The following is a 55,923-nucleotide window of genomic DNA, read 5'->3' as shown; positions in this document are numbered from 1 at the left end:
ACGTAGCCGTAGAAGACGAAGAAGGGCACGAGCAGTATCCCGATGCCCGTGGCGGCGACGACGCTCCCGACGATTTGGGCGAGGACGGAGATGCCGACGGCGACCAGCCACGCGACGGCGTACCGCCGGTCGGTGGCGACGGTGCGCAACTCACGAGGCGAGAACGCCGACCCGAACCGGCCGGTCCGCGCGAACATCGCGATGGCGGCCGGGAACAGGTACGCCGCAGCGAGCGACAGCAGTACCGCGAGCGAGAGCACGAGCAACGCGAGGAGGAGTCCGCCGACGGCGAAGATGCCGGACGACGGCCCGGTGGGTCCGCCGCCGCCGTCGACGACGACCACGGGGACGAAAAACGACACCGCGGCCACCGCGATTGCCAGCGCCGGAACGATGGCGTACACGATCGAGATGGCGAACGCGACGATGCCGTCGACGAGCAAATCGCCCCACTCGTCGAACGCCGGCGGCGCGTCGGTGTCGCCCGCCGACACCTCCCTGACGGTGCGGACCAGGTAGCCATAAACGAACAGTACCGGAACGAACAGGAACCCCAGTAAGGTCAACACCCCGCCGATGAGGAGCGTCTCTACGTTCTGCTCGCCGTTCCACGGAAATCTAAGTGCGTCTTCGAACATTGTGAATCAGTATCTCGTACTTCGGCCGACGACGGGTAATGACTGTCTGACGATATATCGTCAGTCGTGTGCCAATCTATCGTCAGTCGTGTGACGATACGACCGACCGTACTCGTCACTTGCCGATGGGAGTCGTCAAAAATCTATACCGTCCCGCTCAGGCCGCGGGTTGGCTGGCGGGGGCGTCGGGGCCGTCCTCCACGAGGGGCATCTCCCGAACCGCCGACCCGATAGCGTGCGTCCCGGCCACGTTCGCGTAGAACGTGATGAAGGGCGCGAGGATTGCGCCGATGACCACCACGTTCAACACGCCGATGACGATGGCCGACAGCAGGCTGATACCGAAGGCGACGAGCCACCCGGTCGCGTACGTGCGGCTGAACGCCAGCGGTCGAATCTCGCTGGGCGAGAAGGCCGCCCCGAGGCGGTCAGCGCGGACCCACGACACGATAGCCGCGGGAATCACGTACCCGATGACCAGCGAGACGACGGTCACGAGCGCCAACGCCGCGAAGGCGATGAGGCCGATAGCCAGTCCCGCGCCGCTACTGTCGCCGCCGATAGCCCCGGTCAGACCGGTCGCGAACACCGCCACGAGGGCGATGGTCGCCGGAATCAGCGCGTAGACGAACCCGATGGCGAACACCTTCAGGCCGTCGACGAGCATCTCGCCCCAGTCGTCGAACTCCGGGGGCTCTTCGACGCCGTCGAGAACGCCCCGAAGCGCCCTGACGACGTACCCTAACACGAGGAACGTCGGGACGACGAGGAAGCTAACGAACAGTAGCAATCCGCCGATGGCAACGTTCTTCAGTGCGCTGTCGCTGTTTCGTGGATAGTTTAGTGCTTCTTGAAACATGGTCTGTCTCCCGAGACGCGGTGGAGGACCGTCCCGCCGGGACGAGCCCCTATCAGTCTCTACGTATAATACGACCAACAAGTATATAACCTTGCGTGAGCCGTGCTATTCGTCGACCATCCGACTGCCGCCCGGCGGCAGGAACTCCTGAATCCGGTCGGGACTGGCGACTTTACGGACGAACGTCTCGTCGGCGAAGCGGTCCTTGAACTCCCGGTAGAGGCGTTTGGCGATGTCGTTCTGGGCGTACTGACCCGGTTCCACCGTGATACTGGTGGCCGCCTGTGGGCGGATGGCCGCGGGCGGGCCGCCGACCACCTCCGTCCGGTCCTCGCAGATGATGCCGACGGCGACGCCGACGGGCGTGTCCTCGAAGTAGGTTCGGTCGCCGCGGATGGCGAACCCGCCCTTCTCCAGATACTCGCCGCTCTCGGGCGTCTTCGAGACTTGGTCGGGGTCGACCATGTACACGTCGCCAGCGAACTTCCCGTCTTTCCACACCGAGGAGTACGAGACGGCGAACTGCGCGGCTTGGTCCAGCGACGACTGCGGGAACTCGACTTCCTTCGCGGGTTCGCTCGGGCCGGTGGCTTTCAGCACCGTCACCGGACCGCCGTGAGCCTGCGCGTGGAAGAATTTGTCACCGCGTTCGAGGTACTTCTGGACCAGTTCCTCGTTGTCGTCGGCGTCGCGGCCGCCGATGACGAGGTAACCGTCTGACGTGTGGAACCACCGGAACTGCTCGTACCACTGCTCGTTCTTCCGAATCGGAATCGACGGCTCCGAGAGCCAGTCGGTCGGTTCCCCCTCGTCGTCTTCCTCGTCCGCGGCGTCCGCCCCGCCGTCATCGGCCGTCCACTCCTCGCGGCGCTGTTTCACGGCTTCCAGGTCCTCGCGGGTGTCCTCGATGGCCGCGAGTGCGCCCTCCTTCTTGCCCTCGATTCGCTTGGCCTCCTGATACAGTTCGTCGGCGTTCTTCTCGACGCCGACGCTCGCGTCCACGGTGACGCGCGTGCCGTCGATTTCGAGCGTGACCGTCCCCTCACTGCCGTCGACGCCGACGACGGCCTCGGCTTCGGGGATGCCACGGTCCGCGCCCTCGGCGAACGTCGACTCGATTTCGTCCCACGGCACGTCGTCGGCGCGGGCGGCCTGCACCGTCGAGAGAACGTCGTCGACGAGGTCGTACCGGGCGTAGAGGAGTTCCGCCTTCTCGCGTTCGGCCTCCGCGTCGGCCTCGAAGTCGTCGATGGCCTCCTGCTGTTGGCGGATGATGTGCTCGTACTTCGACACCTCCGCCTCGAAGTCGGGGCGTTTCGTCTCGCCGCCCTCGACTTCGTCCTCTCGCTGGAAGTTGAAGAAGTAGTCGTCCAGCGCGTCGTTGAACGCCTCGAATCCCTCGCTGTAGAGGTGTTCGTACTCTTCGAGGGGGATGGGGGTCACGTCCACTCGCTGGCGGTTCTCCGGGTCCTCCGCGTCACCGTCGCCGGTCGACTCGTAGTACACCCGCGGGTCGAGGTTCCCTTCGCGCAGGCGGGAACCCATCTCTGTGACGATGTCGTACAGTCGTTCTAACTGCTCGTCGGTCACTTCTTCGACGGGGATGTTGTAGTCGATGTCCGCCCGCGAGCAGAGTTCCTCGCCGTAGAGGCCCCCGAAGTTGAGTTGAGTCGCCAGCGTCCGTACGATGTCCGAATCGGACTCGCGGATGCGCGCGACGAACCCTTCGTAGTCGACGGTCAAGGGGTTGAACCGCGCCGACGGGAATTCGTAGGTGGCTCCCGGTGCGACGGTCCGCGATTTGAGGCGCACCGTCTCCAGACAGTCGATTACCTCGCCGTGCTCGTCCAAGACGGCCACGTTGCCGTCGCCGAACAGTTCCGCGACGATGGTGGTAGAGCCGTCCTCGCGGTCGAACTCCAGTTCGATGATACGGTCGAACTCGAACTGCTCGACGCGGACGAGGTCCGCACCGGAGAGTCGGTTACGGAGCATCATCGCGAAGTCCGGCGGCCGCCCCGGCGCGTCGGGGACGTGTTCGGCGGCGGCGACGTGGGCGCGCTTCACGTCGCCCACCTCGATGATGAACTCCACCCGCCCGCGGTCGAAATCCCGCATCTTCAGCCTGACGAGGTCGTCCTCGGTGTAGAGGTACGCCTTGTCGAGTTTCGCCCCGGCGTAGTCGGCGAGTTCCCCCTCCAAGGCCGCGAGGTCGACGCTCGTCAGCTCCCGCTTGTGGTCCATGTCGGTGGCTGTCGGCGGCGACGCAAAGGCCTGTCGGGACCGCACGACCAGCGGGTTCCGCCTCCCGAAGGACAATACGCTCGGGACCCCGAAGCGGTGTATGGACGACGGACCGCGACCGAGGGCCACCCGCCGACGCTTCCTCACCGCGGTCGGCGCGGCCGCGACGGGACTGTTGGCCGGGTGCCCGGGCCGCCGCGTCGACGCGCGACTCGGCCGGGAGACGGTGACGCCCGCACCGGTCCCGACGGCCACGGCGACGCCGCCGGAACCGCTGCTGGACACCGACGCGCCGTGTCCGGGGTTCCCGCTCGACGAATCGCGCCCCGTCACCCGTCACTGCGACGAGTCCGGTGCGACGGCGGGGTCGCCGTTCCGTCTCGAACGCGTCGACAGCGACCGAATCTTGCAACTCCCGCAGGGACGGGTCGGGTTCCGCTACGCCGCGACGGGCGACGCCTCGCTGCGAGGGTTGCGACCGCCGTGGTCGCTTCAGAAGTACGTCGGCGACCAGTGGTTCACCGTGCGACCGACCGCGATAGACATCGACGAGGTGCGGACGGCGACGGGCGGGCGAGGCGAACGCCACTGGGAACTGGCGGTCGACAACGAGGCCGAGGAGTGGCTGGACCCGCGCTCGGACGCCGGGAGCATCGAACTCGACGGCGACGTGACGCGAGTCCCCGTTTCGGGGCTGGGCGGCGGCGTCTACGCCTTCGTCGTCGCTGGCTGGCGTGAGGCGGGCGACGACCGGCGGCCAGTCGCGGTAGGACAGACGTTCGGTGTCGACGGTCCCCGTCTCGAACTGACGCCGACGGCAGCAGTGCAGGACGTGACCAGAGCGGGGTCCACGATAACGGTCACGGCGGACCCTGGTCTCGGCGAAGCGGCGACCTACACCCTGTTCGTCTCCGACCTCTGGCAGAACGTCCCCAGTTACATCCCCGAACAGGCGGCCGCGAATCCGCAGTTCCGGAACCTGCTGTCGGCGTACGTGCCGAGCGCCACCGAAGTCGTGTTACACACGCGCCGTCACCCGTCGTATCCGCCGCCGGTCACCGGTCCGTTCACCGTCGGGGGAGTGAAGTTCGGGATTCGGGAAGGCGGTCCCGAGGGGACGCCCGGCTAGTCAGAGCGTGTCGGCAATCGCCTCGCCGACCTCTAACCCGTTCCGAACGGCGGCGTGAACGCGCGCTTCCTCGGCGACCCAGTCCCCGGCGAAAAAGAGGTCGTGGTCGGACGCGGGCGCGATGGCCTCGCGGTCGACCTGCGCCTCCGGTTGGGAGTAACGCCAGTGCTGATAGTCCGTCCAGTCGGGGTCCGTCAGTCGCTCGTCACCCACCAGGCGGGCGGTCCGCTCGGCGATGGCGTCCAGCATCCGGTCCGGTCGCTCGTCGTAGTTGGCGACCGACCACGGCTCGTTCATCTGAACGAGCAAGAGCGATTCGCCGCCGGGGACGTGCCCGTCTTTGCACTCCTCGCGGGCGACCCAGCCGATGTCGTGGTCCTTGTCGGTGTTGACCGCCGCGTACCACGGCACGTCGAGTTCGAACGGGTAGTGCAGGATGCCCGCGACCACCGTCCGGTATGGAACCGACGCGATGGCCTGCCGGAACTCCCGGCAGTGGTCGTGGTCCCACTTGGCCTCGCCGAGCAAATCTGCGGTCTGCGGGGCTGGCGGCGTGAGCAAGACCCCGTCGAAGCGGCCCCGGTCGGTCCCCTCGTCGTCGACGACCCGCCACCCGTCGTCGAGGCGGTGTAGCGTCTCGACGCGGACGCCGTTCTCCACAGTCGCGTCAGTCTCGGCGAACAGGCGTTTCGCCAGTTGGGTGATGCCCGTCTCGTAGGTCCACTTGTGCTCGTCGGCCTCGCGGCCCTCCCGTATCTCGTCGCTCCGGTCGAAGGCGTAAATCGGCTCCTCGATGTCGACGAGGCCGTCGCTCGGGAGCGTTTCAGTCACCAGTTCGGCGACTCGCTCGTCGTCGGCTTTGATGTAGTTCGCCCCGTACTCGTAGGTGCAATCGTTCTTGCGGCGGGTCGCCGCTCGCCCGCAGACGCCGCGGCTCTTTTCGAGGACCGTCACCTCGATAGGCGTCTCACGGAGGGCGTACGTCGCCGCCGCTCCGGCCGCGCCCGCCCCGACGATTGCCAGCTTCGCCGTCATATCAGAACCCACGGACGGCGGCAGTAAATAATCTCCCCACGCCTCACCGTTGCCAGCGACGCCTACGAGACGCGGCGGGCCAGCGTCCGTAGGGCGTCGCTCCCGCCGGTCACGAGCGGGTCGCCGTGGCCCATCGCCGCCACGGAGAAGTCAGGTAGCCGGTCGGCGAGGCCGCCGACGCTCGCTCGCAGGCGGTCCATATCGTAGGAATCCCCCCAGAACGGGGTCGTCAGCGCCCCCTCCTCCGACCAGACGAGGTCGCCGAGGAAGGCCGTCGACGCGGCCTCGTGGTAGTAGGCGACGTGGCCGGGGTTGTGTCCCGGCGTGTGATAGGCGGTGAAGCCACCGACGGTGTCGCCGTCAGAAAGCGGTCGAACGTCGAGGTCCGGCAGCGGGAACAACCGACGGCTCGCGCGGTGAAAGAGCCCCTTGTGGTGGAGCCACTGCGGGTCGAGGCGGCCGTCGAGCAACGCGAGGTCCTCGCTTCCGACGTAGACGGGGCCGTCGAACGCCGGTACGAGGCGGTTCAGTCCGCCGACGTGGTCGAGGTCGTAGTGCGTCAGCAACACGCGGTCGATGTCCGCCGCTTCGTAGCCCAGCGCGCCGAGTTCGTCGCCGATGGACGGTTCGTTCCACCAGAGACCGGTGTCCACGAGGGTGAGGTCGCTGCCGTGGCTCTCACCATCATCTCCCATTTCGGCGGTTTCCGTGCCGCCGTCTGCCCGGATATCTGTCACGCCGTCCTCGTCCCCGCCGACGCGACGCTCGTCGACGAGATAGGCGTTCGAGGCGAGCGGCGGAACTAACCCGAGTTCCAACAGCCACACCCCCTCACAGAGTCGGCGAACCATACAACCAGTTGGTCCTCGAAGGACAAAACCGCACTGAATAGTGCGTGACATATTCACGCGTCCCTGCCGACAATTTCGGGCCGCTAAGCCGACCTTAGCGTCGATAGCCACTGAGTAGTAATGCGAGTAGGGTTTGGCACAACACCATATGGACGACGATACCTCCGACCGACCGATAGCCCGCCGCGACGTCCTCCGCGCCTCCGGAGGGGCACTCGGGTTCATGGGAATGGGGGGCGGTGGCTCTGAGCGCTGTCCCGACGCGACCTCGCGTCCGGCGATGCGCGACTGCGACGGGTCGACCCGGAAGGGGTGTCGGGACGACCATCCCCGAACGGAGGAGTTACTCGGTGCGGCGACCGAATCCCTCGATTCCGACTTCGACACTGTGGGCGCGCTCCTCGAAGACGGCTTCGTCCCGTACTTCGACGTGCTGACGGGCGACAGTTCGGGGGGGTGGTCACACTGGCTGAACCCCCGCTACATCGGCGACGACTCGATTTTCGACGCGTCACGACCGGCCGCAATCATGGTCGACAACAAGTGGTGGCGACCGCTCGGCCTGATGTTCGTCGCGACACGAGAGGGCGACCGGGTGTCGGCCCCCTCCGTCTACGGCGAGGACGACGAGCAGCGCTGTTCGCCGTGGCATCAGCACGTCGGCCTTCCGGGCCGGTACGCGTGGTGGAAGTACCGACAGCTATGGGGCGACGGCGGCGACGGTTTCAGACTCCCGTGTGACACGCCCTGTATGATGCACGTCTGGACCTACCCGCATCCGGACGGCGTCTACGCCCACGGCGCGCCGCCGCGGGAGAATCGGGGCGGCCCGCCCGCCGAACCCGCGGGGTTCGAGACGAGCGCCACGCCCGGCGAGGACGTTCTGGGCATCGACGTCCTGGCCGAGGAACTGCTCAACAGTTCCGTTGCTCGGTCGTAGCGACAGTCGTGACACGCAGTCGGACCGTCACTTAGCCGTCCAGAAATCGCCGCCACTCGTCACTCTCCGCCACGCGCTTCAATGCCTCGGCGTGGTACTCGATGAGGTGTTCGAGCCGTCGTCGCGCAATCGGCGTTCCGACCCGACCCAAGGGAGCAAACGGCATCTCGAATCGCACGTCGTCGCGCATCAGCGTCCCGCCCTCGCGTGCTTCGAACTCGTGGTCGTGCGAGAGGGACCCGAAGACGCCCGAAACCTGCTCGTCGCGGAACCGGCGCGGGCGGTCGAACGCGACGATTTCGGCGGTGAGTTCGAACGGGAACCCGAACTGCGGCGCGCGGAACGTCACCACGTCGCCCGGTCCAAGCAGTCCCGTCGCGCCCGACGCCGATTCGTTCGGCATCGTCGCGACGTGGGCCTCAACGTGGCGCGCGAGGTCGAACACCCGTGCTCGCGGCGCGTCGATGTACGTCTCCCGCGTGACCCGTGGCATCGCCCGAATCGAGGGGCCGAACCCTCAACGGCTTTCCGCCTCGCGGCCGACGCTTCGGCGTGGTGAGTCGACTCAATCTCCTCGCAGGCCTCCTCTGTCTCGGCGGTGTCGCCGTGCTCGGAATCCTGTACGGGCAGGCATCCATCACCGGCGGCCTCGGACAGACCGTCTTCGCGGGCGGCCTCGCGCTCGCGGGATGTCTGTTCTTGCTCGCCGCAACGGAGCGGACGACGGCGCTCGCGGGCCGACGCGTCGACCTGCAGGACTGTAGCGGCCTCGGCGATATCGCGGTCGGCGTCGCCGTCTTCGGCGGTTTCGCGACCGCTCCCGCAGGCGTCGAGGGCGTCGCCTACATCGTGCTCGTCGGCATCGGCGGCCTGAGCGCAGTGCTGTTCGGCCTTGTCGGCCTCGCTGAGAAGTACGACGCCCTGTGACTCGACTGCCGTCGCCCGTCCCGACGAATATCCCTTCGCCAAGTTTTACCGCGTGGTAAGCTAAGTAGGGCTATGAGCGAGAAGGAGCAGGTGTCGACCAGACCGATTTCGGGCGAGATAGTCCGACACGGGACAGGCGTGCGGTCGAACCGCGCGTTCCCGACGAGCGCGTATCCGCACAATCTGGACCCGTTCGTGCTGTTCGAGCGCTTCTACATCGACCCCGACCAGGGGTTTCCGATGCACCCCCACCGCGGGTTCGAAATCGTCTCGTACATGCTCGACGGCGGGATGGTACACGAGGACTCGCTGGGCATCTCGAACACCGCCACCGAGAACGACGTGATGCGCATCACGACGGGAAGCGGTATCCGCCACTCGGAGTTCCCCGCGGACGGCGAGGCCTGTTCGGGTCTGCAACTCTGGGTGAATCTTCCGCGGTCGCAGAAGGACGCCGACCCCGACTATGTGGACGCGAGCGCCGCCGAACTCCCGACCGAGACGAGGGACGGTGCGACGGTCACGACCGTCGTGGGGTCGGGGTCGCCCGTCGACCTCCGGACGCCGATGGAGTACCTGGACGTGACAGTCGACGAGACGTGGACGTGGTCGCTTCCCGACGGGTGGCCGGGCTTTCTCTACGGCGTCGCCGGGTCTGGGACCGTCGACGGCTATCGATTTACCGAGGGCGACGTAGTACCGGTGACCACCGCGTCTGCCCTGGAGGTGCAGAGCGAGGCGACCCTCCGCGCTGTCGCCGTCGCCGGTCGTCCCCACGAGGAACCCATCGACCAGCGCGGCCCGTTCGTGCTGTAATCGCCGATTCGATACCACGTGCTTACCAGATGGTAAGACTCTTTTTCGAGGCTCTGCTTCCGTCGTGTATGGCAGATATAGTAATCGTCGGCGGCGGTCCCGCGGGACTGAGCGCCGCGCTGTACGCGGCGAAGAACGACCTCGACACGGTACTGTTCGATACGGACGAGTCGTGGATGCACAAGGCGCACCTGTTCAACTATCCCGCGATTCGGTCCATAAGCGGTGACGAGTTCCTCGCAGTCACCCGCGGGCAGGCGAGCGACCGCGGGGCGGCGCTACGCGACGAGGAAGTCACCGACGTGGCGCAGACAGACGAGGGTTTCGTCGTGACCACAGCGGACGGCGAGTACACCGCGTCGTACGTCGTCCTCGCCACGGGCGGCGACCGAAGCCTCGCCGAGGGACTCGGCTGTGCGTTCACCGACGAGGAGGTGGTCGACGTGGACCTCGACATGGAGACGAGCGTCGAGAACGTCTACGCTACCGGCGCGATGGGTCGCGCGGAGAAGTGGCAGGCGGTCATCGCCTCGGGCGACGGCGCGGCCGCCGTTCTCGACATCCTCTCGAAGGAGAAAGGCGAGTACTACCACGACTTCGACATGCCGTCGGACGTGCCCGAACTCTAACCGGGCGTCACGCCCGACATGCAGACGAGTCCCCCCGTTGGCATCCGGTAGTCGTGGGACGCTACCCGTTTTCTCGTCCATCTCACCGACAGACAGTCGACCATATTGTGACGGTTGAAGTGTGTCGAGAACGAACTCGTCGATAGCCCTTCGAGATTCGCACCGTCTCGTTGATTCTACCCCACCGTTCGACCTTGCGGTCGCTCGATCTCCTCACTGCAACTGCTTCGACACGTACGGCCCGTCCTGCACGTAGTCGAGTTTCTCGCGATAGTACTCCCGAACGCCGATGCCCGAGATGACCGCGATTTTCGAGAATCCGGCGTCGCGGGCCAACTCCTCGGCCGTTCGGAGCAGGCGCTTCCCGTAGCCCTTGTGTTGGTGGTCCTCGTCGCCGCCCGCTTGCCCGACGCCGACGGCGTTGCCGTAGACGTGGAGTTCGCGTACCAGCGCGGCGTCCTGCAGTTCGCGCCGGACCGGGTCGTCGGGGAACCGCAGGCGGCAAAAGCCCACGAGCACGTCCTTCTCGAAGTCCTCGAACGAGATGAAGTGCTCCGTGCCGCCGCAGGCCTCGTAGGTCAGCACGTCGAGTTTGACGTTCTCGGCCTCGTTCTCGCTGTGGCCCGCCTCCCGACAGCGGATGCAGTCGCAGGACCAGTCGTGTTTCTCCATCTCCTGCCACGCCAACTGCCGGAGGTTCGACTTCCACACGCCGCCCTCGATGAAGTCCGCGGGGATGTCCCGCTGGACGCGCTGAAGCCGCGTGTAGCGGGGAATCATGTCTTTGATTTCGGCGACGAGTTCCGCCGCCTCCTGATTGTCCAGCGGGTCGAAGTCGTTCTTCTGCCACCAGTCGTAGGTGACTGTCCCCGGGACGACGAGCGTCGGGTAGATTTTGAGGTAGTCGGGCTTCCAGCGCGACTCCGAGAAGATGCGACGGAAGTCCTCTAAGCACATCTCCTTGGACATCCCGGGTTGGCCGGGCATCATGTGGAAGCCGACCTTGAACGCCGAGTCCCGCAGGCGGCGGTTGGCGTCGATGCTCGCCTGCACGCCGTGGCCGCGATGCATCTCGCGATTGATGCGCTCGAAGGTGGTCTGGACGCCGACTTCGACTTTCGTGCCGCCCAGGTCCAGCATCCGGTCGATTTGCTCCGGGTCGCACCAGTCGGGTTTGGTCTCGAACGTCGTCGCGACGTTGCGCACGTCGGCCGTCTCGTTCTCGGCGATGACGTCCTCCAGATAGCGGAACTCGTAGTCCTCGCTGGCCTCGGCGAAACTGACGCCCTCTGCGGGCGAGGGGTCGGCGTCGACGTCGAAGTCGTTCATCGCCTCCAAGGCCCGCTTGACGAACCACTCCTGATAGTCGTGGCTCCGGGCGGTCATCGTCCCGCCCATGATGATGAGTTCGGCCTTGTCGACGGGGTGGCCGATTTCCCGGAGTTGGTTCAGGCGGAGCGTAACCTGTCCGTAGGGGTCGTAGTCGTTCTGCTCGCCGCGGGCGGCGGCGGGTTCGTGGCCGGTGTAGGACTGTGCCGACGAGAACTCGGAGTCGGGGCCGCCCGGGCAGTACAGACACTTCCCGTGGGGACACCGCTCGGGCGAGGTCATGATGGCGATGGGCGAGACACCAGACGCCGTCCGGACGGGCTTTCGCTGGAGGACTTCCTCCAGCACTTCGCGGTGTTCCTGTGGGGCGTAGTCGAGCAGTTCGGAGTTCTGGGGGACCTTCGGGGCCGAGAACTCCCGACAGACGTCTATCTTCGCGGACTCCACGTCGTCGCGTTCCACCTCGCCAGCGAGGATGCGGTCGACCAACTCCGCACACACTTTCTGGAAGGCCTCCGTCTCCGTCGGGTCCGTCTGCTCCGTGCTCATCTGCTTGTGCGAAATCGTCGTCTCGCGCGAATAAGCGTGTCGCTGTCCGGTAGCGGGGTCAAGTACACTGACCCACGGACGGCACGTCGGGTAGAAACGCCAGCGCGACGACCGCGACCATCGACGAAACGACGATGGACACTACCGCCAGGCCACCCCTAATTTCGGTCCGCCTAAATTTCGAAGGGGTTATCAGGATTTAGGCTGGCCTAATCAATATGGTTCACGCTGTCCCACGTACGGAGGCCCCGACACGTCGAGACTACATTACGGCTGGCGGCGCGGTGGTCGCAGGCGGCTTGCTCGCCGGGTGTTCGACCGGAATCGGGTCCGACCCCCAGTCGACCAGCACCGAGGCGACTGCCACACAGGAGCGTTCCTACTCGGTCGAGATGGCCCCCGTCGGCGAAGTAGAGTTCGACGGCGTCCCCGAGACGTGGGTCGCCAACAACGGGAGCTGGGCCGACATGGGCGTCGCCCTCGGTCTCGAACCGCCGAAGGGAGTCTGGCTGACGAGTCGGTATCACACCCAGTACTACGACGAAGTCCCCGGCGTCTCCGTCGACAAGAGCGAGATGGTGTCGCTGTATCAGGACGGGGTCAGCAAGGAACTGTTCTTCGAACTCGACGGCGACGTACACGTCATCGACCCCAACTTCCTGATGAACCGGTTCAAGGGGTGGGACCAGTCTGATGTCGACGAAATCGTCGAGAACGTCGGCCCATTCTTCGGCAACTGCATCTACGCCCAGCACTTTCCGTGGCACGAGGACTACCGCTACTACAACCTCTACGAGGGCTTCGAGAAACTCGCGCAGGTGTTCCAGCGGACCGACCGATACGAGGCGTTCGAAGCACTCCACGACGACTTCCGCTCGAACCTCGCGCCCGTCGTCCCCGGACAGACCGACCGACCCGCCGTCGCCGTCCTCTGGGGCGTCGGCGACGAACCCGAGGAGTCCTACCCGTACATCGTCGGCGAGGGCACCGGCTTCAAGCATCTGCGTGACCTCGGCGTGCGGGACGCGCTCGCCGAGACGAATATTCAGGACTTCCACGGGAGTCGCGCGGCCATAGACCTCGAAACCGTCCTCGACGTGGACCCCGAAGTCCTCATGCTCCGCGGTTACGAGGCGATGACCCGCGAAGAGTTCCAGGACACCGTCGTCGACTTCCTCCGAAACCACGAGACAGCGAGCGCGCTCACCGCCGTCGAGAACGGCGACGTGTACCGCGCGGGTGGGCTGTATCAAGGCCCCATCACGAACCTCGTGCTGACCGAGCGAACTGCGGGCCAACTCTACGACGTTGACGAGGAACTGTTCGACCGCCAGCGCGTCGCGGACATCGTCAACGGGGAGTTCTGACGTGACAGACGCCGTGGACCGGAACACTTCCAGTGGGTCGGACCGCCCGAACGCCTGCGTGAGCGACATCGTCTCGACGGTTCGCGACCGCATCTCGACCCTCGCCGACCCGGACGGGGGCTTCGTCGTCGCCTGTCGCGAGTCCGGACTCCGGCCGGAACCGGTCCGTGACGTGCGGTTTGGCCGGTACGACGACGCGGAGACGGCCGCTCGATTGGCGGCCCGCTACCGCGCGGCGATACGACGCGTCGACCCCGCGCTGGCGACGTACGACTTCGTTGTCTCCGAAGCGAGCGACGAGACGGTCGAAATCGCCCGCGTCCGCGAATGGACCGAGGGACGGCGCGAGAACGGGCTTCCGCAGTCGCGACAGACCGTAACCGTCGCTGGCAACGGGAGCGACGAGTGGCTCCGTGTCGAGAACGGGGCGGTCGTCCACTTCACCGGCCCCGACTCCCTGTTGGACGACGAGTTCGTCACGCGACAACTGGACTCGAAGCTCACGGAGAACGCATGACTCCGCGACAGGTGCTCGGCGGCCGACCGCACGCGGAGGTGCGCTAGCGTGGCGACGACCACCGGTTCGACGTCCGACTCTCAGCAAGCGGGCTGGTTCGACTGGGTCGACGGTCCGCTAGTGACCCTCTGTGCCGGGAGCCTCGTCATCGTCGTCCTCGGCGGCCTCGTGCAGGTGAGTTTCGGGACGTTCTCGATGACGCTCGCGGAGGCGTGGCAGGCGGTTCTGGACCCCGGCGTCCTCCTGAACCTCGAGGCGTGGGGGGCCTTCCTGTTCGGGACGGACCTGCCGGAGATGAGCAAGCAGAGCCTCATCGTCTGGAACATCCGGCTTCCGCGGGTGTTCGTCGCCGTCCTCGTCGGGATGAACCTCGCAGTCTCGGGGTCGATTTTTCAGGCGGTCACCCGGAACGAACTGGCGAGTCCGTTCATCCTCGGCGTCTCCTCGGGGGCGGGACTGATGATTCTGCTCACGCTGGTCGTCTTCTCTGGGCTGTCGACGTTCCTGCCGCTCATCGCCGCACTCGGCGGCGCAGTCGCGTTCCTCGTCGTCTACGCAATCGCGTGGAAGAACGGCACGTCACCGGTCCGTCTCGTCTTGGCGGGCGTCATCGTCGGCACCGTCTTCAGCAGCCTCCAGACGGCGCTGTTCTTCTTCGCCGACGACATCGGCGTCGTCCAGTCCGCTATCGCGTGGACGACGGGGTCGCTGACCGGGACCGACTGGGAGCAGGTGCGCATGGCGCTCCCGTGGAGCGTCGTCGCGATGGTGCTGGCCCTGCTCGGGTCCCGGCAACTGAACGTTCTCTTACTCGGCGAGAGCACGGCCAAATCTCTCGGGATGAGCGTCGAGAAGGTCCGGTTCGCGCTCTCCGGAGTCGCGGTGCTGGCGGCGGCCGCGAGCATCGCCGTCGCGGGAATCGTCGGCTTCGTCGGCCTCATCGTCCCGCACATGGTCCGCAACATCGTCGGCAGCGAGTACAAGCAACTCGTCGTCGGCTGTCTGTTCGCTGGCCCGGCGCTGATGGTCGCCGCCGACGTGGGCGCACGCCTCGGCATGAGCGTCGTCGTCGGGTCCGCCGCGCAGGTCCCAGTCGGTATCGTGACCGGCCTCATCGGCGGTCCGTACTTCCTCTTCCTGATGCGCAAGCAGGACGCGATGGGGGGCATCTGATGCACGAAAGCGGACACGTTCGCGATATCAGCGACGGCCGGGACGAGCGGTCGGGTGACGAAGCGACCGAGACGAACGGGACAGTTACCGAAGCACGGTCCAGCGAACTCGTCGGCGAGGCCCTCGAAATCGGCTATCCGACGACCGACGAACCGGTCGTCGAGTGCGAGAAAGTCCTCCTCCCGGCAGGCGAGGTGACGGCCCTCGTCGGCCCGAACGGCAGCGGGAAGAGCACGCTCCTGAAAGCGATGGCGAACCAGCACGCGCCCGATTCGGGCCGGGTTCTGTTGGACGGCGAGCGGGTGCAATCGGTCGATGCGAAGACACTCGCTACCAAACTGGGGCTGCTGTCTCAGGAGAATCAGTCGCCGGAGAGCATCAGTGTCGAGGACCTCGTCTTCCACGGCCGCTATCCGCACCGCGGCTTCTTCGAGACGGTCACCGACGACGACCGAGAAGCGGTCGACCGAGCCATCGAACTGGCTGGCGTGGGGCACCTGCGCGAGAAAGAGATGGCGAACCTGAGCGGCGGACAGAAGCAACTCGCGTGGATTGCCATGGTGCTCGCTCAAGACACCGACGTGCTCCTGTTGGACGAACCGACGACGTATCTGGACTTGCACCACCAACTGCGCGTCATGGAAGTCGTCCGGACCCTCAACGAGGAAGCGGGCGTCACCGTCGGTATCGTCCTCCACGACATCGGGCAGGCCGCGCGGTTCGCCGACAACGTCGTCGCCATGCAGGACGGCGAACCCTACGACTGGGGACCGCCGAAAGAGGTCGTGACCGAGCAACTGCTCGCCGACGTGTTCAACGTCGACGCGAGCGTCGACAGCGAGAGTCCGACCGGCCCCCACGTCGCCCCGCACGGCGCGCTCTCCGAGTGATTTCGGCTAGCCTAAAAACCGGAACGCATTTATTGTTTTAGGTAAGCCTAAAAATATGGCAACCGACAGGAAAGGCGAAGCCGAACCGACGCGGCGGGAGTACCTGAAGTACGGCGGTGCGGTCGTCGCTGGCGGCCTCTTAGCTGGCTGTACCGACGGCAGTGGTTCTGAGACGACCCCAGACAGCGGTGCGTCGTCGACTGACACCGAGACGGCGACCGACCCGAGCACTACCGTGAGCATATCACCGGTCGGCGACGTGACGTTCGACGCCGCGCCGGAGGACGTGTTCACCGTCTTCCCGCAGTACGCGGACATGGCGGTAGCGCTGGGCCGCGGCGACGCCGTGAACTCCGTCTACGTCCCCGAGATGTCGGGGACGACGTTGAACCACTACACGCACCATCTAGACGGCGTCTCCTTCGACTGGGAGGGGCTGTACGACCCGCTGAGCGGTGGCCTTTCGAAGGAGAAACTGTACGCGCTCGACAGCGACGTCCACCTCGCCGACCCCGCGTGGGCGCCGACGCAGACCAACTGGGACGAGACTGATGTGACCGAAATCGCCGAACAGGTCGCGCCCTGGTTCGGGAACTTCTACAGCGGTACGCGGGCGTCACCGCCCGAGGGATACGACGACTACGAGTACTACACGCTCTGGGACCTGTTCGGGAAAGTCGCACAAGTGTTCGACGAACAGGCTCGCTACGAGGCGCTGGCCGATGTCCACGCGGACCTCGTCTCGACCATCCAGTCCGACTTGCCGCCGAAGTCCGAGCGACCGACGGTCGTCCGGGCGACCCTCGCGGCCGACGGCAGTCAGTTCTACAGTTACCACCTCAACAAACCGGGCTACTGGCTGGCCGACACGCGACCGCTGGGCGCGAACGACGCCTTCGCCGAGGAGGACTGGAGCGGCCTGTGGGGGACTGTCGACTACGAGGCGATGCTCGAAGCCGATCCCGACGTGTTCCTCCACCTCTGGGGGATGACCCCGAGTTACAGCATGACCGAGACGCGAAAGCGCCTCGAAGACCACGAGGTCGGGAGTCAACTCAGCGCGGTGCAAAACGACCGCGTGGTCCCCGCCGGGATGCGCTATCAGGGCCCGATAATGAACCTCTTCCAGATAGAGATGGGCGCAAAACAGCTCTACCCGGACCTGTTCGGCGAGTGGCCGCGCTACGAGGACGGCGAGCACTACCCGGACATCCCCGCGGACGAGCAGTTGTTCGACCGACAGCGCGTCGCGAACATCGTCGGGGGAGAGGTATGACGACCCGTCCGGAATCGACCGCTGTCGACCGACCAGAGATTGGACCGACACTCGTCGAGATTCGAGAATCCATCGAACAGTTTGCGAGCGACGACGGCCGATACTACGTCGTTTGCGGGCGGACCGGCGAGCGACCGGTCCCCGTTGCCGGACGACGCTTCGAAAGCCGAGCGACCGCTCGCGCGGCCCTCGAAGCGACAGAACAGTACCGGTGCGCGCTCCGGCGGTACGACCCGCGAACGCCCCGCTACGACCTCATCGTCTGCGAGGCGTACCCGCCGTTTCGGAAATTCCCTGCCACCGGCACGAGGCCGTCGATACGGCGATAATCGTCGGATACGGCAGTCGCGAAAACAGAATTCAACATGGCCATTTCGATATAGCACTATACGATTTATACGTCGCGAATGCGCCGTAGCGCAGGATGTTGAGTGGCATATTTCTGTCAGTAAAGCCCGAGAAATACGCCGAAAACTACGATTCGAAGGTGACCTGAATCAGGTATTTCACGAGGTACATCGACCCAATAAGCCCCACGAGCATCACGACGAGAACGATGAGTATCATGAACAACCGAACCAGCGCGGGGTCAGCCATGCATCTCCCCCCGTCGTCGCGTAGCGGTTCGAGTTAGTGTCACGTCGCCCATACTGCTCTCTCGATTTTCGAGGCACATCCCGTTTTGGATTCGTGGAGTACGAGCGTAGGACCGGGAAAACGCCCACGACGTCGCCGTGGGCGGAACGCGGAGGAGGACGTGAGTCGCGACGGCGGATCCGTCTGAGAGGCACGAGGCGGAGGAAAGCACGTCGTCCTCAATACGGCGTCAGGAACCGCCGAGCGGACGTTCGTCGTAGACACGATTCGGGACTCCGCCTGTGGATACTTCGATTTCAGCACGTCGACGGCTATGCTTCTCACCGCATCATTGGTCCCGACCGTGGTTCCGACTACGGATTTTGGGATTGCGCTCGATTTACTCGTCGGTTCCGGGACTCCTGGACTGTTTGTCACGTCGTGGCGACGTGTCTTCCACAGACGAACTGCAACGGTCCGTATCCCACTATCGTCCGGCAGGTTCTCGGAGGAGACGCTTCTTTCGCTCGGCAATCCGAAACTCGGCCCTCGCCGCTCAATAACTCTCCCGTGAGGAATGAATCGCGTCGTCGACGCAAGAGACGCTCGATGGCGTACGGGCGTGTTGATACAGCGGGAGTGTACGAAATCCCTCTCCTCAGCCTGTCCCGACGACACAGTTCGGCAGATGCTTGGGAACCACTACAAGGAATCTCCCGTCGACGGTGGATAATTTCCGTTGCGGCCCGTACTCATAGTGTGCCTTGACACACCCTCTCGCTCGGCCAGATGGGGACACGATACAGAAGGACGACAGAAGGAGGTACGAGAACGTCGATATCGATGAAGCCCACTGGCTAGCGACGTGGGCCTCCAGCGGAGACGGTCGTTTCAGAGGGTGAACGAGCGGAGCTCTTGAACGGCGCCGATTGACCGTTGCATCTGTCTCTCTGGGGGACCCTAATGCTCCCCTGCCGACCGGCACGTATCGTTCGTCAGTCTGAACTCGGGACTGACGAGGCTACGAATTTCCCCCTCGTCGGCTGAATTACGCCTCGAAAACAACTCGGGTGCGGTGTCTCGGAGGGCGCCACAGGACCAAACACACTGGGTCAAATAGTCCGAACGACGTGGAGCGTCGATATCTTCGAGAATCATTCAGTGTCGTCGGTGTGATACCCCGAACGCGGTGGGACCCGACTAGGAGCTTACTGTTGGACACCCGAAACGATTGCTACGAGTCGTCGTTATTTTTATTTGTGTAGGTGACACTCCGAATCATCGGAGATTGTCCGAAGGTGAGTTTTTATCAGTGCGTATGGTCCCGTCAGGGCCCCTGTGAAACACCTACTCACCCAAATAAGTGTGTTTATCTGGATTAGTGGGACTACTTTGAAGTACACGGGTTACATGGGGTGCATATGGCCGGAGACGACGGGGCGGACGAGACTGTCTCGATTCGAACGTACGTCCCCCGCTACCAGAAAGAGCGGTGGCAGGAACACGCCGACGAACTTGGCATGAGTCAAAGCGAATTTATCCGAACGATGGTGCAAGCGGGCCGCAAGGGCTTCGAGCCACCCGAATCGGCTGCAACGCCGGAGCGGGTGAACGAACCGAACCGAGAGGAACCCGATTCTTCGGCCGTAACCCCAGGGGTCGACGGGCTGAAGAGGCGGGTCGAGCAAGTCCTCGCCGACGGGAATCACTACGACTGGGACGAACTCCTCGCAGCACTGACTGACGACATCGAGGAACGTCTCGACGAGACGATGCAGGAACTCCAGTCTGCCGGTCGGGTTCGATACAGCGGTCGCCACGGGGGGTACGTGTTGGCGGAATGAGTTCCGATACGCAGTCGACCGACGCCGTCAGCGACCCGGTCGGCTACTTCCTCGAAGATATCACCTACCACGGCAAGAGCGAGCGAACCCGGGAGTTTTACGAACGAGTGCTGCGCGACTTCGAAACCTTCCTCAAAGACGGCGGGCGGCCTGTCCCCATCGCAGAAGCGTCTCATCGGGACTGTATGGCGTACGTCCACAGCCTCCGGGGTGACGCGAGCGAGAGTACCGTCGCGACGTACGCGTCCTATCTCCACCGATTCTACGCGTACATGACCCAGGTCGGGGCCTTCGAGTCGAACCCGATGACGCTCGTCGTCGAGGAGATGGACGAGGCCATCAACACGGACCCCACGCGCAGGGAGATAGACGTTGCGTCGATGCGGCAGTTCGTCGATACCGTCACACATCCGCTGGAACAGGCGCTCGTCGTCACCTTACTCAAGACCGGGATGCGTGTCGGGGAACTCTGTAATCTCGACGTTCGGGACCTCTCGCTCGCAGACCCCGGTCCACGGCCGGAGATACCTGCTCGTGCCGCCCTAGACGGTCGGCCGGACTCGCTCTACATCGCCGCGGAACCCGCGCGCGGGAGCGTCCTCAACGGCGAGGAACGGACGGCATCGAACAAGCGAAAACGTGATACGACCGTTCCCGTCGACGACGAGTTGGCACGCGTCCTCCGTCGCTGGCTGGCGATTCGGCCGGATACGCGGTCGGAAGCGATGCCGCTGTTCGTCTCGACGAGTGGGGACTGGGGCAGGCGTGTAACGCCCGATATGGTCCACCACATCGTGGAACGGCACGCCCGGGGACACGGATGGTACCGGGAGGGCGGCGGGACCGAGGAGAACGTCACGCCGCACTACTTCCGACACTTCTTCACCACCCATCTGCGGGACCGGACTGGGGACCGCGGCGTCGTGAAGTATCTCCGCGGCGACGTGGCTCAGGACGTTATCGACACGTACACACACGAATGGGGCAACAGGGTTCGAGAGGTCTACGAGGCGAATATCTACTCATTGGGCCAGTAGCGCCCGGACTTATCGGTTTTTGGATATCTCTATCCGGTTCCCTGCGAACACATAAATCTCATAGTGCTATATCTAATTGGAAGCGTTGTGGCGGGAAAACCGAGACGAACCGAGGGCACAGGCGGCACTGTCGAATAATGGGATGCGAGGGGGAGAGTCGCAGAGACGGGCTACCAGTCCGCCGCCGTGAGTTGCGTGGTCACTTTGATTCGCGAGACTTCGGTGAAAAACGGCCGGAGTTCCTCCTCGGCGGTGAGCCGCACGAGGTCAGTTTCCTGAGAGAACTCGACGACGCCCGCGTCGAGCAACTTCGGGAGGTGTGCGTGATGTAGTTGCGTCTTGATTCGCCCAATCAACTCTCCGTTCCGAATATCGCCGTCCGGTTCGACTTCCATCGCGATGTATTCTGCCAACTCGTTGAACGAGACGGCTTCGTCCTGCCGACGGAGGCATCGAATGGCGCTGATGCGGTGCGGGTGACTCAATAGGTCGTACACTTCGTCATCAGTCAATCGCCCGCCGATTACCTCATGATTTACCATGACTAATTCGAATCCGTCGGAAAATATAACCCCTTCCCATTATCACGGGGTCCGAGACGAGAATGTAATCTGTGACGAACTATCTGTGAAATCTCTCCGTTCGCCGCACCCCTATTGTTGGTCATCTAACCTTTGAGCGCACCGGCCGAGATGGTGTCAGCGAGGGTGGGACTAACGCGGAGCTAGACCTATGAATTCCCACACACCACACCAGAACCTCGCGATAATCGGCCACGTCGACCACGGGAAGAGTACCCTCGTCGGCCGACTACTGTTCGAGACGGGGAGCGTCCCGGAGCACATCATCGAACAGTATCGCGAAGAGGCACAGTCGAAGGGGAAGGGCGGTTCGAGTTCGCCTACGTCATGGCCAACCTCGCCGAGGAACGCGAACGCGGATTGACTATTCGAGTCGTTGGAGGGCAAACTCGACCCGTCCACCGGTGAAGTCGCCGAGGAAAACCCGGACTTCATCGAGAACGGCGACGCGGCCATCGTCACCGTCCGACCGCAGAAACCGCTCAGCGTCGAACTCTCTTCGGAGATTCCCGAACTCGGTTCGTTCGCCGTCCGAGACATGGGACAGACCGTCGCGGCCGGGAAAGTCCTCACCGTCACCGAACGGTGAGTGGCGGACAGGCCCGTGGCCGGGCGTTTCACTTTCACTCCGTGGCAACGTCCTTTTGTCCCACCGGCTGAACCTATCTGTTCGATACAGTGAGCCGGGAGCACATAGCCCAGCCGTCGGCCACGGGGACGTTTCGATCCGGAACGGTTCACGTCGGTCGAGCGCAGAGCCTCCTCGACCGAGCACACCGCGAGCGACCGCCGACAGACCTCGTGATGACGCCCGAGCAGTTGCACAAACGAAACCTCAACCGTGCGCTGGCCGCCGCACGTCGGCCGCGGACCTCGATGCTGGTACGGACGCCCGTCGAGGTCGCTGGTCGCATCGCGGGGGACGACCGGACGGTCCTCGACCGACTCGACCGTCGCCGTCTGCTGGATGACGTGTTGGCCGACCCGCCCGACGCGGTCGAGCGACTCCGCGCCGTGGTCGGTAGCGATCTCGCCGCCGCGGCCGAACGCGTCGAAGCGCTCCGCGAAGAACGCCTCCTCCTGACCGGCCGCAATCCCGAACGGGAAGCCGCAGTCCGAGACATCTGCGCACAACTCCCGTCCGTCGTCGCCGCCGACACCCGGGACGCGTTCGACGGTATCCGAGCGGTCGAGCGGACAGTACGGGAACGGGCGGCGGGGTTTCTCGGACCGGGCGCGGTGATCGAGGCGGCGACGGAGCGACTTCGCGCCACCGACGGCGACGCGTGGGCTGGGGCCTTTCCCAATGTCGAGCGAGTCACCCTCGCCGGAGTCAGCACGCTCGGGACGCCGCTCCTGGACTTCTTGGACGCGCTCGCGGCGACGACTGACACCGCAGTACACCTCTACCTTCGGGCGGGGACGGGACCGCAAATCGCGGCGCGACTCGACGAGCGGTTGCTGGCCGAGGACGCGGGAGGACGGTCGTGTAACGTGCGAGCGCCGACGCTCGAATCCCTCGTCGACGCCACCGTTACCGAACTCATCGCCCGGACTCGCGACGAAGAAGCCCGAGCGGTCGCCGCATTGGTCGACGGGGTCCTCCAATCGGGTGTCTCGCCGAGCGACATCGCCGTCGTCGCTCGGGACGCCGACGCGTACGAGCGTCACCTCGCGCGCGCGATGCCGGTCTACGGCCGCCATCTCTCGGTGTGGACGCAGTTGGACCTCGACCAGAGCCTCCCCTATCGACTGGTCGTGGCGACCTGTGACCTCCTCGCGGCCGCCGCGACGGATGACGTGGACGCGGCGACGCTCTGTCGCCCGCTCCGCCTCCAGTGGACCGCCCCGCGCGGGACCGGTTCGTCGCCGGTCAGCCATGCGGGACTCAGCGCGGTCGAACGGGCCATCGGCGACGGGGAACCGGCCTCCCTTTCGGAGTGGACGGAACGACTGCTCAGAGAGGTGGATAGCGACGAGACGGCCCGCAGGCGAGTGCTCGGACTGGTGAACTGGTGTCGCCAGCAACCGACGACCCCCGCTCCGGAAGACGTGGTCGGCGTCCTCGGCCCCATCGCCGACGCGTTCGACGACAACGTCCTCCCGAAGCGGGCGGACCGCGACGGTCCCGATTACACCGAGACTGCGCGGACCGCACGGGCCGTCGAGCGCGTGGCGGGCGTCGACGGCGACGACCACCTCCTCAGAGAAACCCGGGCGAAGTACGACGATTGGCTCGCCCGGTCCCACGTGGAACGCTCGTGGGAGACGGTTCGAGACGTGTTGGACGCGATTGCGACGGCCCGTCCGGGGCGGCGAGAACACGACAACGCCGAACGCATCGACGTGCTCGACGCAACGGACACGTGGCTTAGGACGTACCCCTACGTCGTGGCCGTCGGCTTCGTCGACGGTGAGTGGCCCCGGCGGCCCCGCGGTGCGCTCCCGGCCGAATTCCGGACCGCCGTGGTCGACGGGGATTCGCAGGCGGCGCGACACCTCGGCGTCCGGGGCGCGTGGACCGAAGCCCGCGAGTACGACCACCTCGCCGACGCCGTCAGCACGGCCTCGGCGCACCTCGTCGTGACCCGCTTCACAGAGGACGTTGATGGTGTGGCCTATCAGCGGTCGCCGCTGTTGGACGGTCTCGAACCGGCCGTAGTGGGGGCAGACGAGTACAATCGGCTCATCGCGGGCACGGGATTGCCGGACCGTCTTGCCGCCACCGTCGAGAGTGAGGTGGTGCGATGAGCGACGCGCCACCGTCACTGGAAGGCGCACAGGCCAGGATACGGGACGCCTTTGTCGCCCACGACAGCGGCCTGTTCGTGCTGGCCTGCCCCGCCGGATTCGGGAAGTCGACGACCGTCGAGCGAGTCGCGGCGGAGGCACTCGCCGGGGCAGACGCCGACGGTGTCGCCTGCCCCGAACGCCGCCTCTCCGTCGTCTCGTTCTCCCGGGAAGACGCCGGGAGCATCGAACCGGGGATGCACGCGGCGATAGACACGCTGGCCGAAGACGACGCTGACTCGCTCGTCGGCGACGCGGCGACTGCCGACCGGCTCCACCGACGGCTTCGACGGTCAGAATACGTCGGCACGATAGACAAGATACTCGGGATAGCGTTCCGCGACATCGCGGCCGAACTCGGCTTCGCGGAGATGCCGACCGTCGGCAACGACGCCCTGCTCTCGACGGTCCGGGAGTCGTGTCGCGCCGCCGTCCGAACGTCGGCGGCCCACGGCGACACGTTCGCGCGCGTGGCGAGGGAGTACGCCGACGAGGACTCCGACCCGGCCACCGTCCTCGGGGAACTACTGGAGGCCGCCCGGGAGGCGAAGCGCGAGCGCCGACTCGACGACCACGAGTTCCGCCGTCGACTCCGCGCCACGGTCGAAGACGCGTATCCCGACGGGCCGCCGGAAGAGTTCCGGGACCTGCGGGCCGACGTGGAACAGTTCTACGACGCTAACACCGCCGAGACGTTCGAAAATTCCTACGAAGGTTCGGAGGCCGAAGCCGTCTCTCGGGACCGCGAGTGTTACGACACGTGGACGGCGCGCGTCGAGGAGTTCTGTACCCTCGTCGCCGCGTACGAGCGAGCGTACGACGACGCCTGTCGCGAGCGCGGCGTCCTCGCCCACGCCGACGTGGCGTACTGGGTCGCGGCGTTCTTCGACCCAGACGACGACGCGGCGGGAGGTGGACCGGAGACGGACCCGGAGTTCCGCGAGCGAGTGCGCGAGCGACACGCTGCACACTTCGAGACGCTCGTCATAGACGAGGCCCAAGACGTTTCGGTCGTCCAGCACGACGCGCTCGCGGCACTGGTTCCCGACGACGCCCGGGTGTTGCTGGCGGGCGACGTGAACCAGTGCATCTACGCCTGGCGAAACGCCCGTCCTGACCTGTTCGCTCGCGCCGCCCGAACCGGGCGGTACTTCGGCAGGGAGTGGTCCGTCCACGTGACCGAACGCGGACAGCGGACCTACCGGATGCGGCCCGACGTGACCGCCGCCGTCGATGCAGTGTTCGCGGATGTATTCGCCGACGAGACGCGGGGCGGGGGCGTCGACATCGGAGATCCGTACGCACCTATCTCGACGGCGCGGGAGCGGACGACGACGCCGTCGGTTCACGTCGCCACCTACAGACCAACGGGCATCCCCGGGAGCGCGACGTGGTTCGAACGCGGCGAGGCCCCGGTGCTCGCGGGATACATCGAAAGCGTCCTCGCCGCCGACCCGTTCGAGGACGGGACCGACTCCGTCACGGTCCTCTTCGACACCCGCTCGAACATGGACGCCCTCGCGGCGCGTCTGGAGAACCGGGGCTTGTCGGTCGCGAACGCGAGCGAGTACCTGTTCGCGACCCCGCTGGTCGAACTCGTCTGTGCGGTCGTGCGGTGGTTGCAAGACCCGTTCGACCCCGAACGAACGAAAGCGCTGATGAGCGACGATGCCGTACCCCTCCCGACTGAAACCGTCGCTGACGCGGGACCCGACATCTCTGGCGTCGACGCCGCTCGATTGGACGACACCGAATCGGCGTTCGTCGACGGCCTCCGCGAACTCGCGTCTCGGCGGGCGAGACACACCGCCGACCCGGGCAGGATAGTCGTCGAAGACGTGGTCGAGACCCTCGAACTGGCGACCGACCCGTTCGACCGAGTCGAGGACCCGCCCCGTTCGCTCGCGACGCTCGATTCGCTGCTCGCGCACGTCCGCGACTGGGAGGGCGAGGACCGCTACACGATGGCCGACCTCGCGGCCGTCCTCGGGTCGTACCGCGACGACCCGAAATCCGGGCCGCTCGTTCCCGCGGGCGACGCTGACGCCTACGACGTGGTGTTCCGGACCATGCACAACATGAAAGGCGACGAGGACGAAGTCGTCTGTCTCGCGGACTTGAGCCGACCGCTCGGGGCTCACGGGCCGCACAGCGAGACGTTCGTCGCCCACGGGGAGACGCTGGCGCTCGCGCCACCGCCCACGGTGTCGCGGACGCCCGTCGACGGGGGCCGCGACGGTCACAGCGGCGACTTCGACTTTCTGGGGGAGCGGTCGCTCCGCTGGGCGACCACCCACTGGGTCGAAAACGGGGACGGCGAGCGGTTGGCTGGGCCACCGGGTCTCGCCGACGTGGCGGCCGCACACCGGGCCGACCGCTGGCGACTCCTCTACGTCGCGATGACCCGCGCCCGCGACCACCTCGTGCTCTCGCTCCCCCGTCCGGGGTGGTCGGCCCCGCCCCGTGACAGCAGAATCGAAACCCTCCAGCGGGCGCTGGGGTACGACCGCGTTCCCGACGGCGACACGTACCGGACTACCGTCCCGTGCCCCGGCGGACGACGGGAACTGACCGTCGGCGTCAACGACGTGCCGATGGTGTCGGGAAGCGGGTCCGCGCCGGGCAGGCCGACACCTCGCGCCGCCCTGTCTCCCCGAGAGACGCAGACCGGATGGACACCCCGATACGTCAACGCCAGCACCCTCTATCCCCTCGCGAGCGACCCCGACCGTCACCGACTCGCGCACCTCCTCGGTCGGGCACTTCACACGGACAGAGACGACACCGCCGCGGACCTCGCCCTGCCGCTGGACGATATCGGACCGGACGCGGTGGGAACCGTCGTCCACGACGTGCTGGCGAGGGCGGTGGACCAGCGGGTGTCGACCGCCACGCTTCGGGCCTGCGAGGGGACGCTGGCCGAGGCGCTGGACGCGAGCGTCCGCGAGAACGGGCCGGGGGCGACGCGGTCAGAGCGGGACGCAGTGTGCGAATACGTCCGCAACACCATCTGTCCGCAGTTCGCAGACACGGAGACGTGGGCGCGACTGCGCGCCAGCGAACGGCGGTACGTCGAAGATTCGCTCGACGCCGTCCTCCGGGTCGACGGCCTCGACATCGAGACGCAGAACCGAGTCGACGTCGTCTCCGTCGCTCCAGACGGAACGTGGTACGTCGACGACCTGAAGGTGCTGTTGGCGTCCCCAGACGACGAGACGCGGGCGAGATACGACCTCCAGACCTCCGTTTACGGATGGCTCCTCCGGCGACAACTCCCCGATGGGGTCGATGTAGTCCCCGCGCTCACCCACCTCGGCGAATCGGTCGACACAAGACGGCCGACTCCACCGAAGCGGTCAATCGAGGCGTGGCTGTCGGGACTCGGCTGACCGGCGTCAGCGTAATCACGCGGGCGCGAGTCTAGTGCGCCATGGCCCGCGTCGTCAGCCTCGGGAGCATCAACGTCGACAGGATTCGGACGGTGACCGACGATGAGGCGCGGGTCTTGGAGTCCCGCTACGAGTGGTTCCCACGGCGTGGTGAGACGGTTGAGGTACCGGACGTGCCGCCCGAAATCGGGGCCGAACCCGACCGCTTGTTACAGGGCGGGAAGGGCGCGAATCAGGCCGTCGCCGCCGCGAAGGGGGCCGCCGAGACGACGATGCTTGGGAAAGTCGGCCAGGACGCCACCAACCTGGGCGTCCTCGACAACTTACGGGACAGCGGCGTCGTCACCGAGCGCATCGGGGCGGCGGCCGAACCGACCGGGACGGCGTACGTCTTCGTCGAACCCGGCGGCGACAACCGCATCGTCGTCCGTGCGGGGGCGAACGGTGCGGTAGACGACTCGTACGTGCGTGCTCACGAGGCGGCGATTCGCGACGCGGATTGCCTGCTCCTCCAGAACGAGGTTCCACCTGCCCCAGTCGAGGGGTTGCTCTCCCGACTCGCGGACGCGGCGGACCGCCCCGCCGTCGTTCTGGACCCCTCGCCGGTCGCGGGGGCCGAACGGTTCCTCGAATACGACGCCGTCGACTACCTCACACCCAACGACGCCGAGTACGAGGCGCTGTCACCGCACGTCGACGCCTACGACGGCGTGGTGGTTCACAAACGCGGCCCGGACGACATCGTCGTCGAGGACGGCGAGCGGTTCACGGTGACGCCGCCACCCGTCGACGCCGTCGACACGACAGGCGCGGGCGACGTACTCAACGGCTTCCTCGCCGCCCGACTCGCCGACGGGGCCTCGCTCCAGCGGGCGGTAGAGGTAGCGGCGGTGGCCGCATCGCTGTCGACCCGAACGCCCGGCGCACAGGCCGGTATCCCGTCACTCGCCGAGGTGCTGTCCGTCGTCGACGGCGAAGACGGCGCGTAGAACGGAAGACGACGGCGCCCAGTGCGGTTCCAGGCCTTACTCGTCGTCAGTCGCGGGCCGAATCCGCGAGAGTCGCATCGCGTTGCCGGTGACGGCCGTCGTCATCCCGGCGTCGCCGGCGAGGACGGCCAACCAGATGGGGACGTAGTTGAACGGGACGGCCAGCGCGAGTCCCGCCTTGACCGCGAGGCTGGCCCAGACGTTCTGTCGGATGACGCCGTTGGCGTCGTGGGCCAGTTCGTACAGGTACGGCAACTTCGAGAGGTCGTCGCCCATCAGGGCGATGTCGGCCGTTTCCAGTGCGGTGTCGGTTCCGGCCGCGCCCATGGCGACGCCAACCGTCGCGGAGGCCAGCGCCGGGGCGTCGTTGATGCCGTCGCCGACCATCGCGACGCCGTCGTACTCCTCGACGAGTGATTCGACTTCGGCGACCTTCTCGTCGGGGAGCAGTTCGGCGCGGTAGTCGTCGACGCCGACCTGTTCCGCGATGGCCTTCGCGGTGCGGTCGTTGTCCCCGGTGAGCATCACGGTCCGCTCGACGCCGAGAGCCTTCAGGCGCGAAATCGCGGCCGCCGCCTCGGGCCGAACCTCGTCGGCCACCGCGATGAGCCCCTCTAACTCCGTCTCCGTGCCCACGAGGACGACGGTCTTCCCCTCCGACTGGAGGGCCGGGACGATGTCTTCGAGCAGGTCCAGACAGTTGTTGCGCTCGCACATCTGGTGGGCCGTCTGCGTGACCAGGCCGCCGTCGGTCGTCGCGTGGACGTGCGAGAGGTCGAAGCCCAGTTCCTCGAACAGGCCGGGTTTTCCCGCGAAGTGCGGTGTGCCCCCGAGGTCAGCACGCACGCCCTTGCCGGTGAGGCTCTCGAAGCCCTCGATGTCCGGTTTGCCGACGTTCGCACTCCCGGCCTCGGCGACGATGGCGTCGCCGATGGGGTGTTCGCTCCGGGCTTCGAGGCCGCGGGCGCATTTGAGCACGTCCGCTTCGGAGTTGCCGTGCAACGGCACCACGTCGGTGACGGTGAGTTCGCCCTTCGTGAGCGTCCCCGTCTTGTCGAAGGCGACGGCCTCGACTGCGCCCATCGCTTCGAGGTGGTCGCCGCCCTTGATGAGGACGCCGTTCTTCGCGGCGCTGGTGATGCCCGAGACGACAGAGACGGGCGTCGAGATGACGAACGCGCAGGGGCACGCGAGGACGAGCAACGTCAGACCGTGGACGAACGCCGTCGACCACGTCGTCCCGAGGACGAACGGACTGGCGAGGGTGACGAGGACGGCGAACCCGACGACCAGCGGCGTGTAGTACGCCGAGAATCGCTCGACGAACTGCTCGCGCTCGGTCTTGTTCGACTGGGCGTCTTCGACCATCGCGACGATGTTCGAGAGCGTGTCCTCTCCGGCGTCGGCGGTGACCTCGACTTCGAGATAGCCCTGTTCGTTGATGGTTCCCGCGTACACCTCGTCGCCGTCCGTCTTGTCGACGGGGACGCTCTCGCCGGTAATCGGCGCTTGGTTGACCGCGCTCTCACCGTCGACGACGGTGCCGTCCATCGGTATCTTCTCGCCCGGTTTGACGACGACCACGTCGCCGACGTGGACGTCCTCGACGGGAACCGTCTGGGTCCCGCCGTCGCGCTTGACCGTCGCCTCGTCCGGTGAGAGGTCCATCAGTTCGGCCAGCGACTCGCGCGCCCGGTCCATCGAGTAGCGTTCGAGCAGTTCCGCGACGCTGAACAGGAACGCGAGCGTCGCCGCCTCGAAGTACAGGCCCTCGCCGAAACCGAGGCTGGCGAGTAGCGCGCCGAGGATAGCGATGGACATCAACAGGTCGATGTCGAGATTGCGGTTGCGCGCCGAGTAGTACCCGTTCCGGAGAATCGCCTGCCCGCCGACGGCGACGGCGACGAGGAACAGGAGGTCCGCGAGGAGGAGTTCCGATTCGAGGAGGGTCCCAATCTGAACGTTCGCGCCGGTGATGACGAACTCGAAGAGCAGACCGAAGGCTACGAAGACGCCGCTAATCCACGTCTTCACCGCCCGCGGACTTCGCCAGAGGCTCCGTTCGTCCCCGTCGGATTCGGTGCCGTCTCCGGTCGTTCCCTCACCGGTCGTCTCCGTCACCTCGTAGCCCGCAGACTCGACGGCGGCCACGATTTCGCCTTCGCTCGTCCGCGTCGCGTCGTAGGTGACCCCGATTTTCCCCAGCGTGGGCTGTGTCTCGTAGGCCGTGACGCCCGGGACCCGGGCGAGCGCCGACTCGACCTTGCCCGCACAGGAGCCACAATCCATCTCCGGGGCGGAGAGTTGCAGCGTCGAGAGGGCGTCGTCCTCGACGGCGTACCCCGCGGCTTCCACGCGTTCGCGAATCGCGCTCGCGTCGGTCGTTTCGGGGTCGTAAACGACGCGTAGCGTCCCGGTGGTCACCTGCGGGTCCACGTCGCGGACCCCGTCGAGGGACCGGACGCTGTTCTCGACCTTGCCCGCACAGGAGGCACAGTCCATCGTCGGCACCGCCAACTCGACGGTCGCTCCCCCGTCGTCCGGTGGGGGACTCCCGCCACCGGTCGGGTCGGGTGACCCGTCCGTCTCCGGGGGGTCGTGTTCGTGTGTATTCATTACTGGAGACTAGCGAGCCACAGATTATTAATCCAGCTGTTACGAAACCCCGCTAAGATAGAATTTGTTTATAAAATATCGCTGAGATTTATTAATTCGGCGTCGGTTTGCGGCCGAGTCACTGCGAGTCGGGTCGCCTCGGCGAACTCGCGCTGTTCCAGTGGGTCACCGCGAGGACCACGAACAGCAGGCTCACGAGGACGGCTAACCCCCCCTGTGGGCCGAGCGGAATCGAGACGACGTCGCCAGCGATGGCCGTCGCAGTGAGCGCGCTCGCGGCTGCGGCGTAGAGGTATCGGCGATGCCAGTGCGTGTCCGTCTCCTCGTTCCCGTCGGCGGCCGCGTTTCCGGCGGCGGGGTCGACGGGTGCGCTCGCGCTCACCCGCCGGTCTGCGTGGGCGTCCACGCTATCCGTTTGGGCGTCACCGCCGTCCGTTCGCGCCAGGAGCGTGGGTTCGTTCGCGAGGAACTGGTCGAACTCGGCGGCGAGCGCGGTTCGTTCGACGAACCCCCGGTCACGGTCGTAGTCGACGATACCGAGGCGGTCCAGCGTCTTGAGGTGAGACTGATACAGGGAGATGTAGACGCGCTGGCGCTGTTGGGAGGTGAGTCGGTCGACGGTCGTCTCCTGTTCGACGGCGGCGACGTGTTCGGCGATATCGCCCATCCGCGCGGGGCCGTTGCCGCCGTACTCGTCGAGGTACTTCAACACCAGTCGGCGTCGTCGGCACTGCAAGACGTGGAATATCTCGTCGCGCGTCAACGCCGCCTCGTCTGACGGGTCGGGCGTCTCCGGCCCCGGAGTCGTTGGTTCGTGGTGTAGTTCTGTCGTAGCCATCTCGAGTACCCCTTCGGTGAGGACCGGGATATAGCGGGGCGAACGTTCCGGTCGATTGCGGCGTCCGGAACCGTTCCAGACAGTTCCCCGAGGTTCCGGGATTCCCGTTTCGGCGTTTCAATCCCTCGATTTCGGTGAAACTCGGTGAAACGGTCGGAAATCGGAGTGTTCGCTCCGCCGGCGCACACGACCGACTGCGAGTTCGCCTGTGCGCTCTCTGGGAACGGTCATCGCCGGCGACAGTGCGCCCCGACGGGCCTAGAGCGAGGGAGCGGGATAGGTCGACAGTGGCGGTCAGAGTGGGGACGCTGGTGATACGCGACGCTGTCGAGAAGTTCAGATAGGCGTGCGCGAGCCGCGGCACCCGGCCGTCCTCAGTAGCGCCGACAGCGGCGAATTACCGCGACACGCGGTCCCACGTGGGGCGCGCCGTCGCCTCAGACCGTCGCGGAGCTTTGCGTCCCGTCGCCAGGGGAGTCCGTCTCCACCGACTCGGGCGTCGCGTGTTCGAGACAGATGAGGTTCTCCCGACCGATGCGCACCTTCACCACGTCCTCGTCGGCGGCCATCCGAGAGAGCAACCGGCTAACCTTCGCCTTCGACCAGTCCGAGGCGGCGACGATTTCGCTCTGTCGCATCCGGCCGTCCTCGGCGGCCAGCATGCGGAGGATACACTCCTCGTCCGCGAGACGCCCGGGGTCGGCCGCTTCGAACGCCGCCGCGGCGGACTCGTACGTCGGCGGGGGTTCCTCGTCGCCCGTTGCGGACCCATGCTCGTCGGACGCGGCCTCAGCAGCGACTGGCTCAGCGTCGACGGGACGACTGGGGTCGGAGGCGGAACCCGCATCTTGGCCCGTCGGTACCGTCGTCTCGGCCTCAGTTCCGTCAGCGTCGCCCGCCAGCGTCGCTCGCTCAGCCACCACCTCACGGACCTGTCGTGCCCGGGAACGCACACGAGCGACCAGCGCGCCCGTACCGCCGCTGGCGACGGCGGTGACGGTGAGGCCGATACCGACGGCGAACCCGAGGAGCGCGCTGGTCAGCCACGCGGCCGTGCTGAGGTTCGTCGGGTCGGTCCCCATGTCCACCTCCATCTCGTCGGTCAGGAAGTCCCCGTCAGTATCACCGGCCAGCGGGTCCGTCCCGAGTTCGTGGACCTCCCGACCGTCGCGCAGGCCGTCGCCGTCGGAGTCGACGACGCTCGGGTCGGTTCCGACATCGAGTTCCGCTCCGTCCCACAGACCGTCACCGTCGGAGTCGGCAGCCGTCGGGTCGAGGCCCAGCGTTCGCTCCTCGCCGTCGGGGAGGCCGTCGTCGTCCGTGTAGGCCGACGTGGGGTCGGTGCCGAGCGTCACCTCCTGACCGTCGCCGATACCGTCGCCGTCGCTGTCGGCGACCACGACGCTCGTCCCGAGTTCGAGTTCGCGCCCGTCACCGAGGCCGTCGCCGTCCGTGTCGGCCTTCGTCGGGTCCGTCCCGGCGTCGAGTTCCGCCCCGTCCGCGATACCGTCGCCGTCAGTGTCGCTTCCGTTCGGGTCCGTGTCCAACTCCAATTCGCGCTGGTCTCGAACACCGTCGCCGTCCGTGTCGGCCTTCGTCGGGTCAGCGCCGACGCTCAGGTCGGTCCGGTCGCTGAGGCCGTCGCCGTCCGTATCGGCCACCGTCGGGTCCGTCCCGTGCTTGTCGATTTCCACACCGTCGGCGAGGCCGTCGCCGTCCGTGTCCGCGCCGGTGACGTTGGTCCCGAGGGCGAGTTCCCTGTCGTTGGCGAGGCCGTCTTGGTCCACGTCGCCACCGCGGGAGATTCGCTGGTACGTGACGGTTCGTACGTCAGCGGTCGCGCCCGTCGTCGCGTTGCGGAGCGTGAACGTGAGCGACTGGGCGTCGACGCTCGCGTTCGGCGAGAGCGTGAACGTCGTCACTCCGCCGCGGACCGGCGTACACCTGCGGTCGCCGTCGGCGTCGAGGCAGAGTTCGAGTCCCGCCTCAGCCTCCGTGACGGCGACGTCGACGATGTACGTGTTGACCGTGCGCCCGTCGGCAGTCTGTTTCCACACGTACGTGGTGGACCCCTGTTCCCACGCATCGTACGTGGTCGTGACTCGGTCGATAGCGCCGTCGGCGCTCGCCCCCGCCGTCTCGTTCGCGGCCGTCGGGACGCTAGCGGCGTGGACCGGACCCGCGAATAGTCCGGTTAGCACGACCATAACCAGTAAGATAGTCGACAGGCTCCGCACTCGCATCTTGGATAGGCACTGCGTGACACCGTTGATAGCTGTTTCGGGTCCGAAAATATTCTCGTGCAGTGATAGAACCGTCCTCTTGTGGACGATTCAAGTTTAATCCACACATCTGTGACTATTTTTACTGTTTGTGCCACTCTCCCGGCAGAAAGAGATTATTATCTCTCTGAAACCTCTCTCAACGTTGTTGTTTCGTGTTACGTACGGTTAGATACCACCTCAATCTGGTTGGGATGCAGTTAGGTTAGTTCGGTTTCGCGACGCGTTGTATTATCTGGTACCGTGCCGATTGCTTCTCGGGCGCGCTCTCGAAAGCGAGCCTTACCGCGTCGGCGTGTACGAGGCGGGGTCGAGGGCGCGACGGCCGTGGAACGTACGAAGTCCTTACCCGGCAAGGTGAATCGACGCCGACGGCGTGGGCGTCGGTGCGGCGAGATATCGAATGGTACTTTCTAAAACCACCATTCCTTGCGTCTCGCAATCGGATACAATTGTTCGACTATTTTGAATCGGTACGAATATTACGGCAGCGTTAGGAGACTTCACCATGACACGATACGAAACGCTGCTCGAAGTGACGGTGGACGAGTGGGAGGAGGGGCGCGGGGTCGTGCAGGTGGTCGACCCAGACGACGCCGACGGGGCTGAACTGCGGTTCTGTTACTACAACGCCGACGGCCGATTCACGAACCGGCCGCTGAGTCTCTCACCGGACGAGGACGCCGTCGAACGGACGACCGAGATGGTCGAGAATCTGGGCTACGTCGCCCGGACGTTCGACCCCGAGGAGATACGCGAACTCGTCGACACCCTCGGCGAGGACCGCGTGGTCGACCTCGCGCGGTTGGTGGATACGCTCGGCGAGGCGCGGTTGGCCGAAGTCTTGCAGGACTGACCGTCCTCGTCTCGCGGCCGTCTCAACTCTCGTGAGGCGTCGGCGCGGCAAACTGGCCGTCCTCGTCGAACTCGACCGGCATCGGGTCGGCGACTACCCGGAGGTCCGACCGCTCTCGCGCTTCGTCGACGAGTGCCGACGACGCGTACATCCGGTCGAGTCGCATCGTGTCCGTGACCCGGATGACGCGGGCCTCCGCGACCGGGACCACGCCGCCAGTCGAGAGCGACGCGACGAGTCCGGCCCGGTCCGTCTCGACCACGGGCGGCAGGCGGACGCCGCGGACTGTACTTGCCGTGATGGCGTTGATGAGCGTCTTCTCCGCTTCCAGTTCGCGGAGGACCGCCTCGTGAACGAAGTCCGCCGACCCCATCCCCATCGCGTTGCCCTTCGTCGTCTCCGTGAGACTCCGGGCGAAGATGCGTTTGATGTCTGGCGACTCGGGGGCCGGTTCGTTGATGGCGAACGGCCGGCGGCCGATGACGTTCGTGTCCATCCCCTGTCCGCTCACGTCCTTCCCGAAGCGGTCGACGACGACCACGTCAAGTTCGTCGAACGGAATCGTCGGCATGATGTCGTACGCCGTCCTCAGCAGTTCTCGCTCCCGGTCGAGGAAGCCGTCCGGCGTAATTCCTTCGACGAGCGCCGTATCGTCGTGCTGGTCCTCGACGATGGCGACGCCGCCGACGACCGGGAGTTCGGCGAGCAACTGCTCGGTAATCTCGGGAATCATGTTCCGGAAACTCCAGTCGACGGCCCACTCGTGGGCGATTTTCGCGCCCCGCTGTTTCCCCATCCCGATGACGAGCATCTTCGAGAGGCCGCTCTCCACGTCCCCGTCGAAGTCCGTGTGGGGCTTGACGCGGTTGACCGGGAGGATGGCGTCGGCCCCGACGGCGTTAGCGTCGGCGACGACCGGCACGTCTCGCTCGGCCGTCCGACCGACCTCCACTACGTCCATGCTTGACCGAATCTCACAGCCGATGGCGTCTTCGGTGACGCCCAGCGCTTCGAGTTTCTCCCGCTGGCCCTCGCCCGTGGCGCCGCCGTGACTCCCCATCGCCGGGAAGACGAACGGGTCGTACCCCAGTCCGTCGACGGCAGCGACGACACCGCCGACGATTGCGGCGAGGTTGGCGATGCCGCGACTTCCCGCACCGATTGCCACCTCGCCGCCGTCGGGGACGCCCGACCAGTCGAGCGATTCGACGGCGCGGCGGGTCAATTCAGGGATGTCCGCGGGAGCTATCGGGTCCGTCTCCCAGACCTGTTCGACGACGCCCATCTCCGGTATCGGCTGGTCGCCGGTGGCGTTCAGGACGACCGATTCGGGCACGGAGAGTGATTCGCGGTCCATGTTCCAGAGGCGCGTGCGGGCGCCATAAGCGTACGGTCCGCTGTGGCGTCGTTACAGTCTGAAACGACGTTTCGTTGCTCCCCGCCGTGGCAACTATGTAGCAGGGCCGGGTTGAGAGAGCCATGATACGGAACCGCGACACGCTCCCGGCCACGCCGTCGGCGACGCTGGCCCTCGACTGCCTCGAAGCGGGCATCGAGGCGGCCGACCCGCGCCGGGTCGTCTCGGAACGGGTGTCGCTCTCGGGCGACGTGCTCCGCGTACAGGACTCGGCGTACGACCTCTCGGCGTTCGACCGCGTCCTCGTTCTCGGCGGAGGCAACGCCGCCGGCTACGTCGCGGCGGCCTTAGAGACCGTCTTAGGCGACCGAATCGACGACGGAGCGGTCGTCACGGACAACCCGGTCGAGACCGACCGCGTGCGCGTTCTCGACGGCGACCACCCGGTTCCGACCGCGTCGGGCGTCGAGAGCACGCGCCAGATGCTCGAACTCGCCGAATCGGCGGGACCGAACGACCTCGTCCTCGCGGTCGTGACCGGCGGCGGGAGCGCGCTGATGGCGGCCCCCGCGGACCCCGTCGAACTGGCGGACCTCCAGGCCGTCACCGAATCGTTACTCGGGGCCGGGGCGTCGATAGACGAGATAAACGCCGTCCGGAAGCATCTCTCGGCGATAAAGGGGGGTCGACTGGCCCACCGACTCGGCGACGCACGGGTCGCGGGCCTGCTGTTCAGCGACGTTATCGGCGACGACCTGAGCGTCATCGCCAGCGGCCCACTCGTCGCCGACGACACCACGTATGAAGATGCGCTCGACGTCGTCGAGACGTACGACCTCGACGTGCCGTCCGCCGTCCGCCGCCGATTGACGGACGGCGCGGACGGGACGTACCCCGAGACACCGAAAGCCGGTGATCCCGCACTCGACGGCGTCGAGATTCACGTCCTCGCGAACAACGACACGGCGCTGTCGGCCGCCGCGGAAGTCGCCGAGGAACGCGGCTACACGCCGCTGGTCCTGGGTTCGCGCGTCCGCGGCGAGGCACGCGAGGCCGGGAAGGTAGTGGTCGGCATCGCCGAGTCCGCAGCCGCCGTCGGCGAACCGGTCGACCCGCCCGGGGTGCTCCTCTCGGGCGGCGAGACGACGGTGACGATACGCGGGGACGGGGACGGCCGCGGCGGCCCCAATCAGGAGTTCGCGCTGAGTTGCGCAATCGAGCGCCACGGGGCGGTCGCGCGCGGGTCGGCGGACGATGTCGTCGTCGCGAGCGCCGACACCGACGGCATCGACGGCAACTCGGCGTACGCGGGCGCACTCGTCTCGGGCGGTACCGTCGACGACCGGACGGCGGCCCGACGCGCCCTCGCCGAGAACGACGCGGAGGGGTATCTGGACGCCAACGACGCGCTCGTCGAGACGGGACCGACGACGACGAACGTCAACGACCTGCGGGTGGTCGTGGTCGAATCACCGCCGCCGGAGTGACTCCCGGGAGCGTCGGTCACGGCGACGCGACGTCGCGCGCGACGATGATAGTCGCCTCGAACGAGATGACCACTACGTCGTTCTGATTCACACCCGCCATGGAAACGGTGACGTACCCCCTGTCGGAGTGGCCGTCGGACGGACGTTTCTCGAGCACTTCCGTACGGAGGTAGAGCGTATCTCCCGGACGAACCAGTTCGTGCCAGCGCAGTGCGTCGACCCCGACACCAGCACGTGCGGCAATCTCGGACTGCTTCGTCCGGTCGACGTTCAACCGCATACATATCGCCGCCGTGTGCCATCCCGAAGCCACCAACTCCCCGAAGAACGACTCCTCGGCCGCGCCTTCGTCCACGTGGAACGGTTGGGGGTCGTACTTCTCGCCGAACTCGATTATCTCCGCTTTCGTCACGTCGTACGCACCGAACTCCTCGGCGTCACCGACCTCGATATCGTCGAAAAATTTCATGCGATAAGTTGTCACACATCCGGTAAAATCCCCTCGAAAGCGGAAATTCCTCCTCCCGAATTGGCGCCGGAACGGGTCAGTTCGAGCTCTGCGTCGGCAGTTTCGGAATGAGCCACGAGAGGAAGGCGTCCGGACTGCGAGTCTGGGTCCAGACGGTGCCTTCGCCCGTGAACTCGCAGACGAGGCCCTCACCGCTGAACAGCGTCGACTTGATGCCGCCGACCTTTTGAATGGAGAAGTCGAGCGATTCCTCGAAGGCGACGATATGACCGGTGTCGACGACGGCAGTCTCGCCGGACTCTACGTGTATCTCGTCGATTGCGCCGTAACTGGAGATGAACGCGGGACCGGTTCCGGAGAGTTTCAACAGAAAGAGCCCTTCACCACCGAAGAACGTCTTTCCGCCGCCGAATTTCGTGTCGACGTCGATAGCCGGGTCCGAGGCGATGAACGACGTGGACTGGACGTACAGCGTCTCGTCGGCGAGTTCGTGGTGCTGCACGTCGCCGGACAGCGCGGGGGCCAGTTTGAGCGTGGTGTCGTCCGTCGCGGTGAAGGTGTTCATGAAGAACGACTCGCCGCCGAGGACCGACCGGGACAGCGACTTCAGCAGGCCGCCTTCGGCGTTCGTCTCCACGTCGAGGTTCCCGGTGTGGCTGACCATCGCACCGCCCTCGGCCCGGACCGACTCCCCCCGCTCCAGCGAGAGTGCGAGTTGGGCGTAGGACGGTCGGTGAGTGATTTCGTAGTTCATACCACATGTTACTCAGACAGACAGTATAAAGGTAGTGTCCGCTGGGGTGAGCCCACCGTCGCGACCGAACGAGACAGACGCAAGGCATATTTCAGCACCGGCCACAAATACTCTATATGTCAAACGAAGAGTTACCGACGACGAAAGTGGGTCGTCTCATCGACGCCTACGAACTCGACGGGTTCGGGGCCGAACTGGAGGCCTACTGGACCGCAGAGGGAGAGGAACGAAAGAGCCTCCGCGCGCTGGCGGAACTGTTCAACAAGGAATTGCTCCGTCGTCAACTGCGCGACCACGGGATGGACACCGTCGACGACGGCGTCCAGATGTACTACCGACTACTGACCGACGACGACGCCAGCGCCGGTCGTGTCACCGACGCGAAACGCGACCTCGAAGACGCCGGTATCGACGTGGACTCGCTGACCAGCGATTTCGTGACCTATCAGGCTATCCGGAGCTATCTACAGGACGTTCGCGGCGCGAGCTACGACCACGCGACGGACGAGGAACAGGTCGCACGCGAACGCGAACAAATCGAGCGCCTGACTACCCGAACGGAAGTCGTCTCTCGCGAGAAACTCGAGCGGTTGTCGAAGACTGACCGAATCACGCTCGGCGACTTCCGCCTGTTCGTCAGCGTCGACGTGTTCTGCGAAGACTGCAACGCCCAGTACTCCGTCGCCGAACTGTTGGAACGCGGCGGGTGTGATTGCGAAGCCGAGAGCTGAGTCGGGTCTTAGATGCTCTCGACGCGAGCGTAGTCGTCCGAGAGCGCCTGCGCGTCCTCGGGCAGGAGCGCGACGACGAGGTGGTCGGCATACCCCGAGAAGTAGTCCACCAGCGACGCGATACGCTCGGAATCGATGGCCTCCAACGAGTCGAGCAGCATGAACGGCACGTCCTCGTAGAGGTCGTGGACCAGATACCCAGCGAGCGCGAAGATGAGGCCGGTCACCTCGCGCTCGGATTCCGAGAGATGGTCGACGGTGTCCTCGTAGGCCGCGCCGGACTCCGTGCTCCGGACGACGTGCAGTTCGAACACCGTCTTGTCGACTTTCTTCCGCCCCTCACGGACCGTCGTCTCGATGCGTTCGATCCAGATGCGGGAGATGTTGTCGTAGCCGAGGATGTCGAGAACCTCCTCCATGTGCTCGTTGAACTGTTCGACGGCCTCGGACTCTATCTGGTCGATGCGAGTCCGCAGGTCGGTGAGTTCGTCGACGAGTTCGTCGCGCTCCTCGCGAAGTTCGTCTTCCGCGACGATCTGCTCTTCTTTGGACTCGATCTCCTCGGTCAGCGACTCCAGTTCGGACTCCTTCTCGTCCAGTTCGAACTGTAACTGGTTGGCCTCCTTGTGGAGGTCCAGGATGTCGCCGAAGTCCTCGGTTCGAAGGTCTTCGACTTCCGCTTCGAGGGCTTCCACCTCGTCGGTGAGATCCGACCGGTCCTCGCGGAGGTCCTCAAGTCGGGATTCGCGCGTCTCGATTTCGCGCTCGACGTCGTCGAGTTTCTGCTGGACCGAGCGGATGCGCTGTTGGCGCTGTTGGCGCTCTCGCTGTTTCGACTTCAACTCGGCGAGTTCGTCCTCCAGACCGGAAACCTCGTTCAACTTCTGCTTGCGGAGGTCGCGCAGTTGGTCGAGCGTGCGCTCGATGTCCGCGCTGTCGACACCGGTCCCACACGTCCAGCAGGTGATGGAGTCGTCGTCCGAGAGCAGTTGCTCGGTGATGTCGCCGCCGTCTTCGGTGGTCCCCGCACCGTCGGACTGGACGGCGTCGACGACGGTGTCGTTGCCGCCCGCGAGCATCTGCTCGTTGAAGTTGATGACGCTCTGGAGGTCGTTCGTCTCGGAGTTGAGCTGTCGTTTCTCCTCGCGGAGGCGGTCGATGCGAGCGTCGATGCCCGCCACGTCGTCGCCGTCGTCGGCCTCGGCCTCTTCGAGTTCGTCGGACAACTCGGTCCGTTCCGAGCGGAGGGCGTCGATGCTCTCTTGCTGGCGGTCGATGTCCGACCGAACCGAGCGGAGGTCTGCGCGGCATTCGCGGAGTTCGTCGAGTTTCGACTCCAGTTTCTCCTGTTCCTGCCGGGTCTCTTCGACGTCGCGGCCGCTCTCGTCGATTTGTTCTTCGACTTCCGCGAGTTCCGCTTCGGTCTCTTCGATTTCGTCGCGGAGCCTCGAGCGCCGCTGTTCGAGGTTGGGGAGTTCACGCTTCAGCGATTCGAGCGCCGCGATTTCCTCGTTTAGCTCCCCTTTCTCGCGTTCGACGCGCTCTATCTCGGCGGTAATCTCGTCGGTATCCACCGGCCGCATGATGAGTTCGCGAAGGTCGTCGCCGACGGCAACGGCCTGCCGGGCCTCGTTCGTCTCCAGGAGGAACGAAAAGAGGTCGGCGACCGACGGGTCTTCCAGATATCCGGAACCGTTCTTCTCGACGGTTTCGGTCCCCGCGCGAGTGAGCGTGCGTTCGTACGTCTCCCCGTCGTACGTCAGTTCGACGCGCGCTTCGTCGGCGTCCCCCTTTATCGAGACGTTCGTGCTCCCCATCGCGGCCATAATGGACTGGAGGAACGAGGTACGATTCGTCGCGTTCTTGCCAGTCAGAACGGTGACGCCGGGCGGTATCTCGACGCTGGTCTGGTCGATACCCCCGACGTTCTCGACATCGAATACCGCTTTTCTGCTATCTTGAACAGATTGTGTCATTGCCACCGCTTGTAGCTGTTGTATTATGATTCTTCCGCCTTGGCAAATGTTACTAACAACGGTACGAGCGTTATCTACCCACGTACGGCGGCCTGCCCACCGGCGAGGTGTCCTTTCCACGACCGGTTGTCGGTGGAGTCGCCCGGCGTGCCCGATGAGGGTGACCGTTGCGGTACGAAGAGAGACAGTGACGTGACCACGACACGACTGCAATCCGTCGACGGAACGCTATCCGTAAGCGAAACTTACCTCGTTTCGGGCAGTGGGCCGCTTCCCGGCGAAGGTCCCTTCGAGAGACAGTACCTCTCGGAACGCGAGGCATACTTTTTACCGCCCGAATCGAAGCGGTACGGAATGCGTCGGGTTCGTACGATGGCCGGTGTGGGTGTCGCCGCGACGACAGCGTTGGCGGCAGTCCTCGTCTTCGTCGAGAGTGTGCTCGGCGTCACAGGGGCGTACGCGTTTGCCGCGCTCGTTCTCCCGCTGTCGGGTGAAGCCGCCGTCCGTCTGCCCAGGGCGGCCGTGACAGTCCTCCGACTGCTCTGGTTCGGCGTCCTGTACGTCGTGGCCTGGCCGACTGTGTATCCGGCGTTCGCACGGTTATTGCCCGGTGATTCGCGGTTGTTTCACGGCGCATTATTCGGACTCGTCGTGTGGTCGGTGTCGGTCGTCGTCCGCCTCGCCGTCGCTCCCGAGAGTGCGGTTCTAGACCGCCTTTCCGTCGTCGTTTCGACGCTCGTCGCCTATGTTGTCTACGGCGGGGCGCTGGCACTGAGTGAGGAGTACCTCCGCCGGTCCGACGCATCCGCCGGGTCGACGGATGCCTAAGCCGCGGTATCGACGGTCGTGCGTACGACGCCGGTAGTAACAGCCTCTTACCCGCGAGACGGGACGCCGATACCGGCGTCGCTTTCGCCGGTCGGTTACGCTCCGGAAGCGAAGCGAGCGTAAGAGCGTCCTGACGGGTCGTGGGTGGTGAATACTAAATACCATGTCTCCTTTGGGCCGTACTGTGGTATGTGTTTGATTGTCACACAGCGAACGCGGACGACGCACAGTGGAGTGTCCCGATGAGTAGTCATTCGGCTTCGAGCGGTGACGGTGGTCCACGTGGACCGCGTCAGCGGCAATTGCAAGACATCTTCGAGCGAGTGACCGGGACGCAGGAATGGGTCGAAGAGCAGGACCAACACCTGTCGGTGTCGCGGGAACTCGGCGGTGATGACGGAGTGGAAACGGTTTCGGAGTACGTGTCGGCGATGGTTCGGGAAGACGGCCTGTCGGAGACGTTGTCGGAACCTGGCGAGGAGGGGCCACCGGACTGACGCCAGCGTCGAGGCGGCCATCGTCGGGCCGGAGGGGGTCCGGTGCCTGTCTACGCTGGCCTCATTCGTCGGTGTCGAGTACCTGCCCGTGAACGTCGATTTCGCCGTTCCGGATGCGGGTGCTACTGATTCGGTAACCGTCTTCGGCGACGACGAACGGCGAGGTGTGGAGTTCCAGCGGGCGATAGCCGCGTTCGATGCGACGGTCGTTCAGTTCGTGCGCGCGACGTTGGGCCTTCCCCTCCGGCGCGACCACGAGAGCGTCGGCGTCCTCGCGGGTCAGCGCCGGGCCGAACGTGTCTTCGATTTTGACGATTTCCCACGACGCCGTGTAGGCGCGGCTGACGCGGTCGAGCGCGGTGTCCAGCGCTGCCCGTCGGTCGGCGAACGCGCCCAAACGGTCGGCGTGCGAGGGATCGCTCCGCGTCTCGCTCGCGAGTTCGGTCGAAGTGAGGCCGACGACGACGTGCCCGTCGCCGTCACCGTCGTGGCTCGCCGTCTGGAACGCGCTGTGGAGGAGCGCGCGGTGGCCGTTGTGGAGGGGCGTGAACGTCCCCCCGAGGATTGCGACGCGGTTTGTGTCGGGCATAGCCACGTGTACGTCGCCGGGGCGTGGTATAATTACGGGAGGCGCGAGACGGTACGATGTCGGAAAGTGACAAACGCTTAACTGCTGTTGGGTTGTACGCCGCGTATGGAGTCCATCCTGTTAGCGACTGATGGGAGCGAGTACGCACGCGCGGCCGCCAAACACGCCGTCGAACTATCCGCGGCCGAGGACCTCCCGTTGTACGTCATCAGCGTGGTCGACGAGCGCCGCTTCAACGAACCGGCGCTGAGTTCGACCGAACTGGCGACTATCTTCGCGGAGGACCACGCCACGATGACAATCGCCGACGTGCGGGAACTGGCCGACGGTACGGGCGTGAACATCGAGGGCGACACCCGGCACGGGATACCCCACGAGGTCATCCTCGACTACGCGCGGGAAGTGGGCGCGAAGACTATCGTCCTCGGCGAACACGGCGAGCACGAGGAACACTTCTCGGGCGTCGGTCGAAAGGTGGCCGAGGCGGCCGACTGCGAGTGCGTGGTCGTCGAGGGGCCGCAGAAAGCGTAGCGACCCACGGCGTAGCGAATGACGACGACACTCGGCCTGACTGGCGACGTGATGCTCGGGCGCCTGGTCGACGAGCGACAGTTACAGCGCCCTCCCCGGGCCGTCTGGGGCGACCTGCTACCGCGCCTCACCACGCTGGACGGCCTGTGTCTCAACCTCGAGTGCTGTCTCTCGACACGCGGGCGTCCGTGGGAGCGCACCGAACGGGCGTTTCACTTCCGGGCGAACCCGCGGTGGGCCGTTCCAGCGCTCGAAGCGGCCGGTGTCGACTGCTGTGCGCTCGCCAACAACCACGTCCTCGACTACGAGGAGGCGGCGTTACTCGACACGCTCGACGTGTTGGACGAGGCGGACATCGCCCGCAGTGGCGCGGGCCGAACGCTGTCGGCGGCGCTCGAACCCGCGCTGTTCGAGGCCGGACCGGTCGAAGTGGCCGTCATCTCGCTGACCGACAACACGCCGGAGTACGCCGCGACGCCTACCGCTCCGGGAACCGCCTACGTCGACATCGACGTTGAGGACGCTACCACCCGAGAGCGCGTCGGCGAGGCACTGGACAGGGCGCGCGAACGCGACCCGGACCTCGTCGTGGCGTCGCTCCACTGGGGACCGAACATGGTGACGGCCCCCTCCCCGAAGTTCCGCGCGTTCGCCCGATGGCTGGTCGACGAGGGCGTCGACGCCGTCCACGGGCACAGCGCGCACGTGTTCCACGGCGTCGAAGTGTACGAAGGGCGGCCGATACTGTACGACACCGGCGATTTCGTCGACGACTACGCCGTCTCCGAGTCGCTCCGCAACGACCGGAGCTTCCTGTTCGAACTCGCTCTCGCCGCGGACGGGACAGTCACAGAGGTCCGGTTGCGACCGACGGAGATACGCGACTTCGCCGTTCACGAGGCCCGTCCCGACGCGGCCGCGTGGAGTCGGGACCGCATGCGGGAACTGTCCGCGCCGTTCGGGACCACTATCGAACGCGAAGGGGACACGCTCGTCGTTCCGATGGCGTGACGGGCAAGCACGGCACGCCGGTTCTCATGCCGAGTCGTCAGTCATCCGTACGGTCAACACCGGCACATCGGCCAACCGAACGACCTTCTCGGTGGTACTTCCGAGGAGGTACCGTTCGAGGCCGCGGCGGCCGTGCGTCCCCATCACGACGAGGTCGATGTCGTTTTCGTCGACGTAGTCGAGAATCACGCGGTACGGTGCGCCGCGTGCCAGCGACGCTTCGGCGGCGTCGACACCAGCGCGAGCGGCCGCGGTCCTGACTGCGTCTATCGCTTCACGACCGGTGTCCTCCAGCGCACCGTAGACGCCAGCGACACCGGCGTCCGCGGCGATGGTCGTGTCAACGACGTAGAGCGTGTGAAGGGTCGCGTCGTAGGTACGGGCGTGCTCGACCGCGTGTTCGATGGCCGACGCGGTCCCGGGGCTCCCGTCTGTCGGAACCAAGATTCGGCTGTACATACGGTACTGTTGGGGGAGCTTCGGGAAACATGATTCGGTGGTGACACCCCCTCGGTATCGACCCCTTGCTCGGAGTATGCCGGATATGTTCTTGCGACGGGCGCTCGAATGCTCCGAGAACCATGTCCGACACCGTCTGCCTGCTGACGGACCCAGTTGCGACGGAACCCGCCGTCAGCGGCGCGAAAGGGGCGACGCTCGCCCGTCTGCTGTCACTCGGTCTGCCGGTTCCCGGTGGTGTCGTCGTCACGACCGAGACGTACCGAACCGTCGTCGAGACCGCCGGAGTGGGCGACCTGCTGAGCGACCTCGAAGCAGCAGTGGACCGCGGCGACGGGGCGGCACGGGCGGACCTCGCCGCCGAACTCCGCGAGCGGATTCGGTCGACGCCCCTCCCATCTTCGGTGGTCGACGCGCTGGACCGCGACCGACCGTCCGGCCCGGTAGCGGTTCGGTCGTCGGCGACGACGGAAGACCTCCCCGGAACGTCCTTCGCGGGACAGTACGACTCGTTCCTCGGCGTCGAAGGCACCGACGCCGTCGCGACGGCGGTGCGGGACTGCCTCGCCAGTCTGTTCACCGAGCGCGCCGTGGTGTACCGCGCCCGCAACGACATCGACGTGACCGACGCGGCGATGGCCGTCGTCGTCCACGCGTTCGTCGAACCGGACGCCTCGGGCATCCTCTTCACCGCCGACCCGGTCAGCGGGCGGCGACCCGTGACCGTCATCGACGCGGGACCGGGACGGGGCGACCGACTCGTCTCGGGGCGGACCACGGCCGACTCTATCAGATTCGACCGTCCCACCGACCGAATCGTCGAGTACGCGGTCGGCCCGGAACGGTCCGAGCCGATTCTCTCGGAGAGCGACGTGCGGGCGCTCTCGACGCTGGGCACCCGAATCGAGTCGGCGCTGGGGTCCCCCCAAGACGTGGAGTGGGCGATTCGAGACGGCGACATCTCGATTCTGCAAGCGCGGCCGATTACTTCGCTGTTCCCGGTCCCGGAACCGACGCCCGACGATGCCGTCCACGTGTACTACAGTTTCGGTCACCGCCAGGGGATGCCCGACGCCATGCCGACGCTCGTCCTCGACACGTGGGCGACGCTCATCGAGAGCGTGTTCTCAGACCTCGGGATGGACGGCTGGGACATTGCGACCGCGGGGAACCGGCTGTACATCGACGTGACGCCGTACCTCCGGGAACCACGACTCCGACGGCGATTGCTCGACAACTTCGACGTGATAGACGAACCGGGCGCGGCCGCCATGCGGTCGTTCATCGCCGACGCGCCCGAGCAGTTTCCTGCCACGGGGAGAGGGCTGCCACTGGCCGCCGCGCTCGACAACCGAGGCACGCTTCGCCGCGTCGTCGGACTGGCGTACCGCCTCGTCGGCGGAGTGCCGCGGACGATGGTCACCGGCGACCCGCTGGATGCCCCCACCGCGCTGAAGGCGACGTACGACGAGGAGTGCGACCGGGCTATCGAACGGATTCGCGCGCCGCAGACACTCCCCGCGCGACTCGACGCGGCCGTGCGGGAACTCGGGAACGGGGCGGACTGGTTGCTCGACCCGTTCTACTCGCGGTTCCTCTCGGGCATCATCGCGGGTGCCCTGCTCCGCCGGTTGGTCCCCGAGGAACGGGAGCGCGTCGACGAACTGGCGCTCGGCATCACCGACGACGTGGTCTACCAGATGAACGCCGCGCTGGCCGACGTGGCCGCCGTCGCACAGGAGACGCCAGCGGTCGAACGGGCGCTCCGCGAAGGGACGACGATGGCGGACCTCCGGGACCGGGACGACGCCGAGGCGTTCGTCGCGGCCGTCGACGCATTTCTCGACGCGTTCGGGTTCCGCGCCGTGGGCGAAATCGACTGGAGTCGCCCGCGGTACCGGGAAGACCCGAGTACGCTGTTGAACGTCGTGAGCGGCTACATCGCGGCCCCGGACGCCGATTCACCGACCCATCAAGGCGATGAGTTGCAGGCGCGCGCAGCGGACGCGAAGGCCGCGCTGGTGTCGGCCGCGCCCCGTCCGTTGCGGCCGCTGGTCCGCCGACTCGCCACGATGTACCGCGGCTACATCGGCCTCAGAGAATTGCCGAAGTACGCGCTCGTCCGTTTGCTGGACGAACTACGACAGCAGACGCTGGCGGCCGGTCGGCAACTCGAACGGGCGGGAGCGCTCGAAAGTCGGGACGACGTCTGGCACTTGACCTACGACGAACTTCGGGCCGCCGTCGCGGACCCGCGTACCCTCGCCGGTGTCGACGTGACGGCCCGACGGCAGGCGTACGAGCGAGCGACGGCCCTCGCTCCGCCGCGGTTACTGACGAGCGAGGGGGAGGTTCTGCGCGCGACCGGTCCCATCGACGGGACGCCGGGAGCGGTGACGCTCGCCGGAACCGGGGCGGCACCGGGCGTCGTCGAAGGCGACGTGCGTGTCGTCACCGACCCCGCGAGGACCCGAATCGCCCGTGGGGAGGTGTTGGTGGCCCCCTACACGGACCCCGGGTGGACGCCGCTGTTCTTGAACGCGGCCGCCGTCGTCACCGAAGTCGGCGGACGACTGACCCACGGGTCGCTCGTGGCCCGCGAGTACGGCATCCCGGCGGTGGTCGGCGTCGACGACGCGACGACCAGGCTGAAGACGGGGGACCGCGTCCGCGTCGACGGGGTGAGCGGGACCGTCGAGCGAATCGAGTGACTGCGCGCTCGCGGGAGTGGCGACCGGACGTTTAGGTCGCTGCGGCACGGACGGTACCGTATGCCACGAGGAACGGTCACGTTCGTCCACGACGAGAAGGGATACGGATTCATCGAGACGGACGCCCGCGAGGAAGACGTGTTCTTCCACCAGTCCGAAATCGACCCGGATTTGGAGGAAGGAGAGGCAGTGACGTTCGACATCGAACGCGGCGAACGGGGGCCGCGTGCGGTGAACCTCCGGCGGGCGTAGCGGGCCATTGTGGGCGGAACCGTCTCGACGTATGGCCGCTTATTCCACGCCGACGCGTCGCCGTTGGTCCCGCTTCGGGAGACGGAGACGGAGGACGCCGCCGTTGTAGGACGCTGACGCCCGCTTTTCGACCACCGGTCCCGGGAGTTCGACGACGCGGCTACCCGCGGGCCGGTTCCGCTCGCGCCGAAGGTAGGTGCCCTCGACGTCGTCGCTCTCCGCCGTAACGTCGATTCGGAGCCGATTCTTTCGGACCGTCACGTCGATGTCCTGCGTGCGGACGCCGGGGAGTTCCGCGGTGACGACGAACGCGTCACCGTCCGTCGCGATATCGACAGAGAACGGTTCGGGTGGTTCCGTCTCCGCGCTGTCGTCCGTTGCTCGACGCGTCGGGCGGAGTCGCCGTCTACGAGTCATGATAGCACGCGATACTGACGCGGGAGTGGTACTTAACCCTACGGTGGACCTCGGTCTGGATTCCGATTGAGGACGGCGTGCGGACCGAACACCGTCGAGTGAAAACCCGCACCGTGACGGGTAGCGTCGGCGATGAACGGCAGCACGGGTGAGAGGAACGACGGCCGCGGTGTCACTGGCGGACAAACGCTGGCTTACCTCGAACGGTCTCCGCAGGACGGAGTCCGTCGTGGGGCTTACCGCGACTTTCCGCGCAGTAATCTCCACATGATGATATGGGACACTGTACAAGCTATATTTGTCGCGGCCGCGTCGAGGATTCCACTGGTCCTTTCCCTCGGCACGATTCGCGACAAGTCCGATACGTACGGTCATAGACGACCGTCGTTTCGATGGCCGGAACGGAGGCTGTGGGGTACGTCCGAACCCACACACGGACCGATACACTGGGAGTCCGGTCCGAGGTACCCCCGACCTCTCGCGACGCGCGGTGTCGAGTGACGACACCGGGTGCTCATCCGTCGACACTCGATACCGTGTGTTCACTCGTCCGCGGCGAGTTCGTCTTCCGCTTCCTGTTCTTCGCGTCGCTCGTCGGCGGCTTCCGCCTCGTCCAATTCCTCGACTTCGGTCTCCAGTTCGTCCTCCCGCTGTCGTTTCTCCTCACGGAGCGCCTTGTCGTCACGGCTCTCTTTCGTGTCGCCCATATCTAGAGAGTACCAGTTCCGTGGATATAATACTATCTGAGCGACAGGAATCTGTGGGCGGTGTGGGTCGGGCAGGCAGTCGAAGGATCGGCCCGATATTGGGGGGCCACTGCACCGAATCTACCGGACTCGTCCCGACTTCCCCTCCCCCATATCGGTAGTAAACGCCGTTTACTGCCGAGTAAACCGAACCTACCGCGGGACGACGGCGGACCGCTACCGCGGGGGCAGTCGTTCGACTGCGAGTGGCGGAATCTGGGCGCATCCGTAGCGAGACGACCGAACGCGGTGTCGGTAGGGCTAGGCAGAGTGTTACAATGTGTGTGTCAAACCCACGTGGAAATGCCGACATCATTGTGTCGCGGAGACACGGTGTCGGCCGACACCGAAGCACCACCATCCCCACGGTACACCACCCACTTGTGTCCGACGCAGACCGGAAAATGGCTGACCGGCCATCCACCTGTGTACCCCACCCCGACTCACGTGCGAACTCCTCGCCGGTCACCATTTTCGCTGTGTCTTCGAGTCCGTAACTCTCGTCAGCCCAGCGTGGCGGTACTCGCTGGCGCTGACCCGCGATGCCACGTCCGCCGACAGCGGCGGCGCTCGTCACGTCGGGAACGAATGGGAGTGAGAAAACCGATGGACGGCAAACGGTTCGTCGAGGGCCGTTAGTCGGGAGACGGGTGTTACTCTTCGGTCTGGGATTCGACGTACCAGTGCGTTCCGGAACAGAACGCGAACGTGGCCACGACGAGGCCCACCATCAGCAAGAGCACGCTCTGAGCCAGTCCGAGTCCCACGGCGAGGCCGAGGACGGCGACGCCGATGCCCGAGATGACCGCGTAGTAGCGGTGCCACGGGACGCGCGCCGACTCGGCGGGCCGGTCGAGGTACTCGGTCAGTTGCTCGGCGGCGGGCGCGAGTTCGACGTGACCGCGGTTCTGGTTGAACTCCACGACGCCCATGTCGTCCATCTTCGGAAGATGACACTGGTAGAGGCCGACGTACACGCGCTTTCGCTCGCTGGAGGTCAGTGCCTCCGTCGTCGTGTCGTTCTCGATGGCGGCGACGTGTTCGGCGAGTTCGCCGAGTGACACGCGCTCGCCCTCTTCGTGGTCCCGGAGATAGTGGAGTACTTCGCGGCGGCGGCTGTTCTTCAGAATCTCGAAGATGAGGTCGAGCGAGAGGTCCGTCTCTGTCGCCTGCGTCTCGGCTTCCTGGTCCTGCGCTTCTGCATCGACCGCTGCTGTCTCAGAGGTCGATTCGTCTAAATCCGATTCGATGGGGGTCTGGTCCTTCTCGATGGGGGTTTGGTCCTGGGTACTCATTGATAGCCCTCCTGGGCTACGCCCGGACGCGGACGACGACGGTTTGTCGTGACCGGTTGGTGAAGTCGCACACACCCACAACGCGGTCGTGACGAGGCGTCCGTCCGAACCCAAGCGCCTGTCAAATGAGACACGCTTTCGCTACTTAATACTTTGTTACGTAAGATTCGTTACATGTAGGCGGATGATTACCCTGACGAAATGCACTCTCTATCGGAGAGTAATACGAGATTGTCGGCGTGAGCGACTATCGCGACAATCGAAACGGTTTGCACCCTGACTGGGCGACGGCAGTTCGGACGGGCCTGCCGGATTTTTCAAGGGCCCTACTGGCGTATTCCGCTACCGAGAGTATAGACCGACATCGGCACGTCAGGGAGGACGTCGCGGGTGTCGACGGCGACGGCGTCCGCGAAGCTGCCGTAGTCGAGGCTGTGGTACTCGTCGTGTGCGGTCACGAGAACGACCCCGTCGAACTCGTCGCCCGAGTACTCCACGGCGTCGTGCGAGAGCGCGTGAGCGGGGAGGTCCGGGACGCTCGCCACGTCGACCACCGGGTCGGTCGCCCACACGTCCGCGCCGAGTTCGTCGAGTTGCTGGGCGATGGGGCGGGCGGGGGTCTTCCGCGTCTCGTCGACCCCGCCGCGGTACGCGACGCCGAGCAGCAGGACCGTGGCGTCGGTCACGTCGACGCCTTCGTCGTCGAGCATCCCGACGAGCGTGCTCGTGACGAACGACGGCATCGCGTCGTTGACCGACCGACTCGTCTCCACGAGCGGCAGGTCCGTCTCCACCTGCGAGGTGAGGAAGTACGGGTACAGCGGGATGCAGTGCCCGCCGACGCCCGGTCCGGGCTCGTGGATGTTGCAGAACGGTTGGGTGTTGGCGACCTCTATCGCGCGGTTCACGTCGACCGAGAGCGGGTCCGTCACGCGGGCGAGTTCGTTCGCCAGCGCGATGTTCACGTCGCGGTAGATGCCTTCGAACACCTTCACGCACTCCGCCGTCGTCGCGTCGCCTGCGTAGAGAACCTCGTTGCTGGTGAGTTCGTCGTACAGCAGTCCCGCGACGCGTTCGCTCTCGGCGTCGACGCCCCCGACGACCTTCGGATACGCTCCGCGGATGTCTTGGAGCGCGCGGCCGCTGGCGGTCCGTTCGGGACAGAAGGCGACGCCGAACTCGCTGGGGTCGAGGCCGCTCTGCTCCGCGAGTCGCGGCGTCACCACGTCGCGGGTCGTCCCCGGCGGGACCGTCGACTCGATGACGACGAGGTCGCCCGGCGAGAGGCCCGCGGCGATGCCGTCGACGGCGGCCAGCAGCGTCGCGAGGTCCGGTTCGTTCGTCTCGTCTAACAGCGTGGGGACGATGACGACGTGGACCCGGGCGTCAGTCGCCGCGGCCTCCGGGTCGGCGGTGGCCGAGAGCGACCCATCGGCCGCGAGGTCAGCGACGAGTTCGGCGAGGCCGGGTTCGCCGCTGACGGTCGACTCGCCGCGTTCGATGGACGCGACCACGTCGGGGTCGATGTCGACGCCGGTGACGTTGCCGCTGACCTCGGCGAACACCGCGGCAAGCGGCAGTCCCATCTTCCCGAGGCCGTAGACGGCGACGGGAATCTGCCCCGAGACGAACGCCTCTTGGAGCGCCCACCCGCCGCGCTCCGCGGCGTAGACTTCACTCCCGGACTGTGCTGCCATCGGCGATGCTCACCCCCTCGACAGCGAGGTCACGAGAGTACGCGATATCGCTTATCTCGCGCGCGATAGCCAGCGCGCGGAGGCCGTCCTCACCGGTGATCCGCGGCGTCGACCCAGTCCGTACGCAGTCGACGAACGACCGGAGTTCGCGCTTCAGCGGTTCGTCACTCTCGATGGACGGTCGCTCGATGATGCTCTCCTGCGTGTACCGTACGTCGCCGTTGTTCGTCTGGTACGACGGGTCCGAGTGGCGGTAGATGCGCATCGACTGGTCCATGAAATCGACGGCGATGTGACACTCACGGGTGGTGACCGAGAGGTCCCGAATCCGCTCCTGAGTGATGCGACTCGCCGTGAGCGAGCAGACCGTCCCGCCCGCGAACTCGATCTGAGCGTCGGCGTAGTCGCCGTCGGACGCGCCGATGGCCGTGACGCCCGCCACGTCGTCGTCCAGTAACGAACAGATGACGTCGATGTCGTGAATCATCAGGTCCATCACCACGTCGTCTTCCACGTCGCGGGACACCGGCGGTCCGAGTCGCCGGGCCGAGGCGGCTATCGGCTCGAGGTCCGCGAGCACCTCGTCGAGGACGTCGACGACGGGGTTGAACCGTTCGATGTGACCGACCTGTAATTGGACGCCCACCTCGCGGGCGCGGTCGATGAGTTCCCGCCCATCCTCGGGGTCGCGGACGAACGGCTTCTCGATGAGGACCGAGACGCCAGCCTCGATGGCCTGCATCGCCACGTCGTAGTGGAATCGCGTCGGGACGGCGATGGAGACCAGGTCGACGACCTCCAGCAACTCGCCGATGTCCGCGAACCCGGTGCTGTACTCGGCGGCGACTTCGGCGGCGGCCACTTCGTCGGCGTCCGCGACGCCTGCGAGTTCGACGCCGGGTATCTCGTTGTACACGCGAGCGTGGTGCCTGCCCATGCTGCCGACGCCGACGACGCCCGCCGCGAGAGTCTCGTCTGTGTTCATTGGTCGTACTCCATAAGTGCGAGGCTGACTGCGCGCACGTCGCGCGCCGAGAGGTCCGGGTGGACCGGAACCGAGAGTACCTCGTCGGCGGCGCGTTCAGCGGCCGGTAGCGACGTCGTAACGTCCTCGTAGGCTGGCTCTTCGTGAATCGGGCGCGGGTAGTACACCGCCGACGGGACGCCGTAGCGTTCGAGGTGGTCCTGCACCGCCTCGCGGTCGGCGCACCGAATCGTGTACTGGTGGTAGGAGTGCCGTGACCCCGCGGGTTCGACGGGGGCCACGAGGTCCGACCCGACGAGCGCCTCGGTGTACTCCGCGGCGTTGTTCCGGCGTGCCTCGACGTAGTCGTTGAGTTTCTCGAGTTGGACCCGTCCGACCGCGGCGCAGATGTCCGTCATCCTGAAGTTGTGACCGACCGACGCGTGGTTGCCTTCGCCGTCGCGCCCGTGGTCGATGAACTCCCAGCAGTTCTCAGCGACTGTCTCGTCGTCGGTGACGACGATACCACCCTCGCCGGTCGTCATATTCTTCGTGGGGTAGAAGCTGAAGCAGGCGGCGTCACCCAGGCTTCCGACGGGGTCGCCGCGGTAGGTCGCGCCGTGAGCCTGCGCCGCGTCCTCGATGAGAGCGGCGTCGTGCTCGTCGGCGAGCGCTCGCAGTTCCTGCATCGGGGCCGGACAGCCGTAGAGGTGGACCGCGAGGATGGCGTCGACGTCACGGTCGGCCATCGTCTCGGCGACGCTGTCCGGGTCGAGGTTGTACGTCTGCGGGTCGATGTCCGCGAACACCGGGTCCGCGCCCGCGTGTCTGACCGCGTTCGCGGTCGCGACGAACGAGAACGGGGTCGTCAGGACGGTGTCGCCGGGGCCGACACCAAGCGCGACCAGCGCGGCGTGGAGAGCGGTCGTCCCGTTGCTGGTCGGGACGCCGTGGGCGACGTCACAGTACTCTGCGAACTCAGCGCCGAACGCGTCCACTTCGTCGCCGCCGCTCAAGTGGCCGGAGCGGAGGACGTCGTGAATGCGGCGCAATTCGTCGCGGCCGACATCGGGTGACGCGATGGACATCGTAGGCTCGAACGAGCGCGCGTCACTCATGCGCGGTCACCGCCGGTGGAGGGACCGGGCCGACGTTGGAGGGTCGGCGTTGATTGTACGACTATCACGGTTTGCGGCAGGCAAAGTGAAGCCATTGTTATGCAGGGCTTGTGTCACGACGCGTGATATCGCGGCTGTATTCTCGGATTACCGGGCGCTCGCCCTTCGAAACGCGTGTTTGCGTCTGGATAACCCAATGCTTCGATTGGAGTACTGTCTGCCCACCAGTGGATATGTGATACGTAACAAAGCACAATCATCCTGTCTGTAACGGTAACAGTGGCTCTACAACCCGGCCAGTTCGACAGGCGACCGCCCGGTCCGAGGAGGCCACGATGAGTGGGGAGACACCGCTCGCCCGCGATACAGCCTTCGGAGTGATGAGTAACAGCCGTCGTCGATTCATTCTCTCGACGCTCCGGGAGGCCGACGCCCCGGTGGAGCTGATGCGTCTCGCACGGGGCATCGGCGCGCAGGAAGCCGGAACGTCGCCGGACGACATCGATACCGCCGAGCAGAAGCGTATCTACGTCTCGCTGTACCAGACGCACATCCCGACGCTCGAAGCGGCCGGACTCGTCGAGTACGACGAAACGGAGCGGACCGTCGCGCCGACGACTTCGGTCACCGAGACGGACCGCTACCTCGGGCCAATCGCGCCGGTGGTCCCTTGGCCTCGTTTCAGCGGTGCGACCGCTGGAGTCACGGGTCTCGCACTCGTCGGCGCAGCGCTCGCCGGTTCGGCCGTCGCCGTCCCGACGACGCTCGTCGCGACGCTCGTCGTGGGACTCCTCACAGTCGTCACCGCCGCACAGTGTCTGGACTATCGACGCCGGGCGAATACCCGGCCGCCGGAACTCCGATGAGTCTATCCACGCCGTCGGTCGGCGACCGTCGCTCGAAGGGGCGGTGGTGCGGTATTGGAAGGCCTTACTCGTTCGAAACAACGAAATGGTTATTCATGTCCCTCAGCAACCACCACACGGTACATCCAGCGACAGTACCTCGCAAGCACTATTCCGGTAACAGGACACGAGGAGAAAGTAAATGACGAATTCGGACCCGTG

General features: G+C 65.8%; 51 protein-coding genes and 2 pseudogenes (2 of these 53 running past the window's edge). 29 read left to right on the top strand and 24 right to left on the bottom strand.

The genetic code is table 11. From position 1 onward, the window contains the following. The 3 genes from NJQ44_RS09120 to rqcH form a co-directional block, all read right to left on the bottom strand. Positions 1-638, bottom strand: the 5' portion of a protein-coding gene (locus NJQ44_RS09120; protein ID WP_254271035.1) for a DUF4013 domain-containing protein. 94 nt of this gene lie to the left of the window's left edge; only the first 638 of its 732 coding nucleotides appear in the window; the start codon lies at positions 636-638; its stop codon lies beyond the left edge, outside the window. A gap of 157 nt (positions 639-795) precedes the next feature. Beyond that, positions 796-1,497, bottom strand: coding sequence for a DUF4013 domain-containing protein (locus NJQ44_RS09115; protein WP_254271034.1), 702 nt, complete (start codon positions 1,495-1,497; stop codon positions 796-798). Between the two features lie 105 nt (positions 1,498-1,602). Continuing rightward, positions 1,603-3,741, bottom strand: coding sequence for a ribosome rescue protein RqcH (gene rqcH / locus NJQ44_RS09110; RefSeq protein ID WP_254271033.1), 2,139 nt, complete (start codon positions 3,739-3,741; stop codon positions 1,603-1,605). On the opposite strand from rqcH, the gene NJQ44_RS09105 reads away from it, so the two are divergent. Then, positions 3,740-4,870, top strand: coding sequence for a hypothetical protein (locus NJQ44_RS09105; protein WP_254271032.1), 1,131 nt, complete (start codon positions 3,740-3,742; stop codon positions 4,868-4,870). The genes rqcH and NJQ44_RS09105 overlap by 2 nt on opposite strands. Here NJQ44_RS09105 and NJQ44_RS09100 read toward each other — a convergent pair whose 3' ends face one another. Together NJQ44_RS09100 and NJQ44_RS09095 are read right to left on the bottom strand one after the other, a co-directional pair. After that, entirely contained in the window at positions 4,871-5,905 is a 1,035-nt protein-coding gene (locus tag NJQ44_RS09100) for an NAD(P)/FAD-dependent oxidoreductase (RefSeq protein ID WP_254271031.1), read from the bottom strand. Between the two features lie 62 nt (positions 5,906-5,967). After that, on the bottom strand, positions 5,968-6,756 hold the full coding sequence (locus tag NJQ44_RS09095) for an MBL fold metallo-hydrolase (RefSeq protein WP_254271030.1): 789 nt from the start codon (positions 6,754-6,756) through the stop codon (positions 5,968-5,970). 148 nt (positions 6,757-6,904) lie between these two features. On the opposite strand from NJQ44_RS09095, the gene NJQ44_RS09090 reads away from it, so the two are divergent. Next, positions 6,905-7,696, top strand: a complete 792-nt coding sequence (locus NJQ44_RS09090; RefSeq protein ID WP_254271029.1) for a hypothetical protein — start codon at positions 6,905-6,907, stop codon at positions 7,694-7,696. 31 nt (positions 7,697-7,727) lie between these two features. Here the strand turns inward: NJQ44_RS09090 and NJQ44_RS09085 are convergent, their stop codons facing one another. Continuing rightward, the gene (locus NJQ44_RS09085) at positions 7,728-8,189 is read right to left on the bottom strand and encodes an SRPBCC family protein (protein WP_254271028.1); all 462 of its coding nucleotides are present in this window, start codon (positions 8,187-8,189) and stop codon (positions 7,728-7,730) included. Between the two features lie 62 nt (positions 8,190-8,251). Here NJQ44_RS09085 and NJQ44_RS09080 point away from each other — a divergent pair, with 62 nt between their 5' ends. The 3 genes from NJQ44_RS09080 (at position 8,252) to NJQ44_RS09070 (ending at position 10,068) form a co-directional block, all read left to right on the top strand. Continuing rightward, entirely contained in the window at positions 8,252-8,623 is a 372-nt protein-coding gene (locus tag NJQ44_RS09080) for a hypothetical protein (RefSeq protein WP_254271027.1), read from the top strand. 72 nt (positions 8,624-8,695) lie between these two features. Continuing rightward, positions 8,696-9,439 carry a pirin family protein gene (locus NJQ44_RS09075; protein ID WP_254271026.1) on the top strand — a complete coding sequence of 248 codons (744 nt, stop codon included), beginning with the start codon at positions 8,696-8,698 and terminating at the stop codon, positions 9,437-9,439. A gap of 29 nt (positions 9,440-9,468) precedes the next feature. Beyond that, complete coding sequence (locus NJQ44_RS09070; RefSeq protein ID WP_256557151.1) at positions 9,469-10,068, top strand: NAD(P)/FAD-dependent oxidoreductase; 600 nt, start codon at positions 9,469-9,471, stop codon at positions 10,066-10,068. Positions 10,069-10,281: 213 nt separating this feature from the next. On the opposite strand, the gene NJQ44_RS09065 is transcribed toward NJQ44_RS09070, so the two are convergent. Continuing rightward, complete coding sequence (locus NJQ44_RS09065) at positions 10,282-11,946, bottom strand: tRNA uridine(34) 5-carboxymethylaminomethyl modification radical SAM/GNAT enzyme Elp3 (protein ID WP_254271024.1); 1,665 nt, start codon at positions 11,944-11,946, stop codon at positions 10,282-10,284. A gap of 218 nt (positions 11,947-12,164) precedes the next feature. Between NJQ44_RS09065 and NJQ44_RS09060 the strand changes: the two genes are divergently transcribed. From NJQ44_RS09060 to NJQ44_RS09035, 6 genes are read left to right on the top strand one after another with little or no spacing between them, the layout of a single operon-like run. Next, positions 12,165-13,313, top strand: a complete 1,149-nt coding sequence (locus NJQ44_RS09060) for an ABC transporter substrate-binding protein (protein ID WP_254271023.1) — start codon at positions 12,165-12,167, stop codon at positions 13,311-13,313. 1 nt (position 13,314) lies between these two features. After that, positions 13,315-13,830, top strand: a complete 516-nt coding sequence (locus NJQ44_RS09055; RefSeq protein ID WP_254271022.1) for a DUF7552 domain-containing protein — start codon at positions 13,315-13,317, stop codon at positions 13,828-13,830. A gap of 48 nt (positions 13,831-13,878) precedes the next feature. Next, entirely contained in the window at positions 13,879-15,003 is a 1,125-nt protein-coding gene (locus tag NJQ44_RS09050; protein WP_254271021.1) for a FecCD family ABC transporter permease, read from the top strand. After that, positions 15,003-15,893, top strand: coding sequence for an ABC transporter ATP-binding protein (locus tag NJQ44_RS09045; RefSeq protein WP_254271020.1), 891 nt, complete (start codon positions 15,003-15,005; stop codon positions 15,891-15,893). Before NJQ44_RS09050 ends, NJQ44_RS09045 begins: the two co-directional genes overlap by 1 nt. 55 nt (positions 15,894-15,948) lie before the next feature. Then, positions 15,949-17,169, top strand: coding sequence for an ABC transporter substrate-binding protein (locus NJQ44_RS09040; protein ID WP_254271019.1), 1,221 nt, complete (start codon positions 15,949-15,951; stop codon positions 17,167-17,169). Continuing rightward, entirely contained in the window at positions 17,166-17,498 is a 333-nt protein-coding gene (locus tag NJQ44_RS09035) for a DUF7552 domain-containing protein (RefSeq protein WP_254271018.1), read from the top strand. The genes NJQ44_RS09040 and NJQ44_RS09035 overlap by 4 nt, the downstream gene beginning before the upstream one ends. Before the next feature lie 145 nt (positions 17,499-17,643). Here NJQ44_RS09035 and NJQ44_RS19465 read toward each other — a convergent pair whose 3' ends face one another. Next, positions 17,644-17,766, bottom strand: coding sequence for a hypothetical protein (locus NJQ44_RS19465; RefSeq protein ID WP_256557150.1), 123 nt, complete (start codon positions 17,764-17,766; stop codon positions 17,644-17,646). A gap of 1,400 nt (positions 17,767-19,166) precedes the next feature. Here NJQ44_RS19465 and NJQ44_RS09030 point away from each other — a divergent pair. Together NJQ44_RS09030 and NJQ44_RS09025 are read left to right on the top strand one after the other, a co-directional pair. Beyond that, positions 19,167-19,589, top strand: coding sequence for a DUF5805 domain-containing protein (locus NJQ44_RS09030; protein WP_254271017.1), 423 nt, complete (start codon positions 19,167-19,169; stop codon positions 19,587-19,589). Further along, positions 19,586-20,626: a tyrosine-type recombinase/integrase gene (locus NJQ44_RS09025; protein WP_254271016.1), complete on the top strand. Its 1,041-nt coding sequence runs from the start codon at positions 19,586-19,588 to the stop codon at positions 20,624-20,626. The genes NJQ44_RS09030 and NJQ44_RS09025 overlap by 4 nt, the downstream gene beginning before the upstream one ends. A 170-nt stretch (positions 20,627-20,796) precedes the next feature. Here NJQ44_RS09025 and NJQ44_RS09020 read toward each other — a convergent pair whose 3' ends face one another. After that, positions 20,797-21,168, bottom strand: coding sequence for a DUF7344 domain-containing protein (locus tag NJQ44_RS09020; RefSeq protein ID WP_254271015.1), 372 nt, complete (start codon positions 21,166-21,168; stop codon positions 20,797-20,799). 190 nt (positions 21,169-21,358) lie between these two features. On the opposite strand from NJQ44_RS09020, the pseudogene NJQ44_RS19570 reads away from it, so the two are divergent. The 5 genes and pseudogenes from NJQ44_RS19570 to NJQ44_RS09000 all read left to right on the top strand — a co-directional run. Further along, positions 21,359-21,582 (top strand): annotated as a pseudogene (locus tag NJQ44_RS19570) (GTP-binding protein); the annotation flags it as partial. Beyond that, positions 21,578-21,796 (top strand): annotated as a pseudogene (locus NJQ44_RS19565) (elongation factor 1-alpha C-terminal domain-related protein); the annotation flags it as partial. The pseudogenes NJQ44_RS19570 and NJQ44_RS19565, both read left to right, overlap by 5 nt. Positions 21,797-21,885: 89 nt before the next feature. After that, entirely contained in the window at positions 21,886-23,958 is a 2,073-nt protein-coding gene (locus NJQ44_RS09010) for a PD-(D/E)XK nuclease family protein (RefSeq protein WP_254271014.1), read from the top strand. Continuing rightward, positions 23,955-27,386, top strand: a complete 3,432-nt coding sequence (locus NJQ44_RS09005; RefSeq protein WP_254271013.1) for a UvrD-helicase domain-containing protein — start codon at positions 23,955-23,957, stop codon at positions 27,384-27,386. The genes NJQ44_RS09010 and NJQ44_RS09005 overlap by 4 nt, the downstream gene beginning before the upstream one ends. Positions 27,387-27,427: 41 nt before the next feature. Then, positions 27,428-28,375 carry a PfkB family carbohydrate kinase gene (locus NJQ44_RS09000; RefSeq protein WP_254271012.1) on the top strand — a complete coding sequence of 316 codons (948 nt, stop codon included), beginning with the start codon at positions 27,428-27,430 and terminating at the stop codon, positions 28,373-28,375. Positions 28,376-28,411: 36 nt separating this feature from the next. Here the strand turns inward: NJQ44_RS09000 and NJQ44_RS08995 are convergent, their stop codons facing one another. From NJQ44_RS08995 to NJQ44_RS08985, 3 genes are all read right to left on the bottom strand, one after another. Next, complete coding sequence (locus tag NJQ44_RS08995) at positions 28,412-30,991, bottom strand: heavy metal translocating P-type ATPase (RefSeq protein WP_256557149.1); 2,580 nt, start codon at positions 30,989-30,991, stop codon at positions 28,412-28,414. A gap of 118 nt (positions 30,992-31,109) precedes the next feature. Further along, complete coding sequence (locus tag NJQ44_RS08990) at positions 31,110-31,829, bottom strand: DUF7344 domain-containing protein (protein WP_254271011.1); 720 nt, start codon at positions 31,827-31,829, stop codon at positions 31,110-31,112. Between the two features lie 437 nt (positions 31,830-32,266). Next, entirely contained in the window at positions 32,267-34,036 is a 1,770-nt protein-coding gene (locus NJQ44_RS08985) for a DUF7343 domain-containing protein (RefSeq protein WP_254271010.1), read from the bottom strand. A gap of 583 nt (positions 34,037-34,619) precedes the next feature. Here NJQ44_RS08985 and NJQ44_RS08980 point away from each other — a divergent pair. Further along, the gene (locus NJQ44_RS08980) at positions 34,620-34,967 is read left to right on the top strand and encodes a DUF8109 family protein (protein WP_254271009.1); all 348 of its coding nucleotides are present in this window, start codon (positions 34,620-34,622) and stop codon (positions 34,965-34,967) included. A gap of 22 nt (positions 34,968-34,989) precedes the next feature. On the opposite strand, the gene NJQ44_RS08975 is transcribed toward NJQ44_RS08980, so the two are convergent. Then, the gene (locus tag NJQ44_RS08975) at positions 34,990-36,324 is read right to left on the bottom strand and encodes a nickel pincer cofactor-dependent isomerase, group 22 (protein ID WP_254271008.1); all 1,335 of its coding nucleotides are present in this window, start codon (positions 36,322-36,324) and stop codon (positions 34,990-34,992) included. Between the two features lie 122 nt (positions 36,325-36,446). On the opposite strand from NJQ44_RS08975, the gene NJQ44_RS08970 reads away from it, so the two are divergent. Next, on the top strand, positions 36,447-37,811 hold the full coding sequence (locus NJQ44_RS08970) for a glycerate kinase type-2 family protein (RefSeq protein WP_254271007.1): 1,365 nt from the start codon (positions 36,447-36,449) through the stop codon (positions 37,809-37,811). 16 nt (positions 37,812-37,827) lie between these two features. On the opposite strand, the gene NJQ44_RS08965 is transcribed toward NJQ44_RS08970, so the two are convergent. Continuing rightward, positions 37,828-38,280, bottom strand: coding sequence for a MaoC family dehydratase (locus NJQ44_RS08965; RefSeq protein WP_254271006.1), 453 nt, complete (start codon positions 38,278-38,280; stop codon positions 37,828-37,830). Between the two features lie 76 nt (positions 38,281-38,356). After that, entirely contained in the window at positions 38,357-39,034 is a 678-nt protein-coding gene (locus tag NJQ44_RS08960; protein WP_254271005.1) for a TIGR00266 family protein, read from the bottom strand. A 116-nt stretch (positions 39,035-39,150) separates the two neighbouring features. On the opposite strand from NJQ44_RS08960, the gene rdfA reads away from it, so the two are divergent. Then, complete coding sequence (gene rdfA, locus NJQ44_RS08955) at positions 39,151-39,765, top strand: rod-determining factor RdfA (protein ID WP_254271004.1); 615 nt, start codon at positions 39,151-39,153, stop codon at positions 39,763-39,765. Between the two features lie 8 nt (positions 39,766-39,773). Here rdfA and NJQ44_RS08950 read toward each other — a convergent pair whose 3' ends face one another. Then, the gene (locus NJQ44_RS08950) at positions 39,774-41,741 is read right to left on the bottom strand and encodes an archaea-specific SMC-related protein (RefSeq protein ID WP_254271003.1); all 1,968 of its coding nucleotides are present in this window, start codon (positions 41,739-41,741) and stop codon (positions 39,774-39,776) included. A 354-nt stretch (positions 41,742-42,095) separates the two neighbouring features. Here NJQ44_RS08950 and NJQ44_RS08945 point away from each other — a divergent pair, with 354 nt between their 5' ends. Further along, a complete protein-coding gene (locus NJQ44_RS08945) occupies positions 42,096-42,569 on the top strand; it encodes a DUF6789 family protein (RefSeq protein WP_254271002.1) in 474 nt (157 codons plus the stop codon). Positions 42,570-42,811: 242 nt separating this feature from the next. Next, on the top strand, positions 42,812-43,066 hold the full coding sequence (locus NJQ44_RS08940; RefSeq protein WP_254271001.1) for a hypothetical protein: 255 nt from the start codon (positions 42,812-42,814) through the stop codon (positions 43,064-43,066). Positions 43,067-43,127: 61 nt separating this feature from the next. Here NJQ44_RS08940 and NJQ44_RS08935 read toward each other — a convergent pair whose 3' ends face one another. Then, positions 43,128-43,655: a phosphopantetheine adenylyltransferase gene (locus NJQ44_RS08935; protein WP_254271000.1), complete on the bottom strand. Its 528-nt coding sequence runs from the start codon at positions 43,653-43,655 to the stop codon at positions 43,128-43,130. Positions 43,656-43,760: 105 nt separating this feature from the next. On the opposite strand from NJQ44_RS08935, the gene NJQ44_RS08930 reads away from it, so the two are divergent. Both NJQ44_RS08930 and NJQ44_RS08925 read left to right on the top strand, forming a co-directional pair. Beyond that, positions 43,761-44,186: a universal stress protein gene (locus NJQ44_RS08930; RefSeq protein ID WP_254270999.1), complete on the top strand. Its 426-nt coding sequence runs from the start codon at positions 43,761-43,763 to the stop codon at positions 44,184-44,186. 18 nt (positions 44,187-44,204) lie between these two features. After that, positions 44,205-45,197 carry a CapA family protein gene (locus tag NJQ44_RS08925; protein ID WP_254270998.1) on the top strand — a complete coding sequence of 331 codons (993 nt, stop codon included), beginning with the start codon at positions 44,205-44,207 and terminating at the stop codon, positions 45,195-45,197. A 24-nt stretch (positions 45,198-45,221) separates the two neighbouring features. On the opposite strand, the gene NJQ44_RS08920 is transcribed toward NJQ44_RS08925, so the two are convergent. Beyond that, the gene (locus tag NJQ44_RS08920) at positions 45,222-45,656 is read right to left on the bottom strand and encodes a universal stress protein (protein ID WP_254270997.1); all 435 of its coding nucleotides are present in this window, start codon (positions 45,654-45,656) and stop codon (positions 45,222-45,224) included. A gap of 122 nt (positions 45,657-45,778) precedes the next feature. Here NJQ44_RS08920 and NJQ44_RS08915 point away from each other — a divergent pair, with 122 nt between their 5' ends. After that, complete coding sequence (locus NJQ44_RS08915; RefSeq protein WP_254270996.1) at positions 45,779-48,367, top strand: PEP/pyruvate-binding domain-containing protein; 2,589 nt, start codon at positions 45,779-45,781, stop codon at positions 48,365-48,367. A 60-nt stretch (positions 48,368-48,427) separates the two neighbouring features. Further along, positions 48,428-48,619: a cold-shock protein gene (locus NJQ44_RS08910; RefSeq protein WP_254270995.1), complete on the top strand. Its 192-nt coding sequence runs from the start codon at positions 48,428-48,430 to the stop codon at positions 48,617-48,619. A 39-nt stretch (positions 48,620-48,658) separates the two neighbouring features. Here the strand turns inward: NJQ44_RS08910 and NJQ44_RS08905 are convergent, their stop codons facing one another. From NJQ44_RS08905 to NJQ44_RS08880, 6 genes are all read right to left on the bottom strand, one after another. Further along, positions 48,659-49,036, bottom strand: coding sequence for an Hsp20/alpha crystallin family protein (locus NJQ44_RS08905; RefSeq protein ID WP_254270994.1), 378 nt, complete (start codon positions 49,034-49,036; stop codon positions 48,659-48,661). Positions 49,037-49,578: 542 nt separating this feature from the next. Continuing rightward, positions 49,579-49,743: a hypothetical protein gene (locus tag NJQ44_RS08900; protein WP_254270993.1), complete on the bottom strand. Its 165-nt coding sequence runs from the start codon at positions 49,741-49,743 to the stop codon at positions 49,579-49,581. Positions 49,744-50,435: 692 nt separating this feature from the next. Further along, the gene (locus tag NJQ44_RS08895) at positions 50,436-51,077 is read right to left on the bottom strand and encodes a DUF7344 domain-containing protein (protein ID WP_254270992.1); all 642 of its coding nucleotides are present in this window, start codon (positions 51,075-51,077) and stop codon (positions 50,436-50,438) included. 326 nt (positions 51,078-51,403) lie between these two features. Further along, positions 51,404-52,774, bottom strand: a complete 1,371-nt coding sequence (locus NJQ44_RS08890) for a nucleotide sugar dehydrogenase (protein ID WP_254270991.1) — start codon at positions 52,772-52,774, stop codon at positions 51,404-51,406. After that, positions 52,752-53,759, bottom strand: a complete 1,008-nt coding sequence (locus NJQ44_RS08885; protein ID WP_254270990.1) for a Gfo/Idh/MocA family protein — start codon at positions 53,757-53,759, stop codon at positions 52,752-52,754. Before NJQ44_RS08885 ends, NJQ44_RS08890 begins: the two co-directional genes overlap by 23 nt. Further along, on the bottom strand, positions 53,756-54,856 hold the full coding sequence (locus NJQ44_RS08880; RefSeq protein ID WP_254270989.1) for a DegT/DnrJ/EryC1/StrS family aminotransferase: 1,101 nt from the start codon (positions 54,854-54,856) through the stop codon (positions 53,756-53,758). Before NJQ44_RS08880 ends, NJQ44_RS08885 begins: the two co-directional genes overlap by 4 nt. A 335-nt stretch (positions 54,857-55,191) precedes the next feature. Between NJQ44_RS08880 and NJQ44_RS08875 the strand changes: the two genes are divergently transcribed. Together NJQ44_RS08875 and NJQ44_RS08870 are read left to right on the top strand one after the other, a co-directional pair. Then, entirely contained in the window at positions 55,192-55,722 is a 531-nt protein-coding gene (locus NJQ44_RS08875) for a DUF7344 domain-containing protein (protein WP_254270988.1), read from the top strand. A gap of 181 nt (positions 55,723-55,903) precedes the next feature. Next, positions 55,904-55,923, top strand: the 5' end (the start) of a protein-coding gene (locus tag NJQ44_RS08870; protein ID WP_254270987.1) for a winged helix-turn-helix domain-containing protein. 262 nt of this gene lie beyond the right edge of the window; 20 of the gene's 282 nt are visible here — the first part of the coding sequence; it begins with the start codon at positions 55,904-55,906; its stop codon lies off the right edge, out of view.

Source organism: Haloarcula marina (genome assembly GCF_024218775.1).
GTDB classification, from domain to species: Archaea; Halobacteriota; Halobacteria; order Halobacteriales; family Haloarculaceae; genus Haloarcula; species Haloarcula marina.
This window is presented reverse-complemented; position numbering and strand designations above follow the sequence as displayed.

What these genes read in the sequence shown, in the direction of transcription:
- NJQ44_RS09115 (WP_254271034.1), bottom strand. Translation starts at nt 1,497, where the DNA reads ATGTTTCAAGAAGCACTAAACTATCCACGAAACAGCGACAGCGCACTG.
- NJQ44_RS09105 (WP_254271032.1), top strand. Translation starts at nt 3,740, where the DNA reads ATGTCGGTGGCTGTCGGCGGCGACGCAAAGGCCTGTCGGGACCGCACG.
- rqcH (WP_254271033.1), bottom strand. Translation starts at nt 3,741, where the DNA reads ATGGACCACAAGCGGGAGCTGACGAGCGTCGACCTCGCGGCCTTGGAG.
- NJQ44_RS09100 (WP_254271031.1), bottom strand. Translation starts at nt 5,905, where the DNA reads ATGACGGCGAAGCTGGCAATCGTCGGGGCGGGCGCGGCCGGAGCGGCG.
- NJQ44_RS09095 (WP_254271030.1), bottom strand. Translation starts at nt 6,756, where the DNA reads ATGGTTCGCCGACTCTGTGAGGGGGTGTGGCTGTTGGAACTCGGGTTA.
- NJQ44_RS09090 (WP_254271029.1), top strand. Translation starts at nt 6,905, where the DNA reads ATGGACGACGATACCTCCGACCGACCGATAGCCCGCCGCGACGTCCTC.
- NJQ44_RS09085 (WP_254271028.1), bottom strand. Translation starts at nt 8,189, where the DNA reads ATGCCACGGGTCACGCGGGAGACGTACATCGACGCGCCGCGAGCACGG.
- NJQ44_RS09075 (WP_254271026.1), top strand. Translation starts at nt 8,696, where the DNA reads ATGAGCGAGAAGGAGCAGGTGTCGACCAGACCGATTTCGGGCGAGATA.
- NJQ44_RS09070 (WP_256557151.1), top strand. Translation starts at nt 9,469, where the DNA reads ATGGTAAGACTCTTTTTCGAGGCTCTGCTTCCGTCGTGTATGGCAGAT.
- NJQ44_RS09065 (WP_254271024.1), bottom strand. Translation starts at nt 11,946, where the DNA reads ATGAGCACGGAGCAGACGGACCCGACGGAGACGGAGGCCTTCCAGAAA.
- NJQ44_RS09060 (WP_254271023.1), top strand. Translation starts at nt 12,165, where the DNA reads ATGGTTCACGCTGTCCCACGTACGGAGGCCCCGACACGTCGAGACTAC.
- NJQ44_RS09045 (WP_254271020.1), top strand. Translation starts at nt 15,003, where the DNA reads ATGCACGAAAGCGGACACGTTCGCGATATCAGCGACGGCCGGGACGAG.
- NJQ44_RS09040 (WP_254271019.1), top strand. Translation starts at nt 15,949, where the DNA reads ATGGCAACCGACAGGAAAGGCGAAGCCGAACCGACGCGGCGGGAGTAC.
- NJQ44_RS09035 (WP_254271018.1), top strand. Translation starts at nt 17,166, where the DNA reads ATGACGACCCGTCCGGAATCGACCGCTGTCGACCGACCAGAGATTGGA.
- NJQ44_RS19465 (WP_256557150.1), bottom strand. Translation starts at nt 17,766, where the DNA reads ATGGCTGACCCCGCGCTGGTTCGGTTGTTCATGATACTCATCGTTCTC.
- NJQ44_RS09030 (WP_254271017.1), top strand. Translation starts at nt 19,167, where the DNA reads ATGGCCGGAGACGACGGGGCGGACGAGACTGTCTCGATTCGAACGTAC.
- NJQ44_RS09025 (WP_254271016.1), top strand. Translation starts at nt 19,586, where the DNA reads ATGAGTTCCGATACGCAGTCGACCGACGCCGTCAGCGACCCGGTCGGC.
- NJQ44_RS09020 (WP_254271015.1), bottom strand. Translation starts at nt 21,168, where the DNA reads ATGGTAAATCATGAGGTAATCGGCGGGCGATTGACTGATGACGAAGTG.
- NJQ44_RS09005 (WP_254271013.1), top strand. Translation starts at nt 23,955, where the DNA reads ATGAGCGACGCGCCACCGTCACTGGAAGGCGCACAGGCCAGGATACGG.
- NJQ44_RS09000 (WP_254271012.1), top strand. Translation starts at nt 27,428, where the DNA reads ATGGCCCGCGTCGTCAGCCTCGGGAGCATCAACGTCGACAGGATTCGG.
- NJQ44_RS08995 (WP_256557149.1), bottom strand. Translation starts at nt 30,991, where the DNA reads ATGAATACACACGAACACGACCCCCCGGAGACGGACGGGTCACCCGAC.
- NJQ44_RS08990 (WP_254271011.1), bottom strand. Translation starts at nt 31,829, where the DNA reads ATGGCTACGACAGAACTACACCACGAACCAACGACTCCGGGGCCGGAG.
- NJQ44_RS08985 (WP_254271010.1), bottom strand. Translation starts at nt 34,036, where the DNA reads ATGGTCGTGCTAACCGGACTATTCGCGGGTCCGGTCCACGCCGCTAGC.
- NJQ44_RS08980 (WP_254271009.1), top strand. Translation starts at nt 34,620, where the DNA reads ATGACACGATACGAAACGCTGCTCGAAGTGACGGTGGACGAGTGGGAG.
- NJQ44_RS08975 (WP_254271008.1), bottom strand. Translation starts at nt 36,324, where the DNA reads ATGGACCGCGAATCACTCTCCGTGCCCGAATCGGTCGTCCTGAACGCC.
- NJQ44_RS08970 (WP_254271007.1), top strand. Translation starts at nt 36,447, where the DNA reads ATGATACGGAACCGCGACACGCTCCCGGCCACGCCGTCGGCGACGCTG.
- NJQ44_RS08965 (WP_254271006.1), bottom strand. Translation starts at nt 38,280, where the DNA reads ATGAAATTTTTCGACGATATCGAGGTCGGTGACGCCGAGGAGTTCGGT.
- NJQ44_RS08960 (WP_254271005.1), bottom strand. Translation starts at nt 39,034, where the DNA reads ATGAACTACGAAATCACTCACCGACCGTCCTACGCCCAACTCGCACTC.
- rdfA (WP_254271004.1), top strand. Translation starts at nt 39,151, where the DNA reads ATGTCAAACGAAGAGTTACCGACGACGAAAGTGGGTCGTCTCATCGAC.
- NJQ44_RS08950 (WP_254271003.1), bottom strand. Translation starts at nt 41,741, where the DNA reads ATGACACAATCTGTTCAAGATAGCAGAAAAGCGGTATTCGATGTCGAG.
- NJQ44_RS08945 (WP_254271002.1), top strand. Translation starts at nt 42,096, where the DNA reads ATGCGTCGGGTTCGTACGATGGCCGGTGTGGGTGTCGCCGCGACGACA.
- NJQ44_RS08940 (WP_254271001.1), top strand. Translation starts at nt 42,812, where the DNA reads ATGAGTAGTCATTCGGCTTCGAGCGGTGACGGTGGTCCACGTGGACCG.
- NJQ44_RS08935 (WP_254271000.1), bottom strand. Translation starts at nt 43,655, where the DNA reads ATGCCCGACACAAACCGCGTCGCAATCCTCGGGGGGACGTTCACGCCC.
- NJQ44_RS08930 (WP_254270999.1), top strand. Translation starts at nt 43,761, where the DNA reads ATGGAGTCCATCCTGTTAGCGACTGATGGGAGCGAGTACGCACGCGCG.
- NJQ44_RS08925 (WP_254270998.1), top strand. Translation starts at nt 44,205, where the DNA reads ATGACGACGACACTCGGCCTGACTGGCGACGTGATGCTCGGGCGCCTG.
- NJQ44_RS08920 (WP_254270997.1), bottom strand. Translation starts at nt 45,656, where the DNA reads ATGTACAGCCGAATCTTGGTTCCGACAGACGGGAGCCCCGGGACCGCG.
- NJQ44_RS08915 (WP_254270996.1), top strand. Translation starts at nt 45,779, where the DNA reads ATGTCCGACACCGTCTGCCTGCTGACGGACCCAGTTGCGACGGAACCC.
- NJQ44_RS08910 (WP_254270995.1), top strand. Translation starts at nt 48,428, where the DNA reads ATGCCACGAGGAACGGTCACGTTCGTCCACGACGAGAAGGGATACGGA.
- NJQ44_RS08905 (WP_254270994.1), bottom strand. Translation starts at nt 49,036, where the DNA reads ATGACTCGTAGACGGCGACTCCGCCCGACGCGTCGAGCAACGGACGAC.
- NJQ44_RS08900 (WP_254270993.1), bottom strand. Translation starts at nt 49,743, where the DNA reads ATGGGCGACACGAAAGAGAGCCGTGACGACAAGGCGCTCCGTGAGGAG.
- NJQ44_RS08895 (WP_254270992.1), bottom strand. Translation starts at nt 51,077, where the DNA reads ATGAGTACCCAGGACCAAACCCCCATCGAGAAGGACCAGACCCCCATC.
- NJQ44_RS08890 (WP_254270991.1), bottom strand. Translation starts at nt 52,774, where the DNA reads ATGGCAGCACAGTCCGGGAGTGAAGTCTACGCCGCGGAGCGCGGCGGG.
- NJQ44_RS08885 (WP_254270990.1), bottom strand. Translation starts at nt 53,759, where the DNA reads ATGAACACAGACGAGACTCTCGCGGCGGGCGTCGTCGGCGTCGGCAGC.
- NJQ44_RS08880 (WP_254270989.1), bottom strand. Translation starts at nt 54,856, where the DNA reads ATGAGTGACGCGCGCTCGTTCGAGCCTACGATGTCCATCGCGTCACCC.
- NJQ44_RS08875 (WP_254270988.1), top strand. Translation starts at nt 55,192, where the DNA reads ATGAGTGGGGAGACACCGCTCGCCCGCGATACAGCCTTCGGAGTGATG.